Annotated in this window: 50 protein-coding genes and 4 pseudogenes (1 of these 54 running past the window's edge); 25 read left to right on the top strand and 29 right to left on the bottom strand. The window is 52.9% G+C overall.

Annotated features, from left to right (window positions below; translation table 11 throughout):
- The 3 genes from BBD46_RS16740 to BBD46_RS16730 all read left to right on the top strand — a co-directional run.
- Nucleotides 1-280 carry the end of a hypothetical protein gene (locus tag BBD46_RS16740; RefSeq protein WP_071402827.1) on the top strand. 425 nt of this gene lie to the left of the window's left edge, so the window shows 280 of its 705 coding nt (coding positions 426-705); its start codon lies beyond the left edge, outside the window; the stop codon is at nucleotides 278-280.
- Between the two features lie 262 nt (nucleotides 281-542).
- Nucleotides 543-2,399, top strand: coding sequence for a pentapeptide repeat-containing protein (locus BBD46_RS16735; protein ID WP_139173668.1), 1,857 nt, complete (start codon nucleotides 543-545; stop codon nucleotides 2,397-2,399).
- Nucleotides 2,400-2,444: 45 nt separating this feature from the next.
- Nucleotides 2,445-3,056: a hypothetical protein gene (locus BBD46_RS16730; RefSeq protein ID WP_071402825.1), complete on the top strand. Its 612-nt coding sequence runs from the start codon at nucleotides 2,445-2,447 to the stop codon at nucleotides 3,054-3,056.
- Nucleotides 3,057-3,072: 16 nt separating this feature from the next.
- Here BBD46_RS16730 and BBD46_RS16725 read toward each other — a convergent pair whose 3' ends face one another.
- The 4 genes and pseudogenes from BBD46_RS16725 to BBD46_RS23235 all read right to left on the bottom strand — a co-directional run bounded on the left by BBD46_RS16725 (nucleotide 3,073) and on the right by BBD46_RS23235 (nucleotide 9,780).
- Nucleotides 3,073-4,113, bottom strand: coding sequence for a hypothetical protein (locus BBD46_RS16725; protein ID WP_071402824.1), 1,041 nt, complete (start codon nucleotides 4,111-4,113; stop codon nucleotides 3,073-3,075).
- A 52-nt stretch (nucleotides 4,114-4,165) separates the two neighbouring features.
- A pseudogene (locus BBD46_RS23575) lies at nucleotides 4,166-4,501 on the bottom strand (PD-(D/E)XK nuclease family protein); the annotation flags it as partial.
- Between the two features lie 144 nt (nucleotides 4,502-4,645).
- A complete protein-coding gene (locus BBD46_RS16720; protein ID WP_216094833.1) occupies nucleotides 4,646-9,370 on the bottom strand; it encodes a DUF4011 domain-containing protein in 4,725 nt (1,574 codons plus the stop codon).
- Nucleotides 9,371-9,612: 242 nt separating this feature from the next.
- Nucleotides 9,613-9,780: a hypothetical protein gene (locus tag BBD46_RS23235; RefSeq protein ID WP_253184588.1), complete on the bottom strand. Its 168-nt coding sequence runs from the start codon at nucleotides 9,778-9,780 to the stop codon at nucleotides 9,613-9,615.
- A gap of 244 nt (nucleotides 9,781-10,024) precedes the next feature.
- On the opposite strand from BBD46_RS23235, the gene BBD46_RS21800 reads away from it, so the two are divergent.
- Both BBD46_RS21800 and BBD46_RS21795 read left to right on the top strand, forming a co-directional pair.
- On the top strand, nucleotides 10,025-10,573 hold the full coding sequence (locus BBD46_RS21800; protein ID WP_084777800.1) for a hypothetical protein: 549 nt from the start codon (nucleotides 10,025-10,027) through the stop codon (nucleotides 10,571-10,573).
- A 183-nt stretch (nucleotides 10,574-10,756) separates the two neighbouring features.
- Nucleotides 10,757-11,254, top strand: a pseudogene (locus BBD46_RS21795) (ADP-ribosylglycohydrolase family protein); the annotation flags it as partial.
- Here BBD46_RS21795 and BBD46_RS16710 read toward each other — a convergent pair.
- Together BBD46_RS16710 and BBD46_RS16705 are read right to left on the bottom strand one after the other, a co-directional pair.
- Nucleotides 11,253-12,974: a hypothetical protein gene (locus BBD46_RS16710; protein WP_071402822.1), complete on the bottom strand. Its 1,722-nt coding sequence runs from the start codon at nucleotides 12,972-12,974 to the stop codon at nucleotides 11,253-11,255. The pseudogene BBD46_RS21795 and the gene BBD46_RS16710 overlap by 2 nt on opposite strands.
- A 5-nt stretch (nucleotides 12,975-12,979) precedes the next feature.
- Complete coding sequence (locus BBD46_RS16705) at nucleotides 12,980-13,648, bottom strand: hypothetical protein (RefSeq protein ID WP_071402821.1); 669 nt, start codon at nucleotides 13,646-13,648, stop codon at nucleotides 12,980-12,982.
- Nucleotides 13,649-13,829: 181 nt separating this feature from the next.
- Between BBD46_RS16705 and BBD46_RS22760 the strand changes: the two genes are divergently transcribed.
- From BBD46_RS22760 to BBD46_RS16695, 3 genes are all read left to right on the top strand, one after another.
- A complete protein-coding gene (locus tag BBD46_RS22760; protein WP_171908232.1) occupies nucleotides 13,830-14,042 on the top strand; it encodes a hypothetical protein in 213 nt (70 codons plus the stop codon).
- Nucleotides 13,999-14,193: a hypothetical protein gene (locus BBD46_RS23570; RefSeq protein WP_071402820.1), complete on the top strand. Its 195-nt coding sequence runs from the start codon at nucleotides 13,999-14,001 to the stop codon at nucleotides 14,191-14,193. The genes BBD46_RS22760 and BBD46_RS23570 overlap by 44 nt, the downstream gene beginning before the upstream one ends.
- 97 nt (nucleotides 14,194-14,290) lie before the next feature.
- The gene (locus BBD46_RS16695) at nucleotides 14,291-15,199 is read left to right on the top strand and encodes an ADP-ribosylglycohydrolase family protein (protein ID WP_071402819.1); all 909 of its coding nucleotides are present in this window, start codon (nucleotides 14,291-14,293) and stop codon (nucleotides 15,197-15,199) included.
- A gap of 2 nt (nucleotides 15,200-15,201) precedes the next feature.
- On the opposite strand, the pseudogene BBD46_RS16690 reads toward BBD46_RS16695, so the two are convergent.
- A pseudogene (locus tag BBD46_RS16690) lies at nucleotides 15,202-15,408 on the bottom strand (Lrp/AsnC ligand binding domain-containing protein); the annotation flags it as partial.
- Nucleotides 15,409-15,440: 32 nt separating this feature from the next.
- On the opposite strand from BBD46_RS16690, the gene BBD46_RS16685 reads away from it, so the two are divergent.
- On the top strand, nucleotides 15,441-16,322 hold the full coding sequence (locus tag BBD46_RS16685) for a hypothetical protein (RefSeq protein WP_071402818.1): 882 nt from the start codon (nucleotides 15,441-15,443) through the stop codon (nucleotides 16,320-16,322).
- A 255-nt stretch (nucleotides 16,323-16,577) separates the two neighbouring features.
- Here the strand turns inward: BBD46_RS16685 and BBD46_RS16680 are convergent, their stop codons facing one another.
- A complete protein-coding gene (locus BBD46_RS16680) occupies nucleotides 16,578-17,195 on the bottom strand; it encodes a hypothetical protein (protein ID WP_139173666.1) in 618 nt (205 codons plus the stop codon).
- A 564-nt stretch (nucleotides 17,196-17,759) separates the two neighbouring features.
- On the opposite strand from BBD46_RS16680, the gene BBD46_RS22315 reads away from it, so the two are divergent.
- A complete protein-coding gene (locus tag BBD46_RS22315; protein ID WP_139173664.1) occupies nucleotides 17,760-19,178 on the top strand; it encodes a hypothetical protein in 1,419 nt (472 codons plus the stop codon).
- Between the two features lie 83 nt (nucleotides 19,179-19,261).
- A complete protein-coding gene (locus BBD46_RS16665; RefSeq protein ID WP_071402814.1) occupies nucleotides 19,262-19,609 on the top strand; it encodes a winged helix-turn-helix domain-containing protein in 348 nt (115 codons plus the stop codon).
- 51 nt (nucleotides 19,610-19,660) lie between these two features.
- Here the strand turns inward: BBD46_RS16665 and BBD46_RS16660 are convergent, their stop codons facing one another.
- From BBD46_RS16660 to BBD46_RS16635, 6 genes are all read right to left on the bottom strand, one after another.
- A complete protein-coding gene (locus tag BBD46_RS16660; protein WP_071402813.1) occupies nucleotides 19,661-20,203 on the bottom strand; it encodes a TATA-box-binding protein in 543 nt (180 codons plus the stop codon).
- On the bottom strand, nucleotides 20,203-23,166 hold the full coding sequence (locus BBD46_RS16655) for a helicase-related protein (protein WP_071402812.1): 2,964 nt from the start codon (nucleotides 23,164-23,166) through the stop codon (nucleotides 20,203-20,205). Before BBD46_RS16655 ends, BBD46_RS16660 begins: the two co-directional genes overlap by 1 nt.
- A gap of 6 nt (nucleotides 23,167-23,172) precedes the next feature.
- Nucleotides 23,173-27,441: an Eco57I restriction-modification methylase domain-containing protein gene (locus tag BBD46_RS23230; RefSeq protein WP_071402811.1), complete on the bottom strand. Its 4,269-nt coding sequence runs from the start codon at nucleotides 27,439-27,441 to the stop codon at nucleotides 23,173-23,175.
- Between the two features lie 2 nt (nucleotides 27,442-27,443).
- Nucleotides 27,444-27,635: a hypothetical protein gene (locus BBD46_RS16645; protein ID WP_071402810.1), complete on the bottom strand. Its 192-nt coding sequence runs from the start codon at nucleotides 27,633-27,635 to the stop codon at nucleotides 27,444-27,446.
- Nucleotides 27,636-27,763: 128 nt separating this feature from the next.
- A complete protein-coding gene (locus tag BBD46_RS16640; RefSeq protein WP_071402864.1) occupies nucleotides 27,764-27,997 on the bottom strand; it encodes a hypothetical protein in 234 nt (77 codons plus the stop codon).
- A gap of 683 nt (nucleotides 27,998-28,680) precedes the next feature.
- Nucleotides 28,681-29,028: a winged helix-turn-helix domain-containing protein gene (locus BBD46_RS16635; protein WP_084777799.1), complete on the bottom strand. Its 348-nt coding sequence runs from the start codon at nucleotides 29,026-29,028 to the stop codon at nucleotides 28,681-28,683.
- Nucleotides 29,029-29,133: 105 nt separating this feature from the next.
- On the opposite strand from BBD46_RS16635, the gene BBD46_RS22310 reads away from it, so the two are divergent.
- Both BBD46_RS22310 and BBD46_RS16625 read left to right on the top strand, forming a co-directional pair.
- Complete coding sequence (locus tag BBD46_RS22310) at nucleotides 29,134-29,445, top strand: hypothetical protein (RefSeq protein ID WP_139173662.1); 312 nt, start codon at nucleotides 29,134-29,136, stop codon at nucleotides 29,443-29,445.
- Nucleotides 29,429-30,031, top strand: a complete 603-nt coding sequence (locus tag BBD46_RS16625) for a hypothetical protein (protein WP_071402808.1) — start codon at nucleotides 29,429-29,431, stop codon at nucleotides 30,029-30,031. Before BBD46_RS22310 ends, BBD46_RS16625 begins: the two co-directional genes overlap by 17 nt.
- A gap of 515 nt (nucleotides 30,032-30,546) precedes the next feature.
- Here BBD46_RS16625 and BBD46_RS16620 read toward each other — a convergent pair.
- Both BBD46_RS16620 and BBD46_RS22755 read right to left on the bottom strand, forming a co-directional pair.
- A complete protein-coding gene (locus tag BBD46_RS16620) occupies nucleotides 30,547-31,158 on the bottom strand; it encodes a DUF2441 domain-containing protein (RefSeq protein WP_071402807.1) in 612 nt (203 codons plus the stop codon).
- A 73-nt stretch (nucleotides 31,159-31,231) separates the two neighbouring features.
- Nucleotides 31,232-31,408: a hypothetical protein gene (locus BBD46_RS22755; RefSeq protein ID WP_171908234.1), complete on the bottom strand. Its 177-nt coding sequence runs from the start codon at nucleotides 31,406-31,408 to the stop codon at nucleotides 31,232-31,234.
- 161 nt (nucleotides 31,409-31,569) lie between these two features.
- Between BBD46_RS22755 and BBD46_RS16615 the strand changes: the two genes are divergently transcribed.
- Nucleotides 31,570-32,148: a hypothetical protein gene (locus BBD46_RS16615; protein WP_071402806.1), complete on the top strand. Its 579-nt coding sequence runs from the start codon at nucleotides 31,570-31,572 to the stop codon at nucleotides 32,146-32,148.
- Nucleotides 32,149-32,331: 183 nt separating this feature from the next.
- On the opposite strand, the gene BBD46_RS16610 is transcribed toward BBD46_RS16615, so the two are convergent.
- The 4 genes from BBD46_RS16610 to BBD46_RS16585 form a co-directional block, all read right to left on the bottom strand.
- Nucleotides 32,332-32,829: a hypothetical protein gene (locus BBD46_RS16610; RefSeq protein WP_071402805.1), complete on the bottom strand. Its 498-nt coding sequence runs from the start codon at nucleotides 32,827-32,829 to the stop codon at nucleotides 32,332-32,334.
- 1,066 nt (nucleotides 32,830-33,895) lie between these two features.
- Nucleotides 33,896-37,720 carry a UvrD-helicase domain-containing protein gene (locus BBD46_RS16595; protein ID WP_071402802.1) on the bottom strand — a complete coding sequence of 1,275 codons (3,825 nt, stop codon included), beginning with the start codon at nucleotides 37,718-37,720 and terminating at the stop codon, nucleotides 33,896-33,898.
- Nucleotides 37,721-37,744: 24 nt separating this feature from the next.
- On the bottom strand, nucleotides 37,745-39,790 hold the full coding sequence (locus tag BBD46_RS16590) for a hypothetical protein (protein ID WP_139173660.1): 2,046 nt from the start codon (nucleotides 39,788-39,790) through the stop codon (nucleotides 37,745-37,747).
- 653 nt (nucleotides 39,791-40,443) lie between these two features.
- The gene (locus tag BBD46_RS16585; RefSeq protein ID WP_071402800.1) at nucleotides 40,444-41,412 is read right to left on the bottom strand and encodes a DUF2800 domain-containing protein; all 969 of its coding nucleotides are present in this window, start codon (nucleotides 41,410-41,412) and stop codon (nucleotides 40,444-40,446) included.
- Between the two features lie 88 nt (nucleotides 41,413-41,500).
- Here BBD46_RS16585 and BBD46_RS16580 point away from each other — a divergent pair, with 88 nt between their 5' ends.
- Entirely contained in the window at nucleotides 41,501-41,992 is a 492-nt protein-coding gene (locus tag BBD46_RS16580; RefSeq protein ID WP_139173658.1) for a hypothetical protein, read from the top strand.
- Between the two features lie 41 nt (nucleotides 41,993-42,033).
- On the opposite strand, the gene BBD46_RS16575 is transcribed toward BBD46_RS16580, so the two are convergent.
- From BBD46_RS16575 to BBD46_RS16560, 5 genes are all read right to left on the bottom strand, one after another.
- Nucleotides 42,034-43,182: a hypothetical protein gene (locus BBD46_RS16575; protein WP_071402798.1), complete on the bottom strand. Its 1,149-nt coding sequence runs from the start codon at nucleotides 43,180-43,182 to the stop codon at nucleotides 42,034-42,036.
- Nucleotides 43,179-44,267 (bottom strand): hypothetical protein, encoded by a 1,089-nt coding sequence (locus BBD46_RS16570; RefSeq protein ID WP_071402862.1) that lies wholly within the window; start codon nucleotides 44,265-44,267, stop codon nucleotides 43,179-43,181. Before BBD46_RS16570 ends, BBD46_RS16575 begins: the two co-directional genes overlap by 4 nt.
- A 99-nt stretch (nucleotides 44,268-44,366) precedes the next feature.
- The gene (locus BBD46_RS16565; RefSeq protein ID WP_139173656.1) at nucleotides 44,367-44,903 is read right to left on the bottom strand and encodes a hypothetical protein; all 537 of its coding nucleotides are present in this window, start codon (nucleotides 44,901-44,903) and stop codon (nucleotides 44,367-44,369) included.
- Nucleotides 44,904-44,977: 74 nt separating this feature from the next.
- Nucleotides 44,978-45,262, bottom strand: coding sequence for a DUF3892 domain-containing protein (locus tag BBD46_RS23565; RefSeq protein ID WP_171908233.1), 285 nt, complete (start codon nucleotides 45,260-45,262; stop codon nucleotides 44,978-44,980).
- A 55-nt stretch (nucleotides 45,263-45,317) separates the two neighbouring features.
- Nucleotides 45,318-46,295, bottom strand: a complete 978-nt coding sequence (locus BBD46_RS16560) for an adenylate/guanylate cyclase domain-containing protein (RefSeq protein WP_071402796.1) — start codon at nucleotides 46,293-46,295, stop codon at nucleotides 45,318-45,320.
- Nucleotides 46,296-46,374: 79 nt separating this feature from the next.
- On the opposite strand from BBD46_RS16560, the gene BBD46_RS16555 reads away from it, so the two are divergent.
- Both BBD46_RS16555 and BBD46_RS16550 read left to right on the top strand, forming a co-directional pair.
- On the top strand, nucleotides 46,375-47,112 hold the full coding sequence (locus BBD46_RS16555; protein ID WP_071402795.1) for an adenylate/guanylate cyclase domain-containing protein: 738 nt from the start codon (nucleotides 46,375-46,377) through the stop codon (nucleotides 47,110-47,112).
- The gene (locus BBD46_RS16550; RefSeq protein WP_071402794.1) at nucleotides 47,109-47,597 is read left to right on the top strand and encodes a Pycsar system effector family protein; all 489 of its coding nucleotides are present in this window, start codon (nucleotides 47,109-47,111) and stop codon (nucleotides 47,595-47,597) included. Before BBD46_RS16555 ends, BBD46_RS16550 begins: the two co-directional genes overlap by 4 nt.
- 414 nt (nucleotides 47,598-48,011) lie before the next feature.
- Here the strand turns inward: BBD46_RS16550 and BBD46_RS16545 are convergent, their stop codons facing one another.
- The 3 genes from BBD46_RS16545 to BBD46_RS16535 form a co-directional block, all read right to left on the bottom strand.
- On the bottom strand, nucleotides 48,012-48,287 hold the full coding sequence (locus BBD46_RS16545; protein ID WP_071402793.1) for a hypothetical protein: 276 nt from the start codon (nucleotides 48,285-48,287) through the stop codon (nucleotides 48,012-48,014).
- 215 nt (nucleotides 48,288-48,502) lie between these two features.
- Nucleotides 48,503-49,564 carry a copper-containing nitrite reductase gene (nirK, locus tag BBD46_RS16540; RefSeq protein WP_253184586.1) on the bottom strand — a complete coding sequence of 354 codons (1,062 nt, stop codon included), beginning with the start codon at nucleotides 49,562-49,564 and terminating at the stop codon, nucleotides 48,503-48,505.
- A gap of 339 nt (nucleotides 49,565-49,903) precedes the next feature.
- Complete coding sequence (locus tag BBD46_RS16535; protein WP_071402791.1) at nucleotides 49,904-50,491, bottom strand: DoxX family protein; 588 nt, start codon at nucleotides 50,489-50,491, stop codon at nucleotides 49,904-49,906.
- Between the two features lie 234 nt (nucleotides 50,492-50,725).
- On the opposite strand from BBD46_RS16535, the gene BBD46_RS16530 reads away from it, so the two are divergent.
- The 3 genes from BBD46_RS16530 to BBD46_RS16520 all read left to right on the top strand — a co-directional run bounded on the left by BBD46_RS16530 (nucleotide 50,726) and on the right by BBD46_RS16520 (nucleotide 54,102).
- Nucleotides 50,726-51,052 (top strand): CGCGG family rSAM-modified RiPP protein, encoded by a 327-nt coding sequence (locus BBD46_RS16530; RefSeq protein WP_071402790.1) that lies wholly within the window; start codon nucleotides 50,726-50,728, stop codon nucleotides 51,050-51,052.
- Nucleotides 51,053-51,136: 84 nt separating this feature from the next.
- Nucleotides 51,137-51,391 (top strand): HNH endonuclease signature motif containing protein, encoded by a 255-nt coding sequence (locus BBD46_RS16525; RefSeq protein ID WP_071402789.1) that lies wholly within the window; start codon nucleotides 51,137-51,139, stop codon nucleotides 51,389-51,391.
- Between the two features lie 1,418 nt (nucleotides 51,392-52,809).
- Nucleotides 52,810-54,102, top strand: coding sequence for a Cdc6/Cdc18 family protein (locus tag BBD46_RS16520; RefSeq protein ID WP_071402788.1), 1,293 nt, complete (start codon nucleotides 52,810-52,812; stop codon nucleotides 54,100-54,102).
- Between the two features lie 224 nt (nucleotides 54,103-54,326).
- On the opposite strand, the gene BBD46_RS16515 is transcribed toward BBD46_RS16520, so the two are convergent.
- Nucleotides 54,327-54,593 carry a PhiH1 repressor gene (locus BBD46_RS16515; RefSeq protein ID WP_171908238.1) on the bottom strand — a complete coding sequence of 89 codons (267 nt, stop codon included), beginning with the start codon at nucleotides 54,591-54,593 and terminating at the stop codon, nucleotides 54,327-54,329.
- A 491-nt stretch (nucleotides 54,594-55,084) separates the two neighbouring features.
- Here BBD46_RS16515 and BBD46_RS22960 point away from each other — a divergent pair, with 491 nt between their 5' ends.
- From BBD46_RS22960 to BBD46_RS22950, 5 genes and pseudogenes are all read left to right on the top strand, one after another.
- Nucleotides 55,085-55,750: a hypothetical protein gene (locus BBD46_RS22960; protein ID WP_071402787.1), complete on the top strand. Its 666-nt coding sequence runs from the start codon at nucleotides 55,085-55,087 to the stop codon at nucleotides 55,748-55,750.
- Nucleotides 55,747-55,983, top strand: a complete 237-nt coding sequence (locus BBD46_RS16505) for a hypothetical protein (protein WP_071402786.1) — start codon at nucleotides 55,747-55,749, stop codon at nucleotides 55,981-55,983. The genes BBD46_RS22960 and BBD46_RS16505 overlap by 4 nt, the downstream gene beginning before the upstream one ends.
- A 132-nt stretch (nucleotides 55,984-56,115) precedes the next feature.
- Nucleotides 56,116-56,826 carry a hypothetical protein gene (locus BBD46_RS22955; RefSeq protein WP_071402785.1) on the top strand — a complete coding sequence of 237 codons (711 nt, stop codon included), beginning with the start codon at nucleotides 56,116-56,118 and terminating at the stop codon, nucleotides 56,824-56,826.
- A gap of 93 nt (nucleotides 56,827-56,919) precedes the next feature.
- Nucleotides 56,920-57,393, top strand: coding sequence for a hypothetical protein (locus tag BBD46_RS16495; protein ID WP_071402784.1), 474 nt, complete (start codon nucleotides 56,920-56,922; stop codon nucleotides 57,391-57,393).
- Nucleotides 57,383-57,671 (top strand): annotated as a pseudogene (locus BBD46_RS22950) (hypothetical protein); the annotation flags it as partial. The gene BBD46_RS16495 and the pseudogene BBD46_RS22950, both read left to right, overlap by 11 nt.

Here is a 57,671-nt window from a genome sequence, read left to right as displayed (position 1 = left end):
TGACCCGGTCGGAGATGTCTACGGAATTGGCCCCGCTACGTTCCAGTATTTGCGGATGATCGCTGGAGCCGACACCGTCAAGCCGGACATCCAGGTAGAGAAATTCATCACTGAACTCGAGACCGAATATTCCGAGTTCAACGTGAACTCATCTTCGGACGCCGCCCTAATTGACTCATGCCGCTGGCTAGCAACTCATTCGACGTACTCGATGATCGAAATCGATCAGATCGCCTGGTGGACGTTTTCTGAAACCGAATCACTCTCGAACACGCACTGATCCGATCCATCGACTTTGTTGTATTGCTCGTTTGACCAGCAGCCCTCTCCATACTGATTCAACCATGACCCGAAATTCTCACTGTGCGTACCAGTATCGATCACTAAGCGAGACAGCGCCGGTAGCGGTTGGCCCATTCCCTGTTACAGAACCCGATCACTGTCCGCATCAGCCCGTATCCAGCGACGACGACCGCTGCCTGTTCCACACGACAGAAGGCGAGTATCCACCGAGTACAGTCACTGATACGTTTCTCGAAGCAGTGTCCGAACCGGATCAGGAAGCGACATTTGCAGGTGGTCGTCTCGAGTCCGTCGATCTCTCGGGACGAGTCCTCGAGACTCCTACCGGCGAACCGATCGATCTTCGGGGGGCGACTATCGACGGTGATCTCGATCTCTCGAATGCGACGATCAAAGTACCACTTCTCCTCGGGAATGTTGCTATTACGGGCGCGCTTGACGCTCGTGGCGCACGGTTCGAACGTGTGGTTAACCTGGCGGGGGCGAAGATCGGTCGACAGACACTGCTCTCTCACGCACAATTCGATGGTGGGCTGGTCGCTAACGGACTCGACGCCGGATTCGTCGACGCGAGGGACCTCTTGGTAGACGGACCGGCGGTGTTCGACGCGGCGACGTTCAGTGCCAACGTTAGATTCGCCAGATCGGAGTTCGACGGTGCACTCTCGTGTGAGCGGGTCGAGTGGGGCCTGCTCGCCGATTTTGCGATGATTGCTGTCACGGACGAGGCGTCGTTCGCCGACAGTACTTTCGCTGGCGAGTTTCGACTCACTGGGGCGTCGTTCGACCGGGACCTCACGCTATCTGGGATCGAAGTCGACGGTGACGTCTCCTGCAGTCATGCAGTCGCTACCGGTTCACTGAACGCATCCCAGGTAACGTTCGGGAACGACGTGGATTTCGAGGATTTCCGCCATTACAGTGAAGATGCTTCATTCGATCAGGGTACTTTCGAAGGCTACACCTCGTTTTCGTTTGCCAACTTCGGGGACTCACTCTCGTTTACAGACAGTACATTCGAGGACGAGGTCTGGTTCACGTACGGTACCTTCGAGGGAGCTGTCGACTTCGAGGAAGCCCGATTCGAGGATCTGACTCATCTTCGGGATGCCACGTTCGGGAGCGATGTCGTCGTTCGAAACGCCTGCTCTACGTCCCAGCTGTTTTTCCACGGATCGACGATTGACGGTGACATTGACGCCAGGGGGGCCACGATCGATCACTTCCAGTTCGGTGCCGAACTCGCCGGCGACGCGGATTTCCGAAGCGTTCAATTCGACGCACAAGCGGTATTCAGACACACGGAGTTCGGTGGAACAGCCCGCTTTGATTCCGCGTCGTTCGCCGGTGATCCGGACTTCACAGGGTGCCAATTCCTGTCGGACGTCTCGTTCGATGAAACGGAGTTCCTCGTTCGCCCGACATTCGACGATGCCCGATTCGCAGTGGAACCCGATCTCGACGCCGCGGATTTCTCTCGTTCAGTGGAGGGAGCGGAGGGCCCCCTGATCGTGGCCCGACCCGAAGAACTCGACAACGTTGGGACGACGGTCCCCCTTGATGCTCTTTCAGGAGATATCGTCGTTCCTGCACAGGCAGCTCGGCTCATCGAACCGAACGTTGCTCGCACGAAAGCGCTCGTAACCGCTCTCAAAAACCTCGATCACGAAACCTGGTACGGACTGTTCCACCACAGTCTCAAACTGGCTCGAACAGCCGCAGTCGAAGTCGATACTGATGAGATTCCGGCTGTATATGTCGTTGGACTCGCGATCGACGGCGATGCCGAGAAACCGGAGGGTCTCCTCGAGGAAACGTCACTGATCGCAGCGTACACTATCGTCGAGAAAGACTCACAGATCGAATGTAGCCACCTAGAGTCCGAATTCGACCACCTCGATCATCTTGTGGCCGTTCCCGCCAGTGCTGATGTACTCGACTCGGACGTTTCTGTGGCGACACACACTGAATTTCGGAACGCCATCCTGCGACGCCTGATGGTACAGATTGCACGGTATGATCAACAGGAAGAAGAGAATCCGTTGCAATCGGACTGCCTTCCGGCTATTATCGGAATCTCACACCTCGACACGTAGTGATGAGTAGACCACAACACCAGTTGCAGTCATCTCAGAATACCCATGACTTCCAACTCACACACCAAGTCGAGCGATACGGATCGAACCGGCCCAGTCCCAACGGCGGTCGTTTGCTTCGACAGAGACCACACAGTCAGCGTCAATCCACATCCAGACAGAGAGGCTGTTCCACTTTCGTGGGTCAAATACCTGGCACACGAGGTTCCGGAGGTCGACGTCTGGGCGACGGGGAACCAGACGTTACGGGAAGAAGCATCGATACCCGGTATTAGCGAGGCAATTTCTTGCTGGCGATATCTCACCCTTCCCGAAGATCCGATGCAATTCCACTCGCAGGTTCCTGTTGCAGCTCGATTACCCGGTCGTCGGGAGGGGCTTCGACTCATCCAAGCAATCTACGATCAGTTGGCGACATCATCCGAGACGTACCGACTCATCGTCGTCGACGATGTCGATCTCTCTGACCTCGAGCCAGACGGGTGGACACACTATCTTCCCTGGGATTTCGTGGACGCAGTTGAGGCTGGCACCGCAAGTATTGATCTGCCAGTCCCACTTGAGCAGCCAACGAACGTTCTGTTGACTGGTCCTGAGTGTCCCGAAACGTATCCCTCAGTCGACTTTGATCGGCCTGGTCCGCTTCAGCACCAGTGAGGGTTCTCGTATTAGGTTACTGACTAACTGTGAGCAACTTTTGTGTTTCAGCTGCAAGAGCAGTTACGTCGATACCTCGATTACTATGACAGGTGATTCGAACTCCTGGACGTCCTCCCCGGAGTTCATCTTCTTCTGCTCGTATATCTTCTGTCGACACGTTCAGGGAGTTGGCAAGTTCCTCAGTATCGACTTTCCCTGCTGGAACATCGTAGATTTCGACGTTGAATAGCGTCTTCTGAGTGCGGGCGATAACTCGATTCTTTCTGTCTTGCTTGAACGAGACGTACTGTTTCTGGCCCCAATGAGGGCCATTCAGGATTTCGATCTCCGCGAAGGCAGCGACGACCTCCTCGAGCAGTTCGGCAGCTGCTTCGCTTGAGACCTCATTGAGGTGCCAGGTACGCCCGTCGCTCTTCCACGGTTCTTCCGATGTATCCGGGCTGACTTCGGATACTGTTTGATTCGGTATGGGTACCGTCTGCTCAGCATCGAGGTACAGTTGCCCCTCGTCGTCGAAGAGCTGTACCTCCACGACGGTGATGTCTATGTTCCGATCGCTGAGCCACCGGGCCACGAGATCGAGCCGTTCCGCCAGAGACTCACCCACCAGCAGGATCCGCTGATCCTGATTTAACTCGTAGTCGTCGTTGCAGAACTCGTCAAGCGCCTCTGCAAAAGTCGTCTCCTCGTTGTATATCGACTGCCCCCAGCTGGTCGATTTGAAGCTCTCGAACTGACTGCGAAGTTGCTCGTAGTTCCAGTGGGAGGTGTATGCGGCGTATTTGAGCGCCTGGAAATCGACGTTCCCCGTGATGCGACCCTGTTTCAGTTCGATAATGACGACGTTGCCATCCCGATCGATAGCCAGTAGATCGATCGCGTCACGGATGTCCTTGACAGTGACTTCTCGTCCGATGATGAGGACGTTCTCGCCGAGGATCTGCTGTGAAGCGTCGAGTATCCACTCGCGGAGATCGTCCTCGAGGTAATCCTGTTCAGCGATAGAAGTACGAACTAGGGACGTCGTTTCGTCCTCCGAGTCAATACGCATCATATCTGGAAATCAGCTTGTTGTTCAATAATCACATCGGTTTTGATGATTGTCTCTAATCGCTATCTCTTCGGATGACATCACGGAGCTCGTCGAGTGAATGTAACTCAATCGGTTCTCGAGTTTCGTCGGTCGTGTAGAATAGACTCACCGTGACGTTTTTCGCTTTGAACCACTCGGAGAGGACGTGGTAGTAGACGCTAAGTTACTTCTGATATTCCGACTGTGCTCGTCGGGTACTGTCGGTCTTGTAGTCGATGATCTTGACCTGTGTCTCCGTTTCGTGAACGAGGTCAGCGATACCAGAGATCGTGACACGCTGGTCGTCGACCTCGAGCGGAAGCGTGACTTGCTCCTCGACGTGCAATTCGCCCAGAAGGTCGTCGATGAGCGTTTTGAACTGAGCGAAAGATGATTTATTAGCAGTGGAAGATGATTCGTACCTCATCGAAGTACGCGATAATCTCTACGTCGAATCCGTCACAGTAAAGGAGAGCGGCTTTACAGCCGTTGTCCAAATTCTTAAGTTACAGAATCAATCATATATCTGATATTGGAGCACACTATCAATATCGACATCTACACATCGAAGTCGATCATCACTATCTATCGCGTTAACTTCCTCTAATAGATCAATTGCCTGTTCGGTTCGAGATTCAATATTCGAACCAATTCGACTATAGCCCAACTGACGTGCCGTTTCGAGAACGAGATCCTCCCTAGATATTTCCAAGCCATTATTGAGAATAACGTATGCAGCTTTTGCGATCTCTTCTATCGGAACCTCTTCGATATCCCGTCGATCTCCGCCATTCGCTACGCGAACAGTAATTGGTTCAACTGGATTCTCTGGCCAGAGGAATCCATCATGAGCGTACAATTGCTGGCCGTGTAACCCTCGAGTAGTGCTTTCTAGCGATCGATGAATCCGTTTCCCTAGTCTGCTGATCCCCCAGCCGTCAAGAAGAATTCGGTAGGCCTGTTCCTTCTCAATTGGTCCATACTCGTTTACAACCTCCGAAAGTTTCGACTGTACTCGATACGAAGACAGATCGTTGAAACTGTCTACTGCCCTTGGGTTGGCTGTTGGTTCATGATACGGAACGAAGTCAGGATGCCCGCCGTCGTGCGTCGGATTTTCAGTTGTTTTGGCATCGACTGACTCCACTTCAACATCCACCGACGAGGTTGGCTGGTCCCCCGCTGTTAGTGAGTCGAATTTCTCTCGAATTTTTTGAAGCTCTCCATCCTTGTTCGAGGCCCAATCTGGTGACCAGATGCGATGGATCGTCCATCCAAGGTCTTCAAGAACCATCTGCCGAGTTCGGTCACGATCACGAGCTGTACGCGAGGAGTGATAAGCGGCACCATCGCACTCAACACCGAGGATGAACTCTCCAGGTCGCTCAGGATGTTTGATCGCGAGGTCAATGCTGTACCCTGAACTCTGGACCTGGGTGACTACGTCATACCCCTCCTCTTCTAATGCAGTGTAGACGGCTTCCTCGAAGGAAGAGTCAAATTCAAGCGTTTCAGTGGCCTCGTCGTCCCGAACCAACACACGCTCGCCTTTCTTCGCATACTTGAGGTATTTTTTGAAATCGATGACACCCCTTGCATCTGTCCGACTAGTATCGATCTCGTTCGGCTGAATCGACGAAACAACGATAACTCGCTCTTTCGCTCGTGTGACAGCGACGTTCAGTCGACGTTCCCCGCCATTATTGTTGAGGGGGCCGAAGTTCATCGTCAGCTTCCCAGCATCGTCTGGACCGTAGCCAACGCTGAACAACATCACATCGCGTTCGTCCCCTTGAACGGCCTCGAGATTCTTTACAAAGAATCCCTCGACAGCGTCATCCTCGTCGATAAACCGATCAAGCGTGGGGCTCTGTTCTCGCCGCTTCTCGATCGTATCCCGAATTGCTTGCTCTTGAGCAGCACTGAACGCAACTACGCCCAGGCTTTTGTCTGAATACTCGGATGCATGTTCGACGATGCGATCGACGACCTGCTCGGCTTCAGGGACGTTCTGACGGGATCCGCCTCGATCGTAGAGTCCATCCTCGCAATAATCGAATTCGATGCCTGTCGGTGTCTCCGGTTCGTTCTCAGGGAATGTGCGAAGCCGACCTGCGTAGTACTTTTGATTGGAGAATTCGATAAGCTCGTCCGTGCGACTACGATAGTGCCATCGAAGATGCTTCTCAGGTAAGACAGCTGCAGCTTCATCAAGGATACTCTCGAGATCCTCGCGAACGTCGTCATCGCTCTCGACGGATGCATTGAAAAAATCAGTCGGTGGGAGCTGTTTCGTGTCACCGACGATGATCGCCTGATCTGCCCGAATTAGACTACTGACTGCATCATGTGGCATGATCTGCGATGCCTCGTCGAAAATAACGACATCAAAGTCGATAGATGTCGTCTTCAGATATTGAGCGACTGCCAGTGGACTCATCATAAAACACGGCTTGAGACGAGTGATCATGTCGCCTGCTTCATCGAAGAGTTGACGCAACGGCTTGCGATTCCGTTGCTTTTCGATCTCCCGACGAAGAAGCACTTGCTGGGAGCTACTGGCGTGCTCAAGCGACATCGTTGGTCGCCGACTCGTTACTCGGTGTTGAATCTCGACTTTCGCCAACTCCTGTTGTTTCTTGTCCAATCGACGGAACTCCTCTAGCCGTTTCTCCTGTTCAGTGGCGCTAAAGTCTCCGAGCGCTGTCTCGGTATAGACGGCATTGATCCAATCCGTGTAGAATTGCCGTTTGAACGCATCCACAAGTCGATCAGGCGGATAATCTGCTGTAACGTACTCGGTGACGAACCCTTTAGCAAACCCTTTTTTTGCTTCTTCGAACTTCTGTTTAAAGCGGATCCAGCTCTGGAGACGGCCTAACTCTTCCTCGTACGCACTGAGTTGAGACTCGGTCTCCTCAAGAGAAGCACCGTAAAGACTCGAGCCAGCAACTGTGGTTATGGAATCGGCATCCATCGAATTCCGGAAGTATGTAGATGCGTTTTCCCACTCTCTCAGAAGTTCTTTTCCGGTCTCTAAGAGATTCGAAACATCGAGCGAATCCTCAGTAAGAAGCCCACGAATACGATCAGTATCAATCACGTCTACAGATTCGACATCTTGGACCCACAATTGAACAGTCTCAATCTGCTCCCAATCAGTATCCGTTCCTTCGTATAGATATCCAAGTTGGTCAATCAACGACTCGTATTCTCGTCGTTCCTCCTTCGCTGTCTGGAGCTCCGCTAGGTCTTTCGCATCTGATTGAAGTTCGTCGATTCCAGGTGAATAGTCCGAATCAGCGTGCTCGAGAATCCGTTGTTTGAGACGTCTATACGACGGACTAATGTAACGGAGAAGTCCATACTCATTCAGCTCTCGAGAGAGCTCTTGCCCATCTTCTGAGAGATAACTGCGGTCATATGTTTCGAGGAGATCCTCCTCGAGTTCATGGATTCGAATACAGTGCTCTTTTAATCCCGTTAGCTGTCGTTCAGATCGATAAAAATCCGTTTCGAAGTATCGAGATTGCCATTCAATCGGAGGTCGCTCATGAAGTAATTCGAGCGTTGTAACGACATCTTCAAGTTGATTGATTGAGTCGATCTCATGCCCTAATATTTTTCCCAACCGTTCAGAAAACGTAGATAAGTCGCCTAATACCCGTTTTTGAGCTTCAATCGAGTCGCGCATCCGATCGGCGGTATCGACTTGCCAGTTCGAAATAGTCGTATGGCGCCATGGATGTGAGTCGTACTCCTCAATCTCCGTTTCAAATTCCTCAAGTTGGTTTAGCTGATCAACTACTCGATCATACTCTGTGCCTGTAACTCCAAGTGTGTCATCGAGTGACCACGACGTCCGAGGTGCGTCATCGACAGCCGAGAGAATTCCGTGGGCTTCGTAAGGAGTAACCGATCTCGAACCTATTTTCTCGTGGATGAGTTCTCCATACTCGTTGAGTTCTGTACGTCGTTTTCGGAGTTTCCCAAGCTCTTTCGAGCGTTCACGTGGTTCCTTAACTGGCGAGGCATTTAGTTCCGTCTCGAGACTGCTCAGAATATCGTCTTTGGTTGCCTTTTGCCCATGGGCGGACAAACAAAACCGTCCGAGTCCGACTTCGTCCATTCGGCTCTTTACAACGTCGAGTGCAGCCTGCTTCTCACTGACGAACAGGACACGTTCTCCAGCGGCGAGTTTCTCCGCAAGGATGTTTGCGATCGTTTGACTCTTTCCAGTCCCCGGTGGCCCTTGAAGTACAAAACTGACACTGGATTTTGCTGCTTCAATGGCTTCTTGCTGGCTTGAGTCTGCCTCGAGGACTTGGTATGTATTAACTGGATCAACCTGCTGATCGAGCGTCTCTGCAGTCGGTACATCACCAATATTGGTATTGAGAGAGGACTGGTCTCCATTGAGTGCCTGAATAATTGAATTTGATTTTATTGCTTCGCGATTCTCCTCTAAGTCATTGTAGAGACTCAGCTTCGCAAAATCAAAGATACCGAGGATAACATCGTCAGTGGTTTGCCAGCGATCTCTCCCATCAATAAGAGATTCGATCTCCGCAGCTGTCTCTGTAAGATTATCCAGACCAAATGCTTCGTCGCCAGGTAACGAAATCCCGAACTCGCTTGTTAGTTTCTTCCGTAAAGCCGGGTTGATGATCACCTCATCATCGGATGTAATGACGTAGTCGTGACGATTTGGATCGGAGACTGTTTCTCGATCGATTGAGACAGAAGCGAGAAAGAGCGGAGACCGCAGTTTCGTATCACTGTAGTCGACACTGAACCACTCGAACATTCCAAATACAAGATAGAGCGAGTCGACACCCTTTTCTTGCAGGTGCTTCCGTTGATTGAGCGCAATATTGTAGAGGGAATTCTCAGCTTCATCCGGTTCGCGTGTCGGAATTAGCTCTGTATCATCTGAAGAGTCAGGAACGAGTTCGATCTCGGTCTCTTCTGAGTCCGAAAGAATCCGTGGCCGATAGATATAGAGGGTGTCATCATCGGCTAATCGATCTACGACGGTTCTCCAATTCGTTGCTTGTGTGGGAAGCGATTTTGTTTTGGTCGCGCGAAAGTCGACCATGTTATTCCGTCGTGTTAAATCAATTAATTGTTCTTTCCAGCTGTCTATTTTCTTATCAAGTTGGTCCCCGCCCATATTTACATCCCAATTACTATCTGCAGAATACTTCTCATCCGCATTACCATTAGACTGGATAGTCACTAGGTCTTATCGGTTATAAATATGATTGTCTCAAAGTCGACTAATGTAGCTCTCTTTACAAACCTGACACGACCGTCCTCGTCCGTCAATGCCTCCAGCAGGAAGCCACCAATTGCGTCAGTCTGTTCGTGAACAGTCTTGATATCTGCCTCGATCGATCGGTCGCTCTCAGCGACGGCGAACACCAGTGCGATCCTTGGTGTCAGTCGCTCTGCAACGCGGACGGTCGACTGTCGAACGTATCAATCCTCGCTGTCGGCGTAGATGGCGGTCAACTCGCCAAAACAGATCTTGCACAATTCAATCTGTTCCTCGAGATCTAACTCCTCAATGTTGTCGACCACCTTGTTGACTTGCTCAGGATCGCCTGATCGAATGTCGGTCGCAAATTCGCCCCACTGCTGTTCCATATCGATCTATTGGCCCACCCAGTGCATAATACCCGGCGTAACCACGTTGTCCGAGTGCCACGTATAACACTCTATAGTACTGGAGCGGGCCAGCTCGATCGAAGTCTAAACAACCTGCAAGGGCGAATTCCCCGACCCACCGGGGTCAGGGGTGAAGCCCGCCACCCGACCTAGTGTCCTGTATCGAACGTAAGGATCGCTCCTAAGTTCTATACGCAACCGTTGACTTTCTTAACACAAACTGATGGTTAGCATTCAGAACCTTGGCCATCCTGCGGTTGAAATCAAGTTACCACTGGATAATGGAACTCACCAGTATGGGGTACCCAAAGACACGACGTTGTTCCTCTGGGCGACAGTTGCCGTCGGGACACCAGAATGTATCCCGCAAATCGATTCATCGCTGGGACACCATCTCTTCCGTGACGGAGTTGAGGCACAAGATCAGATGAACTGGTCGGTTTCGGTCGGCAGTGAATCAGTTCCTCTTCTGACTGACTCGTATTACAGGAACAGCGGGTACAAAGGTTTAGCATGGTGGATAGCTGTTGACTCGGTCGAGTTACCTGCTGCAGTTGACGTTGAATTCGAAACGGTTGGTGACCAGCCTACACACCAGGGAGACCCAATTACTCTCTGGACCGAACAAGGCGATATGCTCTCGTGGGGACAAACAATCGAGAGCACGATCGAACTCAATTCATCTAATTCACCCGCCAGGTCCTTTCCAACTCACCAAGAATCCCTTTGGGAAGAACATGCAGTATACAGGCCACAGAGCAACACAGAGTGATTGTTGTTAGACTGTTTAAGAAACTAACTCTGCTAACTCGTCAAATAGCGCTCTCTGACGAAATCTGGATAGGTTGAGATGTACAAGACGTGGGGCGAGTATTGGGAGTATCTCCGCACGGGTACGAAACCCAGCGAGTGATTATGACCTCACTTTTTCTTGAATGTGTTTGTTGTGTGAATTATGAATCTTGATTGTGCCAACGGAGTTCTGGTAGGGTTAGCGTGTGGGGATGCACTTGGCCGGCCGGTCGAGTTCGACACAGCGTCTACGATTACTGCTGATAGGGATTATCGTAGTCTACCGAGGGTCTCGAAACCAGGCGTTCGATGCTGTGTCTCGGTTCTTCAGCGGGAAACTATGAACGTCTACGATAATCTCTATGAGCACGGAGAACTCGACGAGATGGTCGGGTACGGAACGTGGAATCAACCGGCAGGAACGATTACTGATGACACCGAGCAGACACTCTGTATTGCGCGGAGTCTCGTCGAGCAACAGGAGTTTGATCCGGCTGATATCGCGGACCGGTTCGTTGCGTGGTACGAGAGCGATCCGTTTGACATTGGGCGGATGACGTTGCGTTCGCTCAGTCGCCTCGAAAAAGGGGAGACATGGAACCAGGCAGGGCAAGAGGTCTGGGAGGACAGCCCAGAAGGTTCGAACGCCGGGAACGGAACTACCAGAGCTTCTCGCTTCGGTCGTACATGTCGGCTACTCTGGAGACGACATCTTCGAGTGGGAGAAGCTCTCGCTCTACGGCGTCGAGCGTCCAAAACTCGACCTCGTTGTGGAACATCTCTCCCGGTTTTTGCTGAGTCTTTCGGAGCACAGCGTCGAGATTCCGCAGACAGGTCAAATTCGGAAGGACGACGTTAACCCGTTTCACGTTCACTCCTTCGTACCTATCGATCGTCCTCGTGATCTTCTTGTGATCGGTCCCGTATAGCGTCTCGACTTCATAGACTTCTCCCGAGGGCTCATGGTAGACATCCGGTCTGGGATTTCCACCACCCTGAAGTTCGGTTTCAGTCGGAATCCGTTCTTTGAGATCGATTCTGGATTCCTGCTGAATAGCGACTCCGTCCCGTTTCAGAAGTGCTTCGACGGTGAAGCACTTGATCCAGTAATGAAGACGGGATTCTTCGCCTTCATCACGAGCGGTGATCTCCTCAAGGGTACCAGACGGTTCAATCGCATCCCTGAACGCATTCGCACTGGTATGGAAAAGTCGATCCAGTTTGTGCGAGTCGGACTCTATGTGGACGTTACCCCACGCTAACCGTACCAATTCCTGTTTCACGTCTTCCGGGAGCGGACGCGGTTGAGCCGACAGGATCTGCGTCGTCTCCCGCACGTCGTCGGTCGAGGTGAGATAGTCGTATAGAGCGGGTGCATATTGCTCATCAGCGAAGAGCAAGAGATACCCGAGCGTCTCCGAGAAGAATTCGTCGATACGGGCGGTGAGTTTCGAGAGATCGAGTTCGCCCTCCCGGAGTGCCGTCCGAATTTCGTCGTCGCTGATTTCGGAGACGAATTCGAAGTACTCCTCACTCGAGTCGTCATCGTACGAGATGATTCGGTTCTCTACGCGAGTACTCTCGAGCGTCTCGCCCTCACCGTCGGCCAGCAAGCTAGGGAGAGGCTTCCCTCCATTGAGTTGACGGAACTGCTCCCGACAGAGCGCCTCGAGGGTCTGTTTGTACTCCTCGTCCGTGGTCTTGGCCGCGACGATACACAGCGGATCGTACGAGTCGAGCGATCCACCGTCGATATCGAAGAGGAATTCGTCCAATTCGGGCAGCTGGTCCGAAGCGCTGCTCTCCTGTTCCGCATCGGTTTGAGACGCCGCCGTCTGTGAGGGGTCGGCACCGGTATCGTCGGTGGGCGTCGACGCTTCCGACGTCGAGTCCTCGCTCGAGGATCGCTTCGCGTTTCCGGAATCCGGGTCCGCCGTCGGATCGCGGTCTTCGATCACGGTCACGGAGAGCAGCGGCCGTGGCGGGAGCCCGATCTCCGGCTGTGTTATCGCTCGATAGCCGAGATCGATTGGTTCCAGTTTCGCATTTTCCCAGATCCGTAGCCGCGGTGGATCGAGTTCGGTCGCCTCGAAATCGGAGGTCAGCTCGACGGCGGGCGGTTCGAGTCGCCAGCCGTCTCGCTCGAGGGCGCGAATCGAGATCGGGGCGATCTCGCGAGACGAAACGCGGTCAGGCGACAGCTCGAACGGGACGGCTCGAGCCGTCTCCGGGGTGTCGGTAACAAGCTTCCGGCGGATCCGTTTCGTCGAGACGAAAACCGACGCCTTCGGGATTGGTTCCGCTCGCTCATCTCGATGGTCGTGGTCGGATGCGGATTCCGCTTCGTCCGTCGTCCGTGGACGGGGTGTGTCGTCGGTCATGCCGGTCAGAGGTTCTGGTCAATGATGTCCGGGTAATCCATGATCTCACTCGCTAATTCGAACTTATCGTTTCGATCGCGACAGATCTCGAGCTCGGAGACTAGGAACCGCTTGATTTCCAGCAGCCGGCCCTGATCGATATCGGAGAGTTCGTTGACCCGATCGATCTCAAGTCGGTAGCCGTTCTGCTGGTCGCCGTACTTGAGCATCGTGTCGAAGATGGTGTTGATCTCCTCTCCGTAGTTCGGTTCGCTGACGGCCATTTTGACCCGGTGATCGAGCCATTCCTTTCGTGGGTTAGGAATCTCGTCGTCGAGGTACTCTTCGAGTGCTTGCCGACGGTCGTCATCGTCGAAGAACTCCATGATATCGTCGACGAAACTTTCGATCTCAGTTGCTGTCCCACGCCGGCCCGTGGACACCTCTTCCTCGTCGATCTCGAGACCGAACCCGTCGTTGAGGAACTCCTGCGTTTCCATCTGCTCGAAGAGATCGGGATAGGCATGGCGCATCTGACGGCGCTCCTGCGGAAGTAACTGGACCATCTGGCTCACATAGTTCCGCGTCGGTGCGAGCGCGTTCATCGCATCGAACAACTGTGCGAGGTTTTCCTTGAACTCCGCCTCGGTGAGTGGGGCGTACTCTACGTCTTCGGATTGCTTGCTCTCACTCATATGCGATAGCCATCGCAACCAGGGTTGATAATAGTTATCAGATTAAACACTACTATTACAATATATGAAATCTATGGCTGGCAGTGAGGAACTCCGTGTTGAACGGCGCGTCACTCCTGGTTGACAATAATAAACGCCTCGGGCCACCGCGCCCGAAGCGGTTTACTGCAACGGTGGCTGCTTGTGCGACCACATACCGTTGTTCGATGCCGTCAAGTACGTCTTGTCTGACCAAGATTTTCTTCCAGTCCGGTGCGTTGTCAAGGATGAGTTTGGGGAGGTGTTCTTCCAGGTACGTGATGTAGTCGAAGAGATAGATGCGGGTGGAAGCGGTGTTGAGATCGGCGTGAGTGAGGATACCGACGACGTTGTATATTCAGCAAGCGGTCGCTGAACATGGCGAAGAATGGGTTCTGGAAGATTACTACGAGGAACTCTACCCGCTTTGTCGTCTGATGGACATGCCCAAGAAAAACGTGCTCCCGTTCTACGATGAAGACGAACACGAGACGATGACAGAAGAGGAACGAGTGGCAATATCGTAAGTGTGGAACGAGTACCGAGAGAACCTCCGGACCGGAACTGAGCCTAACGAGTGACCGCGACCATACGTTTTTCTTACACGTATTCGTTGGATGGGGCATGGATCTTGACCGCGCCCGCGGTGTCTTGGTCGGGCTGGCGTGTGGGGATGCGCTTGGACGACCGGTCGAGTTCGACACAGCGTCTACGATTACTGCTGAGTACGGCGACCTCGACGAGATGGTCGGGTACGGAACGTGGAACAAGCCGGCTGGAACGATTACTGATGACACCGAGCAGGCACTCTGTATTGCGCGGAGTCTCGTCGAGAAACAGGAGTTCGATCCTGCTGATATGGCGAATCGGTTCGTCGCATGGTACGAGAGCGATCCGTTTGACATTGGGCGGGTGACGTTGCGTTCGCTCAGTCGCCTCGAGAAAGGGGAAACATGGAACCAGGCAGGGCAAGAGGTCTGGGAGGACAGCCCAGAAGGTTCGAACGCCGGGAACGGGAGTGTGATGCGGTGTCCACCGCTTGCTATCCCGTACGCGACTGATTGGGACCAGCTCGTGGACGTGAGCCGACAGTCCTCTCAGATTACGCATGCTGACCCGCGGTGTACGTACGGCTGTGCGATTCTCAACCTCACGGTGGCCGGTCTGCTCGAGGACGTCGACACGCCGCTGGAGGGGGCGCTCGATTACGTCGCAGACGATGCTCCGGACGAGCTCGTGACCGCACTCGAGCCTCTCGCCGACGGGACCTCGCCAGGGACGCTCGAAACGTCCGGGTACGTCGTCCACTCGCTGCAAACGGCTCTCCACGATGGACTACTCGCCAGTAGCGCTGAAGAAGCGATTGTGACCGCAGTTAATCGTGGTGGTGACACTGATACGATCGGGGCGATTGCGGGCGCAGTTGCTGGTGCACGGTTCGGTGCGTCACAGCTTCCGGATCGTTGGCTCTCTGCCATTGATGAAACAGACGAACTCGAATCATTGGCGGTTGAGCTCACAGAGGTGGCGTGAAGTTAGTTGCTTTCGTTTACCACGAGTTCGAATTGTTCGTTTTCGGTTATAGTGTTGAGAACGATACTCGTGTTTGACTGGTTGATGTCGGGATCAGTGATCAACGCCTTGATCTGATCGTTCATATCGTCTGTATCTTCGAACTTACCGATAGCGATCACGTCGTAGTCGCCTGTCACTTCGTGAACGGAGATCATTTGTTGGTTATTAGTATGAAGGGGTACGTGTTGTTACGGACGAAATGGAAAATCGGGTTCCCTACCACCACGAACTGGATAAGCAGTTCTCAATAGACTTTGTTAGTCCTGATTTGGAAGCTATGGGGGACCGCATCGTCGGGTACGACGGGCACAAATCGGTCAAAGTTGAGTCGTTCGAGTTGGACCGGACCGTCTACATCGTCTATACCGCGTCCGGTGCCAGCGGGGCAGCGGACGAGATTGACTACGATCTCGTCGAGTACATCGATTCGATGGAATCGGCGAACAGCGTCATCGCGACTCGGTTGGTTACCGTCTTCAGGAACGTCCTCGAGGAGAACTACGAGGAGGAAGGGAAGCGGGTACAAGCGTACAAGGATATCGCAGCCGAAGCGATCGAACCAGCGCTTAACCAGATTGACTGGAACGGAACAGCAGTCGAGGTGGCGGGTCGCCTGGCCTCGAATTTGATCCTCAAGCACGCGCTGCCCAACGCGAATCATCGAACGGCCATTGGGATCTGCCAGCTCTATCTCAGGCGGGTGAACCCGGATTTCTCGATGCCGGAGACAGCGAAACCCCTCGATAAGACCGACGAGTACGACTGGATGGAGTGGGTCAATGAATACATCAACGAATCCAAACGCTTGCTGACAGTTCGACGAAAGGGTGGTCGGTTCAAGTATCTCGAGGAGTTCGGATGCGATATACTCGTACGAAAGCACGATATTGAAATTCCGCTTGAAGAGTATGAGTTAGATCTTCAGCGGAATGAGCGATGGAGACGATACGCAGAACGACACGAAGAACTGTGGATTGACTTTACTGAAGAAGCCGTCCATCGGGCAGGAATGACCAATATGCTCGATACTGACGGACTCACAAAACACGAATTTGCGGGCGAACTCAAAGAACTCGAGTAAATTAGTCCTGAAGACGAGCGACAGTCCGACCGGTTTCTTCCACTTCCTCACTCCGACTCATTCCGAGACGATCCTCTAATTCTCGGATGGTGTCCTCGAGGGTCATACCTCTAGGTCGCTCACTTGGAGGCAAAAATCTACCGGTGAAGACTGCTACCGCTGTGGATCCAATTACGGAGTCTGCAAGTCGTGTCGTCGGAGCAGGAAGTCCCTGCCTCAAGGAGCCAGCTTCTGCTGGCGAGTAGGCGGGGTAGTTCACTTTCCGGTGTCGGTGTCGTCAAAGTCATCAGTCTGCTCGTCTGAATGTATCGACCACTCCCATTTGTTACGGAGATACATGGAAACATCGTCTGGATCGATCTCCTCCGTTTCTGCTTCGAGTAACGCACGCACTTCGGCATTCGAAAGATCATCCATCTGTTCCATCTTACTGCGACCGCGATCTGCAAGATAGTCGAGCCGACTCTTCTCGACTTCGAGGTTGACATCAACTATTGTGGATGAGTTACGACGCTGCTCAACCTGCCCAACTGCCGTTTCAACGATTGATTCGGCATCTCTCCCGGAATCATGAGCGGCTTCATAAAAGAACGCTATTGAACTTCTAATTGCACCAACAAGCTCAGGATCCCTTTCAAGTTCGTCATCAACACGATCAGCTAAGTCATACCCCGTAACGCTATACACCATCTTTCGATCTTCTGGATCTAACTCATTATACAGTAATGTGAGATCGTGCGTTGCTGCCACAAGACGCTCCCGAATCCGTGACCGGAGATTTCGCTCGTGAACAGGCCGCTTAAATTCCTTTTCACCGCGTAGATATTCTCGTTGTGCATCTGTCAGCAATGCTGCGGGGCGATCTAAGTCCATGTGTTGTATATCTGCATCGCCGAACTATTTATTATTACGCAATCTCATAGGAGTTTGTGTGAATAGGAAAACAACAGTACTCCCTGCCGACAACCAGAACATACGATCGATCGGCGACAGACGGTACTACTAACACCAGAAATGGAAAGGAAGCTATCCATCGACATCAACGGGACACTCTTGGTAAGGGAATCCCCGTTGTGCCGACGGCTTTACTTTAGAAGTAAAGCACTATCTAAGTGTCGGTTAGAAGCAGGAATTGAACTTCTATCCGATAGAGGAGATACCAAAACAATAGTTTGGCGTATCTCACCACCCAACCTGTGTGAGGTACGGGGCGGTTCTTCGGTGATGAAGGCTGCTCCAAACGTCCCCATAGGAAGTTGCTGGAGGGAAAAGTCATGGGAGAGCACCTCTCTAACCGAAACACGATCTAGCTACGGCTCGCTTCTTCCGTCACGACGGAACACACCCCCTTACCCTTCTTCCCATACTGTGTGATGATGATCTGACATTACCCATCTTGGGTGGTTTCTTCGAAGTTCTTTCCGGGGTGATTGCATCATGAGTGCTGGTCTGGAACATCTTGGCTGGCTTGTCCCAACGTCTGAATGGGAACTCTTCAAAGAATGGGTCCGTGATGTAACTGGCGGGTACAAAGGTTCTCTCGGCCGGTACGTCGAGAAAGCAATAGAGGACTATATCCGCTTTGCTGACGCTGTTAAGAAGCTACAGACTCTTGCCGACGACGTCATCACCGAAGAAGAAACGGATATACCACACAGTTTGGTGGGTGACGACCTCACTACTGACTCGAAAACTGAAGTCCGGGTCCGTATTGCCCCCTATTCGAAAGACGGTTTCCGAAACGCAGTTTCGGAGTCGAAAAATTCGTATGGTGTTGAACTTGCACGTGCGCTCCGTCAGTACCGAACCAACCCCTTCCATGAGTGGGTTGCCGATTTAGCTGATCGATTGTCGACTGCTCTCGATGATACTGAGGATGAACCCCCTGAGGACACCATCAACGATCAGGATGGTGTCAACAAACAACCGCGGACAGTCGAAGAAAAAACCGAGGCGATTGTCGACTATCTCGAAACCGAGATGTCGTGCGAAAGTCACCAAATCAGTCGTGACGACCTTGATGAAGCGATTGAAGTAGTTGTTGGCGACGGGGAACCAACGAAACGAACGATGCGTAAATATCGTAATCAAGTCGTTGAAACGCTCAATCTTGGTCGCCATCCACAAACACCAAAGCTCTATAAGCCGGTCGATGAACTCCCAGACCGGCCGGACGACTACCCGTGGGAATGCTGGGTTTCTGTCGAGTATCTCAAGGGCGACCCAGAGGCTCGTGCTCGTCGCGTCGTTCTCGAGCTCGGGAAGCAAGCCGCAGCGTCGAACGGGCGTATTGGAATCGAAAAATCAGCTGTCTGTGAGGAGATTTTGAATGAGGCTGTCTCACCTGCAACGGCACGTCGAACTGTTGCCGCTGTTGTTGATAACTACCCAGTCAAAACCAAGCGTGAGGACCTCCGACTGAATCTTGTTCGGCTTGCAGAAGAACAACCTGAGTTAGCAGAAGAAATCGTTGCATACGCCAACTTTGACCCGGATTCATCTGCGGCAGTAACTGACTGTGATTCGTCGCCGGATAACTGGGTCGACCGCGCTGCTGACCAGATCTCAAAACTCTGTGAGACTGCCGATTTCGGTATTGAAACTATGCCAAAGCAGATCTTGGATAATAAAATTGCTCGAGCGAAGTATCCAAATAAGGTTTCCGACGAGAAGAGCCAAATATCCGAAGATGCCCTTGAACGAGTATGTGAAGCCGATCGAGACGCGGTCTCTGCTGCTCTTGTGGCATCTGACTCGAGTCCAGGACCAACTGCTGAAGAAGACCTTCAACGAGCCGCCGAATCAGAACTTGAGAAACTCTCATCAGATACCTATACGACATCTTCTACACCGTGACGGTACAGCGAGAGATTTCTGTTTCACTGGCCGAAAAACATTACTTGTCACCATAACTACTTTCTCAATACAGAGTACTACCCGTGAAACTACGTCAACCAACCGACTTTCTCATCCTTGAAGGACTGGAAGACAAAGGACGGAATGTTGCGACGAACCTGGCCGCTCACACCGGGAAGTCCCGCAAAAACATCAACACCCGGCTGCCGGTGCTCGAGGACTACGGGCTCGTTGAAAAGATTGGACCGGCTGACCGATCTGGACTGTACGAGATCACATCACCCGGAAAAGCCGCGTTGGTATACCAGGATCAGTACGATGAAGTGGATGACTTCGAGGAACTCATCGAAGGTCCCACAACCGACAGTGATGGTTCCAGTGAGAGTCAGGCAAGTTTCGCCCGTGGTGACGACGAGTCTGAAAACGCCTGAGATACGATCGATAATTTGCCAAAACAGGCGTTCGAACCGGAAGGGTAGTCTCTAAAGCAGTGAGTTGACTCGAGACTGGAGATGATCAAATGCATCCGTTGCGACATCGACAGTCGGTGCACCAGTGATGACCGCTTTGCCGTTCGCGAATAGCAAGATCACAGCAGTGTACTCTTTTGGCCGGTAGACAAGTCCCGGGAACTGCTCTGGCTCGTATTCAGTTGATTCGAGACCAAGACCAATCGAGAGTGCGTTTAGGTTAACATCCGCTCCAAGTTCTGCAGTACTGACGATATTCTGGACCGAAAATCCAGTCTCCTCGGGAACATCGATCTCGTTCAACGCAGACAGCTTATTCAGGAACGCATCGTTCGATTCTTCAAGCTGGTTGAGACTCGAAGAACCAGTGATGATGTACTTCCCACTTCGATAAACAATGATCAGCGGCCCGTCTTCCTCTAACCGAACGTAGAGCCCATGGTAGTTTTCTGGATCGTGCTCCGTATACGGAACATCGAGATCGGCACCGAGTTGTTCAACGTCTAACTCGAGGCCGAGACTACCAGATCCAACAACGTTAGTGATAGTAACCATCACTCTACCTCGTCGTCTGGAATGACGAACGCAGCGGACACCAAGTCTGGCTCTTCCGGTGTGACGTGTTTCTCCTCTTCGAGGCGTTCCAACTCTGTATCGCGTTTCCGACGGAGTGATTCGAGCTCTCGTTTAGCGTTTCCGATCGGAGCAGACATATCTTTGCCCTCCTCGTCGCGTTGTCGGTATGTCTCAAGGCGCTCCTCCCACTCGCTGATTTCCTCTTTGAAGTACCGTTCCGCATGCTGGCGCTTGATCGCTATTTCACGTTCACGCTCTTCACGGGCTTCGTCCGCAAACGATTCGACCTGAGTCCAGGCTTCCATCTGTGCCTCTTCATGCAGATCGTCTCCAATCGACGCCAGGGTCTCGAGACTTTGGATGGACGTCGTTTCCTCTGGCGGAAGTGTATCGACTATCTCAGGGGTATTGGTAGTGACATCGCCATCGGTCGTAACATACAGCGGAACAAGCTTCTCAGTGACTACATCACCTGCTCCTGAGACGTATCCTAACCGGTAAGTAAAGAGAATCCCTGGTGCCGGCTCATCTTCGGCAGCGACTTTCACAGCGACCTGTCCCTGTATGCGGTCTGAGTTGAGACAGAATTCGATGAGCGACTGGACCAATGGATGATCGAGCGCAATGAAGTCGACATCGTCTTTTTCCATCGCGATCTGTTTCGTAAAGGTTGCACTGTCGTACTGTCCTGCTACCTGATCACCGGATAGAACGTCGGGAACGTCCAATTGGTAGACGTCGCCATCAGAGCGTGCAGGGCCGGGCCGAACCCCCTTGATTGTCCCACCGAACTCGTCAAAGAACTCCCGAACCAGAACCTCGATGTCGGCTTCGCTTACTTCGCCGTGTTGACTGCGTTCGATGACCTCGAGTACCTCGTCGTCCTCGTTCGAGAGGTCGAACCGATCTCGAATGAGGAACTCGTTCTCGACAGTTTCCAAGGCCTCTTTGCGCTCCTCTATCGTTGATTCGATGTCTGCCACAACCTCGTCTGTCGGCCTTCCTTCGGCAATGGCGGCCATGATCGTCTCGTCCAGGTCAACGTCCTCTAAGACTCGCCCCATCACGTCGGAGCGCATCCCGAGATCGGATTCGATCTGGTTGGTCTTCTCAACGAGGAGATTGAGAATTTCGCTCTCGCGAGTGTTTTTGAAGAAGAGATTCCGAATCTCGACCGTGTGTTCCTGCCCGTATCGGTGGAGTCGACCCATACGCTGGTCGATACGAATCGGGTTCCAGGGGAGATCGTAGTTCACCATAATGTGGGCGAACTGGAGATTGAGTCCCTCCTGAGCCGCGTCGGTCGCAAGCATCAGATTCGCCTCTTCTTCGAACTTCTCCATCTCTTTCCGGCGTCGATCCTGGTCAAGGTCGCCGTATACCTGTGCAATGTCGTGTTCTGGAAACACCTGATCGCGAAGGTACTCGAGCGTGTCCGTATACTCGGTGAAAATGAGGATTTTCTCGTCTGGGTCCTCTTGCAGGATCCGACCGACGAACTGGCGAAGTAGTTGGGCCTTGGAGTCGGTCTCGATGTCTTTTGCCTGCTGCCAGAGCTGTTTAACACGATCGAGCTCAGCTTGCATCTGCGAACGGTTCAGCGTGACTGTGACCGTCTCGAGGGCCTCCTCAACCTGACTTCGTTCGTCCTCGGTCAGCGTCTCCGGTTCGGTGCTGTAGCGGGGAATGAGTTCTTGGACATCTTCGGGGAGGTCCTCGGCTACGGCATCGTTCTGGATCGCCCGCAGACGGTTTTCGAGAGATTTTCTGATAGCATGGACGCTCGAGACCAGCCGCTTTTGGTAGATAACCATCGTGAAACCGGCGGCTTGGTTCTCTTCCTGCTGCGCCAGGTTGTAGTATTCGCGGATGTACTCAGTGACATCGTCGTAGAGCTGTTGCTCCGCATCGGACATCTCGACGCCTAGGGCCTCGATATTTTTCTCAGGGAACATCCGTGTTCCGTCGGTGTCGTACATCTCATCTTTCAGCCGGCGGATCATCAGCTCCTCGAGGCCGTCGGGATGAATCTGGGACTCGTGGCTGAACCGATAGGGATCGAGCAGACTCACAAGGAAGTAAAACTGATCGGACTTGCCCTTGTGGGGCGTCCCAGTCATCAACAGGAGTGAATCGGAGTTATCGGCGACCGCTTCACCGACCAGATACCGCTGCGTTCGTTCGATGGAATCGTCACTCGAGCGCCGTGCTGTCAAGTGGTGGGCCTCGTCGAAGACGGCAACGTCCCACTCCGGCTCGAGATTCTTGAGTGCATCGAGCACGGAAACCCTGTCATCGTCGGGATCGTCTGTCGTCTGCTTCGCGAAGTCGATCGAGGTGATGATGAAATCTTCCTGTTCCCAGACGTTCTGGTTCGGGTGGGACTGGCGATACGTCTCGACGGTCTCGCGGTCGTAGATGACGAAGTTTCGGTCAAACTTTTCGCGCATTTCCTCTTGCCACTGGACAGTCAGCGGCGCAGGCGCGACGATAAGGACGCGATCGGCACGCCCTCGAGCGATAAGCTCCTCGATGACGATCCCTGCCTCGATGGTCTTCCCAAGACCGACCTCGTCGCCGATGAGATACCGCTGGTCGTAGGAGTTCAAAATTTCGTAGGCTGCCTTGACCTGGTAGGGCTCGATCTCGATTCGGTTGTTCGTCAGCGAGAGGAAGCGGTCGTACCGATATGCGAGGTCGAGTTGAATCGCTCGCTCCCGAAGGTCGTAGTGAAGTGGTGGGTCAGACTGGCCGGCTGCGAGACGGTCAACGACCGAATCGAGTTTCTCGATATGAGGGAGACCACTGGGGAGTTTACGGAGCTGTCCCTCCGAGGTGTAGACGTGGAGGAGGTAGCTACCATTGGGCCGTTCCTCGATTTTCGTAATTTCTCCACGCCCGCCGGCGAACTTGACGTGGTCGCCGACTTTGTAATTACTCATTGACTGCTATCGGGTGCTTTCCACCATCTCAATTTTCTCCTCTTTTAGCTCGTATAGCTCATAGACGATCCGGTTTAGGAATTCGAGAAGGCGGTCATACCTCGCGTCTAATTCCCTTACACTTTCTTTTTGATCAAGATATATTTCAAGATCAGATTCAACATCTTGTAGAGATGGCATGATCATCTCACCCAGTCTATCAACTAGGGAATTCCTTTTAGTGGCTGTCTCTCGGAACCCAGCAAACCCATCAGCCTCGTTCGTTGCATAATCAACAAACTCAACCAACAAATCAGACTGTAATTCGTTAATTCCAACAAATTCCATAACCGGATAGTGGTCAGTCTCAGTGTAGCCCCAGCGATCCGTCTCATAATCTTCTGGGTCCTCAGGCTTGTATCGTGCAGAAGCCTCTATTGTCACTTTGAGGTCTACCCGTGATATTTTGACATCTCCAATTCTGAGATTATCTCTAGTTTCAGTTGTTTCCGAAAGAATCGTTTCGGAAACCCCGCTAGCCGGTTGATATCCAGGGGATTCCCGAAGCTTCTCTCCGTCATCATAGGACCCCAGATAGTCAAGAAGATTGAGATTATAGCTCCGCCTCTCTTTCTTAAGGTTGGAGATTAAGTCTGCAAGATAACATAGAGTATCATGGAGGACGAATTTGTTCTCTCTATCCGAGAAGATCTGTTTTAGCGCATCTTCTACTGCTCGCTCTCCTTCAGAGACTTCTTTACAGATAGTCTCGATTTGGTTAGCAGAATCTGTAGTATCTTGATGCCGGTCGGTAAAGTCAATCGCGGGTATTGGGAGGCTCTCAACGTACTGAGTCTTATATCGCCGATATCCTCCTCGAACTTTCGGCGACATCCGATCAAAGAGATAATCCAATAGATTACTGTTGAGTACCGCCGTAAGGTAGCGACTATCATATGACGGAAGAGAATCACCTCTTACAGCATAATAGACTGTGTCTAAACACGCAAATTCCCCATTTTGATCGAAAGAAAATCTATTTTCTGGGGAGATATCTGGGAATGTGATCTTTTCATTAAGCATTCCCGGGGCTTCATATCGCAGTTCATACCATTCATACCCCTGATCAACTAATCTTTCACCGTAGTTTTTTCTCTCAACCAGATCTGATTTGAAATTCTCAAGATAGGAGATAATATTCGGAATCTGCTCAGGATCCGCCAGTTCCGGCTCGCCATCTATGACATCATATGGGTAGATAAGCTGTGAGAGATTCTCAGGGGATTCCATAGCGAATTGTTTCACGTCCCCACCTCTGAGAACTCGCTTTACGTATTCCTGTTCAAGATCATAGTCCTCTACAGTTTCTTCATCAACAATATACACTTCTGTATTTCCAGGAATCGCACCCTGACCAATTTGGTCAGCAAATTCCTTAACAGGAACAGTGTCTGCAGTTACAACATCATCAGAAACGAATGGGTGCCAGACATCCGTTCCAAGATCGGATTGGGTGATTTCCCAGCCAGTTTCGTCAGACTTGAGAGAACGCTCGATAAACTTTTGCTCAGATTCTCGAATATCTCTCCACGTGAATTTGTAATCAGCTGGTGGATCTGCTTTTTGACGAAGGACAATCATTGGATATGCAGTGATTTCAAACACTGGAGAATCGTGGAAATCAATAATCTCTCTTATAGTTTCTTGAGAGGATAATTCATCTCTGAGATGGGAACCATACTTTGCCTTTGTGAACTTATTTTGAATGATATACCCAGTAAAGCCGTTATCACGCAGAAGATCTGATGCAAGTTCCATGAATAAAACGTAAACGTCACCCTTCATTTTGAAAGTATCAAATCTATTTCTATAGTAATTCCGAATGTCATCAGAAAGCATCTTAAATATGATATATGGGGGATTCCCTATTATTGCGTCAAAGCCATCCTGACTTTTCTGATCGCCTCCGGTAGTATAGAATACCTCAGGGAATTCTAATTTCCAGTGGAAATACTGGGAGTCATGTGCCCATTTTTGGGCTGTTTTGAACCAGTCGGTTTCTGCAATTTCCGCCCATTTTTCATCATCTTCCAATGCAGCAGCCATATCCTCAAATACATCATCAGGAAGATTGTCTAGGCCAAAGTCACGCGCAGTTCGAACATTTCCCATGGCCCCGAGACGCTGCCGTAGTTTGTTCCGTTCGAACTCGTCATATTTCGATTCTATCTCCTTGACATCTTCAAGATCCTGATTCTCAATTGCGATAAAGTCCTCGTATATTCTCATCAGTTGCTCAATTGTACCTTTCCGGGCAACACCGAAATCGGCCAGCGATGCATTTTGACCGTCGCCCCCACCTTCCGATTCTAATTCCTCAATCTCCTCAATATCACTCCCAGCCAGTGAATTCCCTGTCTTCAGGTGGTGGTCCAAGAACGCCAGCGGCTGTTCAGCCGCGAGCGTCCGAAGCCAGAGCGAGACTTTCGCGAGTTCGACCGCAAGGGGATTCAGGTCCACGCCATAGATGCACTGCTGGGCGACCTGACGGCGAGCCCAGTTGATGTCGTGTTCCTCGTCGACGGTCTCGATACCCTCCTGTGCGGCCTGCTTCTCTTGAGCGTCGATTATCTCACGGGCGAGATAGTCGATCGCACTCGTCAGGAAGTGACCACTCCCCATTGCCGGATCAAGAATCTTGAGATCGAACACTTCGTCAGCGAACGCTTGTGCAAGACCTCCGTACGACCCTCTCTTCTCAAGGGCATTTTTTCGGCAATCTTCGACAAGTGGGCCAAGCGTTTCCTCTACGATGTACTCGACGACATACTCCGGGGTGTAGTACGACCCCGTCGCCTTCCGTTCGCCTGAGCCGGTCGAAAGATGGACTTCTCCCTCCTCGACGATCACCTCATCACTCTCGCTGGCAGGGACGTACTCACCGTCCTCCAGCGCGAGCGGTTCGTCGGCGACGTCGAGCTGATATTCGAGAAGCCCCTCGTAGATGCTTCCGAGGTGGCGGACATCCAGCGATGAGTAGTCGACGAAGATCTTCCCACCGTCGTTACCGTTCTCACGCCGGGTGAGCAGTTCGATAACCTCAGCGAGGTAGGCATCGCCCACCTGATGATTCGCGAGGAACCAGGCTTCGACGCTGTCGTCCTCGTCTGGGTCAGTTCTGAATAGCCCGCCGTTGTACGCTGGGATATAGAGGTCCTCCTCGGGGATACCCCGCGATTTGCTCCCCTGGTCGATGAGTTTGAACAGCTCGTCCAGTCGGTCCCAGAGGTTGTCCTGCCAGTCGCGATACTTCGGACTCGGGCTATCCAGTTCTTCCGCAATATTCTGCTTGAGCGTATTCAGACTGTAGGATTCCTCGTAGATCTCGTTGTTCGTATCGAGCAGGTCACGACCCTCACTCTCGGCGTAGAGCACGAATATGAGCCGGTAGAGGTAGATGAGCGAACTGTCGTGAATGAGGTCGAGATCGTCTTCGGAGAGGTCGTTGTCCGGGTACTGCATGAACCCCTCGGAGAGGACCTTGATTGCCTCGTAGATGTTATCCTGGAGGTCCTCTCCCAACTCCTGGGCGAAGACGTTGGACTCGTCGTAGACGTCGTCGAGGAAACACTCGCCGCTGGAATCCTCGAGGAATGCGCCGTGTCTGAAGAAGAGGTAGAAGTATTTGAAGTCCTCAAGATTGCCCTTTTCGAGGACGGTCGGCAGGTCGATCTCGTAGTAGGAGTCGAGCCGGTGGCTCGTTGGACCGTAGTAGAGCCGCCACTTCTTCCCGTCGGTGAGGACGGCCCACCGCGCCGGCGTCTCCTGGAGATAGACGTGAATCTGGTAGCTCGGGTTCTCGAAGTCCCGTTCGTGTTCGCCACTGCCACGGGTATCGAGTGGACGGCCCCAGCGCTTGGCGTCCGCGACGGCGACCGCGTCCTTGTAGAAATCGCCACCTTCCTCGCGGCGCTCGAACGCACCACGTGCGGCGTCGTCAGACTCGAAGAAACCGTAGTCAGGACGGCGCTGCGTCCGGCTGGTGCTCTCCTCAACTTCGAAGGGAATCCCAAGCTTCCGGAACATCGGGCGGATGAACTTCTCCTCGAGCTGGGATTCGTTTCGCTTGGGAGCTGTCTCTTTCTCGCGCTCCCATAACCCCATGATGTCGTCTTTCGCCTCGCGGAGCTCCTCCTTGCTGAGTTCGTCCCATGCTTCTGTTTCGGGGAGATGTTCGTTGAGGTAGTGGTTCGAGAACAGGTCGCGATTCGTTCGGTAGGAAAGTGCTGTCTGCATGATTACAGTGGAGTGACGATGAGGAACTGATCTGTGTCCTTACTGTCGATGATAGCGTGAGCGATGTCTTTCGCGTCGGCAATGTCGACGTCGACGTCGTCGCCGATCTCGGCTTCAAGCTTCTCGAGTTCGGAGCCAGAGATATTCACTCGCCCGGAGTCACCTGCATTCCGAGCGATTGTCTTCCGGGTCATTTCAGATGCTATGACTGTTAGAGCCTTTCCATATAGTCTTTTCTTAGACTATCTACGCGAGTACTTGGACACGTGGAATCAGTGGGATGGGCCGTCGAGACAGGCAGATGGGGGTCGAGACGGTCCAGCTATTCTTCCAAGGGCGGGCGAAGAGCTCGCCAACGGAAATCAGCCGTAATACCGTTCTCGAACTCGATGCGGTAGATGATACCGTCTCGCTCGTCTCCGGTCTCGGCTGCGGCGTCGTCCTCGATGATCCTGGAGACCGTTCCATGGCGACCGTGATACTGCTCGTGATCGGGATCGCTCTCATCAGGAATGTCAACGCGGATGCGGTCTCCTGTGGTGAATCGCTGCGTCATTCGTTGGTCTGACGGAAACATTTGGGCGGATGGGATAGGATATTTACGGTACGGAAGGAGTTGAACTGCGAGATGAGGCGTCACGTTATCATTTCACAAGCAGTTCGGAAGAGCGCTCTACCCCGGACCGATGATTCCGGTCACCGCTTTCGTCATTATTGTGATGATATTACCAGCCACGAACAGGACGTAGTTCGCGAACGGGTTCGATGCCTGAGCGACGTTGTACGACGATGCCCGAGAATATGTTGACGCCCTAATCAGCCGGCCAAGCCCGACGAGGAACCGGACACCACGGAGTCGGTTAAGGACGCTGACAGTGAGAAAAGAATGGTCGTAAAAGAGAAAGTGAAGTTCGGGGCAGGACCTACAAGTGCGCGAGTGGCAACGTCGCTGATATGCATGAGATCTACCTTTATTGGTACTACTATGAAAACGGGATGATGAAGTCAGAGTACCTTAGAAATCCCTGACTTCTTGCAACTTATTGGGTCGTTCGTTATCAATTCTTTCACAATGTTATCCATTCCCCAGCTGGCAGCGATCGTGATCTCCTTGAGGTAGAAGAGGAACGGCGTCAACACGTGAACGATGAACCACTTCCCACTTGCTTCACATAGGGCGATGACTTCTCGACGGCACGTCCCGCAGTGCCTTCCAGTTTCGTAATGCGGTCGCGGTACTCATTTGTCGAGTTCAAGCAACCGCTCAAGCCCCAAATCTCGAACTTCACTAATGTGGTCAACAATCTCGTTGTCGGTGTTGATTTGGTACATTGGGCCGCCCCCGATCTCACGCGTCTTGATGACGACCCCCATCTCGCACAGCTCACCAATATTCTCGTAGACGGTACTCCGTGCGACGTCGCCAATATCAGCGATATCGCTCACGTTCAGGTCACGATCACGCTCACTTAGGAGTGCCGAGATGATTTTTACCTTGCCAGATGCGCCGAACACGTGGACGAGGGGTGCATTTTCTGGGTACGTTTCGTCGTTCTCCTGTCCATCGCGCTTGATCTTGGTCGACATCACACTACGATGTTGTAACGCCACCCTATAAATCAGTTGGGTAGGGGTACATAGGTGTTTGATTTCACAACAAACTTTATATGAGGGGGCGTTCTATACTCGCACGTGACCATCCGGAAAACAGACAACAAGGTCATCCAAAAGCTTCTCTACCAACGCCGCTTTGCGGACAACCCCGTTTCTCCTAACGCCGTTACTGACTGGTTTCCAGCAGGTGAGAGGGAGCGGGTCGAGCGAGAGATTAAACGGATGACCGCCGACCCAGACGTTCCACTCAAACCAGTGCAGGACGGCCCACAGGTCTGCTTGTCGAGCATTGACGAGGTGCTCCTTTACCTCGACAAGCAGGGTGCCGATATCCCCTCCGGGCTCGAGGCTTTCGTACAGTCCCCACCCCTTCATGAGTCACGAGTTTAGCATAATTCCCGAAGAAAACGGCCACCAGCCCAGTGTTGACGACCAAGTAACCGTTGCGCAAGCACTCTACGACGAGGGCATCCTTTCCGAAGAAGAGGCGCTGAAGGAAGACGAGATCGAGGAACTTCTTGAGGAACGAGGTGACGGGTTGGAGTACAAACTCCGGACATGCCTTGACAACCTCCGCGACATTCCAGTAATCGTTGGCTACTTCCCACCGGGATCACGATACGTTCCGATCAGCGAGCGTCGCGACGAGGTAATCTTTGACGAAGTCGAGGAGACCGTGCGTGTCGATCGGGAGGCACTTCTCAATCACGTCCACGACGACGACCCAGTTGACGAGGAAGAACTGCCGCTGACCGCTGATGGCCGCGGGATAACGGTGCGTGAGGTGATCGCCAACGAAGCGGACATCGACCCCAAGAATGTTGAACACTACCTCCGTAGCGGCAGCCGAGACACACAGCGCGAGCGTCTCAACGACTCCATTGACGCGATTGTCGACGCTGACGAGGTGAGGAAGCGCGACGACTATGGGAAGGTTGTGTTCCGGCACAAGGCCTACCGCTATCACTTAATCTGACATATGGCAATCCCGAAGCGACAGAACGATCGAGCAGACGTTGGAATCTGAGCGGTTGACTCGTCAGTTTCGATAATCACGCCGGCTTTTTTCGTTGATCACGAAGCGGAGGTGGAGGCTGAGCACCGCAGGGTATGGATCCCCGTTAGGCGGAAACCAATCAAGATTGAGTCGTCCGTCGCTGTTTTTGATCCGCTGGAACAGTGTCTCGAACTACTCCCGTTGAAGCGGCTGTTTCTGTCGTTTTCGACGAATTCGATGATAATACGATGCACTTGGACCTCACCGATCTGAAACCCCCGCTATAGTGCTCGGTCAAATGCATCTGGTCACAACCTGCGCGGATAATAATTCACAGGATGGAACGGAACCAGATTAGAGAGGACACCCCTCGTTTCCGCTCCAAAAATCCGTAAAACGACCTGTATGCCTTATTTAGTATATGATCGGACAAAGGGATGGTGTAGAAAAGGCGTGCAGTTATGCGTGTACCTTACACAGACCATCGTCGACAATTAGCCGATAACCTCTACTGGGGGCTGCATCAAGATCTCCCAGGTAGGATCGTCACTACCTGGCTCACCGTTCCAGTACGTTGTCGCCTGATGTAGGCCGTCAGCGAACGATTGGCACGAGAGCAGATCCATGTCTGCTTTCACTCCTACACTGTATTCGACCTCCACGATCTGTGCGTCAGGATCGAAATCGGATTGGAACGCAGTTGCTTCCTGTTCCGTTTCGACGCCAAAGAAGGATTGAAACCGAGAGGGATGATCGGGGAACTCAGACCGGCGAACAAATTCGAATACCCACTCGTAGATGGCGTTCGTCGGCTTTTTATTGGCCACTTCCTGCTCCTCTGTCTCCAGATCTTCGATCTGGTATATCCCCAGCATCGGTGTGGTATTGTCCTCGAATTTGATGTTATTGTTTCTCGCTAATTGCATGTAGACATATCGGGCCCCATGGCGTGAGAGCCCCTCAGGATAGTAGCTCTGAATCGCGTTCTCTTCACTGGGCTGGGGTAGCACGATTTTTTCAGGGTTGATCTGAGGTTCGTTCTCTAAAACCAGTGTGTCGCCAGGCTCGAGAGTATTGCTCCGGTCAACATGGTATCCGGTAGGCATACTCTCTGGTTGGAATCTCTACTTCAATTACATTGTGGATGGATTGGGAATAGTCTGGGCGTCAGTTACTCAGTCAGTTTCGGGCGAAGGTGAGGTACACCACTAACCCGACTATGACTGATGCGACCAGCGCCATGAAATTGACCGCAAACCCGACTTCTCCGGGTAGTGATCCGGTTATCACTTGCCACCCGACCATCAGCAGTATCGTTGTGAGGATGGCGAGCATCGTTGCTATCGGGTCAGCCATGTAGACCACTCTGCTTGGTTCTGCGTACAGCGTTCTTTGTGGGCATCACGGTAGATCAGAGGAGAGGAAATTACTTTATTCAGCTACGAAAATAGCCATTCAACAAACGTAGAACGGTGTTCGGCGTATACCGAGACCCGTTCGACGTACAGGGAAAAGGCATGTCTCAGGAACTTCCGAAATGGGTTGAGGACCGGCTTGAGCACGATAATAGCCGGGATCTGCAACAACGACATGTAGTCGAGGTCGTCGTCAACGGTGACCGGTCATATTACAACGTCCGTTTTGTCCGAGCCGAGATCAAAGGCGACTTCGATAAAGACACGGTACGGTCCAGACTTGACGAACTGGCCGAGCAGGGGGTCCTCAAAACTGAGCTGATCAACCGGGGGAATATCTACTGGTTGAACGAGTCGAAGTCAGATTGGCCGATCCCGCCTGATGTTGAAGTGGAAGCCAGCAGTGACGAGCCGACGGTTTCCGATTTCTTTTCCCGGCCCCACGTTATCATTGCGTCCATCGGCTTTCTTGGAGCGGCCATCGCGGGTGTAATTGTCTGGGTGGGAACACTCCAATCAGGAGGGTCGATCACCTTGCCGTGGACGGCTACCGCGACCCTCACCGCTGGTTTGTTCGCGATGCTAATATCGTACCTCGCGATCTTCAGCTCGATGATCGTCTGGATCCTTGACAAAGGAATAGGGGATCTGGACCTCAGTTTGGTTGAGGGGCTACGATAATCACTAAGACAGAGACAATGCCTTGATCTGTTTCTTTAAATTTGACCAACGCCAGCTTTGGAACACTCTTTGATGCTTCTGGATGTGTCGACGAACTCCGGCTATTCAGGAAACGCGCAAGAGGCCGCAGAGGTGTTCTATGGCGGCATCGGTTACTCGAAAAAACGTCGTGGCTCTCTTAGCCTAGTCCGCGCTCACCGTGGAGTCGGAACTTTTGTCGGCACTCTCCGAAGCGTCTGGTCCTTCCTCATCATCAGTGACAAGGCTTATTCCCAGTTCGGCAGCGTGAGTTCCAGCATGGATACCGAAGTAGACCTTTCTGGTTCCGAGTGGATAACTCGGTCCGATGGCGATTTCGTTCTCAATGAACTCTCGGAGTTCTTTGATCGTTGGCTTGCTCTTTGCTTCTCCTAGAAGGCCCGGCGCGTACCGTTTCACGATGTTGAGGAGCTTTCGTCGGTTGTTGCTCAGGACCTCTGTGTTCCCACCAGGCATCGGATGCCCAACGATGACCGTGCCTTGGAACTTCTGGATCCAGCCCTCCTCATGGAGTCGGTTGCAGACGCGTCGGACGTAATCTGGCGTCGAGCCGATCTTATTGACGATTTCGTAGGCTCGGCAGGCCTCATTCGTGGCATTTAGTTCCTCGATAGTGCGTTCGGCGACTGTTTTCTTTGTCATTTGATGTCGCGAAGTGGCCACTTCCGAAAACCAAACAAGTAAGACAACGTCCAGTCTAGAACCAGCCGTCGCAAACCTGCGTGGTCTTCGGGGTTCCCCCTGTATGGCCGGGCAGGGGTAGTTGCGTCACCTGTGAGTGCTTTGGTTTGTGGAAGGATCGAGCACGCGCAGGTCACTAATCACCCGTTGAACCCGTATGATACCTATATTCTCTTGTCTAGGAGAACATACTCTAACCACTTAAAAGTACGCACGCGCGTGCGAATGTAAACAAGTTCAACTTGAAGCAGGTGAAACACCCGTAGGCTTACGCTAGAAGGTTGAACGAAGGGTGAGATTTCTTCGACCTTTGGCCCAAAAGTTGATAGTGGAATTTAGGATTTATATATGTGGATCAACCATCCGGAGGACTGATCATGGTTCTTTCTCAGACTCGGGGAACATGGTGGCAGTCTGAGCTGCTGGCACTTGTCTTTGAATCTGCCATCGGGGCTGAACCAGGCGTTGTCGTAGATGTCGATGGCGATCTCAGGTACCGCGAACGGGATACCGATCAGTGGTACGAGATCACCAATGATGGCCTCCAGAACTACCTCACGCAGCGAGGATAGCCCACACTCATGCCCCTCTCGGAAACTCCGCTCAGTCGCCCACAGTTCGCCGATAATCTGTTTGGCGATAGCGGGTCTCCTCCGAACAAGTGAACGGGGCTATTGGACTGAACGACCGTTCCCTACACGTACGAATTGAACGGCGAAGAGAATACATAGCAATACAGTTATTGTCATATAATGGCTGGGATGGATATTGACCTTGCACTTAAGCAGATAATTGGACTTATATTGATTTTGTCAATAGCAATAGGGTTTCTCTCTCATTTCTCTAGTGATTCCCTCGTATCTGGGGTTCTATACGGATTTCTAATGGCTGTTATTATCTTACTCTTTTACTGGTGGTCAGATATACTCGGCAATCCTGAATACGCGGGATGGCCGTTCAATAACAAGTAGTAGATAGCCAGTGCGCCCATTCTATCCCTCTACTGACCGATGGAGGGTGGTTACGACTAGAGGAGCTTTTCGAGACAAAACTTCAGGCTTGTCGCCGCAGTCTTCTGCTCAACCGTTGTGTCGCCCACACCGAAGTACGTCAAGTAGCTCCTGACGGTCACGTCCTCTCCGAGTTGCTGCTGCAGTACCCACTCGTAGGTCGCTAACTGCACCTGATAGCGTGGGGCATCGGTAATCGCTGCGAGTGCAACTTTCACGTCATCGACTGTCCACGACCCATCGGGATGCCGACACACGATATCGCCTTGACCACGAACCTCTATCTTGACGCCGTCTACCGTAATCACTCCTTCAAGCTTGGTCTCGCCGTACACGGCCTCTGCACGGTCCACACGTTCGCGGAGAGCAGACGTCGCAAACTGGGGGATGACGGTCTCGGCCAAGAACGAGTGCACTACCGCCCTGTCGCCGTCACTGAGATGCGCTGCGTACGTGTCGAGGCAATCCTCGAGGATCAACGCGACGGGGCCGCTAACCGTCTCGAGTTCTTTTGTCGTGACGTTTCGTGTCGCTATCCTCCTTACAAGGTCGTGAGTTAGCTGTCCGATCTGGTCTGGCCCGAGGGCATGATACGGGAGATCGATCTCGGGCGACGCCGAATCGGTGTGTAAGGCCTGTCCCATCAGATGGTCCAGTGCGTATCGCTCGGGGTCGTCCGAGAGCGGGTGGACGGTACTTGGCCTCACGAACCGTGGAAGCCACGATTCCGATGTCGATTCGAGCGGCGGAAGCCGTGGCGTTTCGACGGGATCCGAACCGATCGTCGTGGACTCAACCCAACCAACGTCGTTAACGGCGACCGCGAACGAGGCCTCCTCGGCGTCGTGTTCATCGGCGACCGTGTGGGTACCTCCTGGTGCACCATGTCCGACATCAAATGCATCGTGGAGGACACCAGCCCAGTGATCTCGAAGGTTCCAGTATTCTGGGTGCCACGTAGAGGGAAGCGGTACAACGAGGTGACTCTGAGCACGGCTCATAGCGACAAACAAAAGTCGCCACGATTCAGCACGTCGCTCGGCACACGCCCGCTGAAACAGCTCGGGTCCTGCCAGACTGTCGGGACCGTCAGACCCGTCGGTCGATGGTCGCCACCTCTCGAGAGTCCATCGAAGCCCGATATCATCGCCCGAATCTGCAAACGGGTTGTACAATCCGTTGTCGAACCCTGGAACATCAACACGTTCGATAGCACCGTTCCACGGAGGTGCGAGGCCGATCCTGTTGGTGGTCGTAATAAGACGGTCGGTTGTACGCTTGTATAGCCCAATAGAGCGTGCTGGATCTGCGAGGACGATCACCTCTTCCTGATCGCCTTTCATCTGGTGAACGGTTTTGAAGACGATGTCAACATCGTCGTCGACGAGCGGGCGGTCCGGACCATCATCGGGGTTCTCTATGAACGGCGACAACAGCTCCGTGAACTGCTCAAGGCTATATCGATCGTCGCCCTCCCACTCTTCAACCGTGGCCACGAACGCATCGAGGTTGGCCACTCGCTGTGCCCTTGTCGTGGCCATGTCACAGTCGAGCGGGTCAGCTTCCAAGCCAAGGGCATCGATAACGTCACGGGCGACGACAGCTACTGGATCAGCCCGCCGACGGGGGAGATCCGTCGCGAGCGCGTCCAGCCCCTCGAGAACACGTACAGTACCCTCTGGGAGTGGTTCGGTGCCGCCTTCAGTAGTCCTGGTTTCAGGTTCAGTTTCAATTCCACTTCCGGTTTCGTGTTCGAGTTCATCACCACCGTCACTGGCCGCCGAGCCGAGCGCTCTCGCTACATCCTCAATTGCCCAACCGTGGCGCTGAAAGGCCGATGATGCTGCCCTAAGTCCTTCATCGCCGTCTGAAAGCGGAGATGTAGTCACGAGCCGTTTGGTTCGCTCCGGATCGAACGGGTCGATGAGCCACTCCAGTACTGCGACTGCCATCCGGACGGCAGTTGTCTCGAATAGCGGAATCCGTTCGTTCCCGACAGAGAACCCACGTGATTCCAGTGCCTGCTCGTACGCACCCATGTACTTCGTCCGAGGAAAGAGGACTGTGATGGGTGGGGACGCTTTCTCCGCATCCGTCGTCTCCTCGTCGTCTATTTCGTCCGTCGAGTCAGATATCAAGGCGTCTGCGTCCGTATCCTGCTTCGCATTGGTATCATCCGTGGTAACGAATGTACCGTCCTCGACTCCCCCTGCAAGCACCCGCGCTACCGCTTGAGCTTCGTTCCCTTCTCCGGTTACCCAATCTTCGGTACCAGGGTACTCATTTTCTCGTCTCCGAAACTGTGCGACGTGGACGTTCGTCCGCTCGGTGCTAGAGCGTCTCGCCTGCAACGGCGAGAAGGTGATGTCGAGTTCCCCTAGGTTTCCGCGGTCTGGTTCCGGAAGTGTCTCCTCGGCGATGGCGTTGATCGCGGCGACGATGTCTGGCCGGGATCGGTAGTTCTGTCTCGCTTTCTCGTAGACGTGATGGTCCCAGTTGATCCCGAAGTACACGCCATCACGGATCGCCTGCTGGAAGCGTTTTGGGTGGGCGTTCCGCCAAACGTAGATGGACTGTTTCAGGTCCCCGGCCAGAAACAGCTTCATGTCTGATGCGACGAGTTCGGCCAGTGCCGTGTACTGAATCTCGGAGACGTCTTGAGCTTCGTCAACGATCACACTCTCGATCTGGTCCTGAAACCGCTCTCGGACTCGCTCCCGCCGGTCGTCGTCAACGTCGAGATCGTGGTCGTCGTCGGCAGTGAAGTACTCGGCAACCCAGTATGCACAGTCGACGTGCGCAATCACGCCTCGTTGGTGTGTTAGGTCGTCGTACCGCTCACGGTATGCACCTAGTAGTTCGCAGAACTTGTCGATCGCCGCGAGCCACTCGTTGTGCAGTTGCTCGTCGGCATCGGTCAAGGCTGTCATTTCGTCGGTTTCGAGGGAATCGACTTCGGCCGCCGCATCAGGGCCGCACGCCTGCTCGACCGCATCACGGATCGCAGCGGGTGAGCCTGCCTCTTGCTCGGCATAGACATTGTTGACAGTCGCGTAGAGGTTCGTCTGAAACTCCTCGATCGAGAGGTTCCGTTCGCGACAGGCCAACAACGCCTCTTCGAGCATCTCTCGTAGTGAGGAAACGTACTCCGAGACCTCTTGCGCATTGGAGTCAGGATACGCGACCTCGAGTTGATCGACGAGAGGGCCGTACTCGGGGTCATCGCCGAGTTCTTCGTAGCAGTCGATCCGGAGACGGGTTAACAGTGCCTTGTTGCCGACCGTTGGCATCCCATCGAAGCCGACGTCGGTGGCGATGGAGTCGAACACCGAGCGAAGAACACCATCGACCGTCCCGATGGACGCTCCCTGGCGTAATCGGCGTTCGATATTCCGGATCTCATCCGCTGACACTGTTTCGTTCGTCGGTATCTCGTCGCGATGGTACAGCGCCCACAGCCAGTCGACGATATCGGGGACAATATCTGCGGCGTCCTCCTTCGAGAAGGAGGTCGCAAGCAGCCGCCGCTCGGGTGTATGGTCGCCCGCCAGGTAATGTCGGTATAGTTGTGTGGCGGCGGCTTTGCCACTCGCCGTCGATTTTCCTGCACCTGGATGACTGCTCAGCACGAACAACCCGGAATCAACGCTCGGATCGCAGAATTCGTCGACGATGGTACTCTGCTGATCATCTAGTTTCGGAACATCTGGTGTTGGAACGGGGTCTCCCGTTGAATCCTCCGATTGAGAGTTCGTATCCGGATGGTCGGTCGTTTCGGTTGGCGCTGTGCTGTCGGGATCGACAGTGGAATCGGAATCGAATTCGGAGTCGTTTCCGGTCACGTTACTCACTCTCGTATTTGTCAGTCATCTCTCTTGCTTGACCGCTGTACCAATAGCCGCCGGGAGACTACCGGTGCTGATTAGCTGATCTGTGTCGTCGGGAGCGATTGTTCGTGTGGGGAGGACACGCAGGTACGGCGACATCGACTGTTCGACGCCGTCAGTATCGCGCCGATATCGCGTACAAACGAGCGCTTCGCTGGCAGCCGCCACCGTGTCCGCGAAAAAGTCGAGTTCTCGGCTTTCGGTCCAGCCTGATCGCGGTCGGAGCTGCCGCTCCGGTTTCGAAAGGCCGCGAAGTCGCTGCCTGATCGCTGCCGGGACGACGCTGTCGGGCGGCTGTGGCCACTCTCCGTCGACCAGGCCGACCGAGACGACGTACGGCAGTTCGAGTCCCCACACGTCGTTGGCCTCCATTACGTCAATCGCGTGTGCAGTCGGATGCTCGCGCCGTCCGGGGACGACCGTGGCCAACTGATCGAATAGGTCAGCGACCGACCTCCAAGACGGGTCGACGTAGCCAGCTTCGAGCCACTGTTCGTACTTGTCAGCGAGTTCCGGGACCATTCCGTCGTGTGCGTGCAACGAGCGGCCGTCGACGGTGAACTGAGTGCTATCCGGGTGAGCCCCCAGTCGGTCGACCGCTCTCACACTCTGGGCGACATCGAGCTTCGTGTCGTCATCGATTGCCTGTCGCTCCGGGAGTGCTCCGACGGCATAGGCGTCGAGTACCGGAAGCAGGGTTTGTCTGACGTCTGTCGGATTGGGCGTCCTCGCAACGTTGTCCAGCCAGCCGAGGTAGCTATCGAACTTCGATCCGCAACTGACCGTCTCACCAGCGATATCGTCGGCCTCCGTATCACCAGCTGCGGTCGCGAGATCGCCGAGTCGCTCTTGCCACTGCCCGATCCGATAAGACTCCTCAGCGGCGAGTCGGATACCGTCGCGAACGGTCGCGACTGGGACGGGCCATCCATTGGTTTCGACGGATTCGCCAAGCGGTATCGGTTTCTCGACGTCGATTTGTGGATCGACCCAGCCGTACTCGAGGGGCGAAAAGAGCGTCTCCGCAGTGACGGGAGTATCGGTTTCGCGGGCCTGCAGCAGGTCGCAGAGACTTTGCAGGAGCTGGTAGGGGATGGTTCGTTTCAGCCGAAGTGTCGTCCAGAACGTCGGGGTGACGCCATACCGGCGTCCCCCTCGCGTCAGGGGCTCTTCGTAATCGTCGATGTCCCGAACCACCACCGTCACGTCGCTCTCCGAGACTCCTTGATCGAGTAGCGCGGACACCAGTGCCATCGCAAGACGGGCTTCCGCTTCCCGTGTTTGAGCGACCGCCTCGAATGCTGGGACGGATACCCCGGAAACTGCCGCAGCGGGGGAAGGTTCACTCCTGGTCACAGTACGCCCTTCTTCGAGTTCGTCGGTAGACTCACACGCAAGGAGTTGCTCACAGATCTTCGGCCCGGTACCTCGGCGAAGATGCAGGTCGACGTCGACCCTGCCCTCGGTCGCCGTCGCGACCGTTGATATGAACTCCTCAACCGTCGCCGTGAGCATACTTATCCCTCCGACGGTCAGCGTCTCGACCGCGGGATACGCCTCCTCCCAGATCGCCGGCTTGTCGGTGAGTAAGTCCGTGGCGGTTCGCAGTAGTTCTGTATCTGAGACGGCAGAATCGGCTCGTTGTTGGAGTCGCTCTTGCAGCGTGTACAGTGCCGTGGCGAGGTCCCGGGCGTCCGTGCCCACGACGCCGCCGACATCGTCGGCGATCGATTCAAACGCCTCGAGTCGGTCAGGGTAAAATCCAGTCACCATCTCCAGGCTGGTCCGGGCCCGCTCGATCGTCTCGACGTGATCGGTGACTGGCGAGCCGACGACAGTCGAAAGCGCAGCCAGTGGGCTACTGTCGCTGTCGTCCTCGGACAGGATACGGCGAGTGTGCTCGAGCCGATCTATGCGGTCGAGTGACTCTACCGCAGGCTCCGCCTCGGTTGCGACGCGGGCGGTGCCGTTGATTTCACGAGCGACATCAACCAACCGAGCAAATAAAAAATCGCTCTGTGGCATTGCTTCCTCACGAAGACGTCGCTGTATGTTTCGTCGGTGAAGTTGGACAGGAGTCACAACCAACTGGGTGGCCTGCTCTCTGCGGATCGACTCGCGCCAGATTCGCTCTGATTCGCCGATGTAGATATCGAACGGCAGGTTAACCCTCTCAGCATATCCATCGGACTTTTCGGTGAGTGGGTTGGTACTTGTCATCGCTTCGGTGATACCGTTCCCCAACCGGCAATTGACATCAAGTTAGTCATAATATATGACTAGATTTAAAACTCATAATAAGGATAAGGTTTTCGGACAAAACCTGCGATTTGACACTCATTTCGCTTCTGATATTGGTCGTGGTCAGAGGCACCCCCTCTATCAGGAATATCAACGCGACTACAGTCTCCTATCACCAGATTTGATCTGACCTGCAAAAAGCATCTGACGCTCTTTCGTTGTCGAGGGTGCTGCCCTACACAATTAATATGAAGGATTCCGAATAGCTCTCTGTCTCCCTACTTGAGCCAGACAGGGCAGCCGTACGCTTCTTTGTAGCAGTACCGAGGTCAGGCTCTTTACGCTTGTTCGGACTCATCTTCTTGAGGTTGACCTGTTCCCGCTCACACTCAGTCGTGTGGCCGGCTCGTCCATCTGTCGGAAGGAATCAGTTGCCCTCAATCTCCAACTTCTGTGCCGGTTCGGAAACTCGTGAGTTCGTCGATGCGATCCTCGAGATCTTCGATCTCTTCGCGAAGTTCCTCCGCTCCGTCACCCTCGGTTGCGGCGAGTTGGTCTTTCAGTCCCTGGAGGCGCGTCTCTTTCACTTCTTCGTCGACGTCGGCCTTTCGAACGTACTCGCTTTCGTCGACCTCGTAGACATCGGATTCGGACAGTTCTGTGACCTCCAGGGCGTCATCGACCTTGCTGCGATCGACTCCCATCACTCGCTCGCGATTGATGCCTGCGTCTTCGAGCGTCTCGAGAACCTCGTCGTCGTCTTTGAGTGACCGATTTCGACGTGTCGTCCGTTGAACGGAGCCATAGGGGCCGCTGACAGGCCGATCGTGATGAAGCCGTCCCAGCAACACATCGGCGACCGTCTGGCGGAGGTCGTTCGCGTTGCGCTGGACGTCCGACAGTAGCGTATAGAGGTTGACGAGCGTCTCTGTCTCCAGTTCTTCAGGGGCTGTTACATCGTAGCGCTCGAGTGCGTCAACGAGGAGGAGCGTATCAGCGTAAACATCCAGATCCGGTTCGGTACGGTCGTTGGACGCTGGGGTCGAGTCAGCATCAACTTGGGAACTGGTAGTCGGCTCGTCGGTTTCGATGATCACGCCGGCGTCTTCGTTGATCTCGAAGCGGGGGTGGAGGCTGAGTACCGCAGGGTATGGATCCCCATCGGGCGGGAGGCGATCGAGATTGAATCGTCCGTCGCTGCCTTTGATCCGCTGGAACAGTGTCTCGAACTGTTCTCGTTGGAGAGGTTGTTTCTCGTTGCTCTCGGCGAATTCGATGATGACACGGTGCTCTTGGATGTCGCCGATCTGGAACCGTTTGTGTGACAACGGTGTGATGACCTCTGAATCGTTGGGGAGGGCTTCGAGTTCCTCGAGAAGCGTGTGCCAGCTGACGGTGAACGGCATATCCAGTGATAACGGAGACCGACCGTAAAACACTGATCCGCGAGACGTAATTGATTCAGAGCCGGATTAGAGTGGCAGATGATTTTGAATGGTTTTCAATAATCCTAAGTATGAATTCAAGACTGAAATTACGAGTCTACTCACGTCTTCATCGGATGATATAGTAGTTACTGGCTCTGCTAACCACGATGAAGGATACGCACCGCTTGGTCCGATGCAAGTAACCGAGTTGGAAGACACACTGGATGACGAAGTGGTTGAAGAGTTCACCGCAGACCTAAGGGTTGATGGTGACTCGGAAGAGTCTGTCACGCTTGTCGAGGACGGTGAAGAAGTGTACGACGAAATCGACCACGAACTTGTGGACGAGGACAGTAACGTGCAGTTCTCCGACCCAGCTGATCCAACCATCGTAAGCGACGAGGACGAAGTCTCCATGGTCTACAATGTAGAGATCGACGAATCAGAGATTGACGACCGGACTGAGGACTACACCCTTGGAACTGCAAACGTTGTACAGCACGCTGTAGGAGACCAATTGTTCGACGTAACACTCAACATCCCAGCAGAAGCAGAATAAAAACCGTTCCTATTTTCTTTTTCTTCTTTCTTTACGAATTTTTAATCGTTTCCGAATCCGTCGAGCTGTGATTCTACACGCTCGAATTCGTCTTTTGCCCTGTCAAAAGCAAGGCTTCCTCTCTGCTCTGGAGCTTTGTATTTGAAATACTTCTCTCGCACTGCATCTTTGATATCTTTGGGTTCGTCAGAATCCCAGACCAGCCTGTAATCACGTTCAGTATCAAATTCTTCTCCCTCTTCCTGTAGTATATCTGCGTCACACGCTAACTGAAGTATCTCCCGTATTTTCGTATCCAGTACTTCATCCAGTTCGTCTCGGTTTTCGCCTAACTGGATCTTATCCCTATATACGCTGATAAAGTTGGATTTGTTGAACTCATCAGGATGGTCGTTGCTGCCAATCTGGTTGAGGAGGATCTGTAGGAAGACATCTCCAAGTGGGAAGATAGGATGGGAGGTGAGTGAAAACCTGATATCATCATTGTCTACTAAGGTGTAATCCAACCCGTCAACAGCTACTTCGTGAAGATCAGGGTGCTCTATATTCCCGTCATGATGCTTAACAATCTGATCCTCGTCATCTTGATCCTCTGATCCAGGTAGTTCGCTTTCCATCAATTTCCACACAGCATAGTTGTCCGGCGTTGTCCCCAGCTTCAAAACGTCCATATCCACGTCCATCAAATCCCGGTCACGTGTTATAGTAAGGTATTGGACGGTTTTCAGATCAAGACCTTCACAATCCAGATGGTTTTTCAAAGCCGTACGGTTCCCCTCTGATTGGAGGACGGACTCAACCTTGTTGATATTGGAACGCCACTTGTCATAGTTTTCTCCTCCTATCTCACAGCACACAAAACAGAGATGTACGCTTCGAACCTGCTTCTTCGCTAAAAGTATCTCCGCACTCTCTTGTCCAAACTCATAAAGAGGATTAATAATCGTGGTCTCGAAACCGCTGTCGCTTCCTTCAGCACTTCCGTTCGGAGAAAAGGCGTCGACAATCGCTCTGAAAAGCCTGTGTTCCGGTTCTCCGTTACGTTCAAAACGTGTTTTGACACTTGCCTTCGCCCGATCCTCATCGATCTCGCTGTATTTCTCGTCGAACAGGTCTTCAAAATCGCTTTTGTCCCCACGACCCAGAGTGTTGATCCAGTCCTCGTCGTCAAAATAGTACGGGTCCTTCATGCGACTTTACGTGCTCGGCAGTCAGAATCGAAGTGGTCACTGATGAAGTTGAAGATCCGGACCGACTGATCTACGTCCGTAAGTTCTCTGGGGAAAACACGTATGGAGTCGTCTTTGGTTTTGAGAATTGTGCGCTCGTATCGGTTCTCATCGATCAACTCTGCTTCGAAGCTCGGGACTTCCGGATATGCATTAAATTCAGAGACCCCAAACTCCCAGAAGTCGTCGTCCATGTGTTCTTTGAAGTTTTCTAATGCCGAGCTTTTGATCCCGTCTTCTACTTCAATCGCCCATGGTGAGCTTACGTGTACTTCTTTGTCGTCGAAGAAGGAACTGGTGACTTCCCCGTAACCACCTGTATTGGAGCAGTCTACAATGTTTTCTGCTCTGTTGATTTGTTGCTGTAGGTAGTTCCAGAGTTCCATGATGCTTCCGGACTTGTGGACGAATACGCCTTCTTGTTTCACCCGGAATTTGAAACGGTTCGGGTGTTCGAAGGTCATTATCCGGGGTAGAATCCCGTAATTGAACCTCATTTCACGGTATGTTTCAAGCCCGTCATCCGCTCGATACCATAGAGATCTATCCGTATCCGGGCGGCGTCGAGCATCAATGTTCGAGTCAGGGGTTCTTTTGGCGCTAAAGAATGGGATCACCAGGTCATCGTATTTCGAAACAATGTCTTTCCGTATCTCGTCTATCTGACGTTGTGAAAGGAGCAGGCGTCCAACATCGTGCTTGTTCTGCAGGAACTTTCCTATTGTCGGCGGGATCTGATCTGTCCTGTTGGCTTTGGTGAAGATAATCGGGAATTTTTCATCCATGTAGACATAGTGGTAGACCCGTTCATCCTCGACAGTGGTTGTAAGAAGGTATAGGTCACCGGTTGAATCGATTTTATCAAAGACAGCTGTGATAGAGTCTGCAAAGTCTTTTTTCGATGGTAGGTTGTTGACCGCACCGATTATGTTGAACTCTCCCGGTTTCGTGCCAATGTTGTAATCCTCTTCAAGATATTGAATAAAGCTGTCTACAGATGCGAACTCGGTTTCCATTGCGTCCAAGAAGTCGGATTCTGTGGTCATGGCCATCCCTCATTGACCTTCCTAAGCAAAGAAAAGCTGCAAGCGGGTGAGATCAGGTTCATACGTTGAATCACTGTCTAATAGCGGAAAGTTCTTATGCTACTCAATTTCGGTGAACTCTGATGATTCAATAATATCTGTTCTCATCTCGGAAATCTCGTTGATTGAGTCATGGAGGTCTTCTTGATCAGCATGAGATGTTTTCCCGTCTTCGCGGATATCGTTGATTATGGACTTGTACCGGAGCACCTTGGAGTAGAATCTGACCACGGGTTCCAGTTCGTTTTTTCCCAGTATGCCTTTGAGCAAGCCGATTTTCCCAGCGTTTGACTCGTAAACAACGGTGGGTATGGTTCCAGCAGCTGGGACATCGTCCGGTTGTATTTGACGTCCCGGAGGAGGGTCTATCCGATCCATCTGATCAGCGCATTCTTCCAGTCCTTCCATCTGCTTTACCTCGGTGAGTAAAGCGCGTCTCAGCTTCTTTCGCTCCCAGGATTGCCGTGCAGCATACACGATCATTGCAGAAGCAAATGAAACTACGACACCAACGACAGCAGTATCAGGAATAGCTTCGATAAAACCGGTTACTGCTTCTAAGAACCCTGAGATAGCCATGACACCGTTGAGTGGCATTGACAGGTTATTCTGGTGGAGGGTTCATGAAATGTTCGGCGGTCAACATCCATGACCAAGGGGGAGGAAAGAGGTTAGCAGCTGGGTTGCTCGAGTAGATTATCGTCTTCTGTGTCGTTGGGTTCTGCTCGAACGTATTTCGTACCTACCCGTTCTACTGCTTCAAGATATGTTCTGCTGCCGTCATGCTTTATGTAGAACTCGTCGCCTTCGTCTTCGATCCGGTCATGGATACGTGCTGGAGTGTACGTGTTGGTACCTCCGTCCGTGTTTGGAATACCGATTGTGGTGATACAACGGCAGTCGCTGTAACTGGACGAGTCATCTACGTTAACGCACTCAACCGGGTAAGTCCCCATACCTTCACCAATTATAGTCAGTTGTGAAATCACTTTCGGACAACAAAAAACAATTCTACTTCGAAATTTCGAACCGGTACACGTTGTATTCGTTGCCGCCGTGTTTCTTATGTTCCCAGTCATCTAGTTCCGCTTCTTCAACGTGTTGCCTCCAATGAGTATGCAAATTCCTCACCGTCTCTTCACCCATGTAAATACCGTCCTTCTCAGCCACTTCCTCGATCTTTGACGCCAGATTAATTGTTTCACCGAACAAGCTGAGTTCCTCCTTCACACCCGGCGCTCCTATTGGCACAATATCTGCTTCTCCAGAGTCCATACCAATCCGGAAATGAATCGACGGTAACCCGTGTGACTCGAAAACCGGGTTTATCCCATTCTGTATCAGCATTTTCATTGAAGACGCACAATCTAACGAGTTATCGTGCATACCAACGAAATTAGGATCTGGGAAGTAGGCTACCACTCTGTCACCTTGGAAATCCAGGACATGACCACGGAACTTCTCCACTATTAGCGACATCTCTCGGAAGAACACTTGGATGAAATCTCTCCAGTCCTCTCTTGTCAACTTTTCACGTAAACGAGTAGACCCCACGATATCGATACAGAGGATAACGAACCGGGAATCGTTTTCTTCCTCTAACTCCTCTAAAAAGTCTTGAGAAACGTCTTCCCACTCAAAATCTCCGTTCTCATCCGAGTCACCATCCTGTAGGAACCGCTCAATCTCTTCTCGTCTTTGCTCTATATACTCTGCTGTATCCTCAATTTCTGGAGGCGATGCTAAGAACGGTTCACCATTCATCTGCTCAAGAAGATCTTCCACCATCGAATCAGAATAGTACACTTCATCCAACCGGTCGAAGTAACCTTCGAAATCATCCCTCTCCACCCGCTTATACCGTTCAGGGTCAGGAACGAACTCCACCTCAAACACAACATAATCACCTTCTTTTCTACGTCCAACTGGCTTCATAACAAAATCCATCCGGCGGTGAACCTCTAGTGGTTCTTCCTCATCTCGGCCCATATCCTTTCTAACAGGGTAAAAGGTCTAAAATACCTGGTTTGAGAACACCTCTTTCAGAGAAAGAGAGAGGATTGCTTGTATGTTACCAGACTCAGACGAGATTGAAGAACGGGTACAGGACCGGGTTGAAACAGTAGAGGAACGACTGGATCACATCCCCTCCGGTTACAAGATGCCGGATCTGGAGGATATGACGATCAGTAGCGCTAAGAAGTTCGATCTTGGTATCGTATTCATCGATATCAACGATTTCACAGCCTATTCCAGCCGGAACGATGAGTGGGATGTCTTGTTCATGTTGAACGTGTTCCTCCCGGAGATTATGGAAGCGGTCAGAAACCATGACGGGTATTTCGAGAAAAATACTGGTGACGGGATTCTTGCGTACTTTGGAGCAGGAGATTCGGACGAGGATGCTGTAGAAACTGTTTTTGACTACGTTGCTACTGTAAAGTATATTCTTGCGAACCATGTGAACCCGGTGCTTGAGGAGAAAGGTGTTGAGACAATCTCAATCAGCGCCGGAGCAACGTACGGAACAACCCACATCTCTCGTGTAGGAGTTCACAGTCTGAACCGGTTGAGCGCAGTAAGCGCTTCTGCGAATATCGCGTCAAAGCTTGAGTCTGCTTCCGGGAAGAATGAGTACTACTTCGGGGAAGGGTTAGTGAAGCACGCAGAAGACAGTGGCTGGACCGAGTACGTTAATGATCTGGGACAGTTCGAGGACTATGTTTGGACAAGTTCAGACGACCCGTATCATCACTACAACTTTAAAGGGGTCTGGACGGGAACCGAGACATCAAACCTGACATGACTGACTTCAATAACGTGGAACTGGCTAAAGTGATCCACGAACATCTGAACACGTATATTTCTTCAGCAGATCAGAAGGCTTCCATCCTGTTAACTGCTCAGCTGGCGTTTCTGGGTTTGATCGCAAACGTGTTCATGGACTTATGGGAGTTGGATGGGACCGTTCTGCAAGTTCTTCTCGTTGCTACTGTTGGAGCAAACCTTGCAGCAATGGTGTTCTCTGGTTTGGTAGTGCTACCACGAACACCGTCAGAGAAGGAGATCTATCTGTACTGGGGGAATATCGTTGACAAAGAGGTTGATGAGTTCACGGAGGATGTGAAGGATTTCGACGAGACTGGTTCTTTTGACCAATTGGTGAAGGAGGACTACTATTTGGCGAAGGTTGCTGATAAGAAATACCAGAACCTGTTCATCACTATTTCCTTGACTGGTTTCACAGTCGTTCTGGCTTGTCTAACAGGCGGTGCAGCACTGATGCTGTAATCCTTGATCCAGGTGATTTCGACGTAGGCAGAAGGGGGTTTTCTTTAAAAATCTCTTCTGTGGTTTAGTATATTATGCGAACCGTTTCTATAAAATCTGTTATGTCCTGGTGTTCCGGTTTTGTGGAGAAAGGAGAGGGTGGTCGTTGTGCTCCAATCCAGTGATGATGTGAAAATCCGTAATTCTGAGTTTGCGAGTCTACTCACGTCTTCAGCGGGAGATAGAACCAGATTTCGACAGAAACAGACTGTAACACTCAGAGAATAGATCAAGCAACCCGAAAACACACTGGTATCACCTGAACTATGGTGTAGACCTAGCTATGTTCTTTCTGCAAGCACTGAATGGAGACTCAGAGCACTGACTCTCACTCAGTTTCGGTTCTGTGTTCGAACAGAAGGGTACATGAAACCGTCAGCTATCCTCTTCGATAAAGATCGGATGAAACGTATCTGAAAGGGTCAGTAGTTCATCCACGATTGCATCAACATAGGAATCAAAGGCACTGTCTCTGGTTACGTCTTCATGACCCACTTTCTTCGGTCCAATATTCACTTTTCGGTCGAAACGCCATCCGTAATCGGGAACCAGTTCCGTATGCTCTGAAGCTATCGATTTCAGTGATTCACGCTCAGCGTCTGTGAGCTCGTCTAGGCTTTTGATCTGTAAGCGGACAGTCGTCCGGCCCATATCACCGATCTCGTCGACAAAGACATCGTACCGGATAGCATCGTGATGCTCTGGATGCGTTGATTTGAACGAAGTACGTTTGTTGTATCCCGCGCACTCAGGATCTCGTTCGAGGCAAAGTGAGTGCCTCGGGGCTTGGCCCCGGTGCGGTTCACCGGAACTGCTGCACAGGTGTTGTCTGACCGAAGAAAACCGAAGGAAACGATGCACCGAGATCACGTGTCGGAGTTGTAGATATCGGGGCTGTCATCGCCTTCGACGTCGATGACTGCGAGAGCGCCCTTGTGGACCACTCGCGAGAGCGCGTGGTCAACGATCTTCACGGGACCGGGAACCTTCATCTCTAGTTCACCCATGGTGACCGTACCGGGAGCGACAGGCGTCGTTTCGACGTTCTGTGCTGGCTCGCTCAGGAGGTCACCATCACGGTAGAGTCGGCTGAAGACGTTCCCGATCGGGTGCACGGCGCTGTGGAGGTTCGGACCACCATTGGCAAAGTACAGGCGAACCGTCTCGCCGACTTCGGCGTGCATTGGCCCTTGCGTCCCATCCTCGGTGATCCCGTACGCTTCTCCGTTGAAGACGACGTACGTTGGGTCTTCCGCGGCCCCAGCGTCGTAGTCGTATGAGTGATGACCTTCTTCACCGGTGTCGCCGTCGGTGTAGAGTTCGTGCTGTCCGAGATAGAGCTCTCGGTCGACCTCGGGAAGGCCGTCCTTGGGCTCGACAAGGATGGCTCCGAACATCCCCGCACTAATGTGGTAGTCCATGTCGGGGACGGCACAGTGGTAGATGTGGGCACCCGCAAAGTCCATCTTTGCCGAGAGCATCGCTTCCTCGTCGCCGGGAGCGAGCGTCGTGTGTTCGGCTCCGCCACCGGGTCCGTACACCGCGTGGAAGTCGATGTTGTGCGCGTGCATGTTCGACTCCCCGGGTACCCGGAACGTGAGGTTGATCGTGTCTCCCTCGCGAACGCGAATCATCGGACCGGGAACCTGCCCTTCGAACGTCATGAAATGGAAGGTGACTCCCGGTTCGATTTCGGCGACGTGTTCCGTACACTCGATGGTGATGTCGTGTTCGCGTGGCTCGTCCCAGTCGACCGGTGGTGGAATGTCCGTTGGGTCGGCTGCGACGGAGTCCATGTCGACCGGTTCGGCGGCGGGAAGCCCCTCGTTGTCGTCAGCAGGCGACTCGTTGTCCTCGTCAGTGGGGTTTTCGTTGGCTATGCAGCCTGCAACTGCAGTGACGCCCGTTGCGCCCAGTACCTGCAGCATGCGTCGTCGGTGAAGGTTGGTTGGTCGAGTCATCATCGTTCACAGTTAGTATAAGGAGTACAAGGAATATATATGTGGTAAACCACTCCCGACTATCAGGAATGTGTTTTAATCTACCCACGATACCGCGGGGGGTTTTTATACCAACTGACAAAGATACGCATCAAGGGCCGCTGGAATATGGATTACTACAATATATTCGCCCGTCAACCGGTTCTGAATGCGTAACCGCAGTATCGAATTGGAAGTACCCCTCCTCCTACGGGAACGCTCACGACCTACCGTGGGACTGTCGGAAAATATCAAACGACCTCCTCAAAAATCAGGCTATGGGATGGATTACCCCAAAAGATATCGAAGCCATGGGTTCGAACGAACGATATCCGTTTGTTCGAGGATGCCATCAATTCCGAAAATGCGCCCGGCACCCCATGCTGCCAACCCGAATAAGAGCAGCATATAGACAAACGAGCTATCGATGAAGTATCCATTGTCCACGGGGAATCCAGCTGCGAGGCCACCTTGCCAGGCTGCAGTCCAAAAGAACAGCATTTGGACAGAACCCATTAGCGCGGCGAATCTGAAGAAAATTCCCGCAAGCAGTGCAAGTCCGATCAGTATCTGTCCAAACACGACGAGCGGGTCAACGACTGCGGCAAACTCACTGAACCACAGAAAAAGCCCGCTGAGTGGGTTTGCTTCCGGAACAGCATTGTTTAGATACCCTGCAGATGACCAGGCTACCGGATCACCGAATCCACCTTCAGCCAATTTCTCAATACCTGCCTGGAGGAAGACCCAGGCCATAACAAGTCGCAATCCGACGATCGAGTACGCAACCCACGTGTCCGAATAGTTGAATGAAACGCTTCGACCAGCAAAGGACGACTCGAGTGTCCGTTCTGATGGTTGTCGTTGTGCAGCCATATTATGATCTCCTTTCAAGAACTATGACTAAATGTAGTTAAACCTTCTTGAGACTCTACTCAGTAGTGCCACCTATTCGGATCGACGATCGCGAACCAGCGATCGATTCCAGCCACAGTCAGTAGACACACAAAAAACCGCTCACGTCAAATCTGTTGCATAGTACATGTCTGCGTTCCCACTAGCATGTAATTCGAGATATAATCTATAGGGGGTCCCGCCCAAGTAATACGTATGGCAAACACTCCAACAGCAGACGACCGTGTTCGTGAAGAGGCCAAACCGGTCACAGACCAGATTCACGAGCAGTCGTGGTCGGCTAACCTCGAACACCCCGAACACGCCGACGACCGTGAGTTAGTCGTCGATCAGGCGATCAATGCCATCGAGCATACAGCGTCCGGCTACCACGTGAATTTGGTCACCCACGAGGCACACGGTCATCCCTCCGAGTACCTCTACGACGAACTTGCGGAGGCTTTCGATACAGCCGAACTCGAGTGGGAGCACGTCGACCAGTGTGGGTGCGGCGGCCACGTCGTGCGTGTCCATGTCCACTAGCGGCGCATCGAACGGGGACGAATTTCAGTTATTGCCTCACTGTTCTGTCGGAGAGAGCGTCTCCCAGTCTTGGACTTCGCCGCCATGCTTGTCAGCGAACGCCGTCGCATCGTCCCGAAGTCACGCGGTGGGGTTCACCGCCTCGAGAACCTCGTCACGGTGTGTAAACCATGTCACGACGCCGTTCACTCGAGGAATGCGGTGGCTCCGACGGCGATTACGGACGCTGAAGCCGAACCCTCGACGCTCGCTGAAGTGCTTGCCGGGATCAAGTCTGCGAAAACGGCCTTCCGCCGATGGAAGCGGATGTACCGGAAGGTCTCGCGATTTGGCCCATGAATAACGATGTCTCTCTCTTCGACCTTGGTAGAGAACTCAGAGAACCCGACTTCCCGTCATAGCTCTACCTTGTGACCAGAAACACTTAAGGGAGAATTGGGTCCCAGAGCTTGGTCAAATACGACGTGTTTTTGAAATAGAACCTCTGAATCAGAGATAGGGTTTCACCCTAGTGTCAGAGGCACGCCAATTGGTGTATTCCCTAGTCCCTGTCACCCTGTTTTGCAGTTCGAAGGAGGCGTCATAGACCGCTTTTCATGGATTTAATTTCGACCGATTCAGGAACATAGCACGGACAGTACAGGGAGAACGGTTACACAAGTAGCTCCAGATACCCATGTTATCTGCCAAAAGCCCCCTGATGAATAGAGAGATTCAATACAGCAGTGGGCCACTGTTGATTTCACATCGTTATTCATGAACTAACTGCGCTATAGCTGTGTGAACTGACCGGTCGAGATGCTACCAGATGAGAATGATATTCACACTGGTATGCAAGATGGAAGGCGCGTATTGAGTAAGGTTCTACGACCAGTTCCTGCCTCTTGTGAGGTCGTGGATAGAACAGGATCATGAACGGGCAACACGGGGGCCCCTTGTTTGGAGTGAGTTCCTCAAAGGTCCTAAGATGGGTGTTCTCCAACCACTGTTCCCGATCAGTAGTAAACACACGAATTAGCCGTAGCCAACTGCCCCGCCCACGGTGGAGCGGGGGATCCGCCTCGCCACCTATAAAGGCGGCTAAAAGACTAACCTCACGTAAACTCTCTATCTAGCTTTAGCAGTGTCTATATGCATTATACTGTCTTTCCCCCTCATGTCTATCTTGCCCTTTCCATTAATTATATAATAGTTTTCTAGACTAGTAGTAGAAGGAGGCTCGACACGAAACTTGGTTTTCTAACAACCTTTTCGGTTGTGGTTCTACAGTTCCTCCTCAATGTCCTCCAGGTGTTCGGCTGGAAATTTCCACGTAATACGGCGGTGTTGTGCCCAATGGCACTCACTCCAAACTGGGGGTGGGGGAGCCCCATCGACATATTCAGTCTCGTCTGATCGGACTATCTTGCTACCATCTCTTGTTAACTAGTTCCTAATCTGGGAAGGTATTCTATTTATATTGAATCCCTGAAAGGCTCACTCCAAACGAGGGGTGGGGGCAACCGGCTCGCTTTCGACGGGTTTTGCTTAATCAAGGACGCAGGCCACAAGCAACGTCAACCGAAAACCCATCAGAAAAGTTATCTTCTCACTCCAAACCGGGGGTGGGGCATCATCAGGTTCTACTCACTCCAAACCGGGGGTGTGATGATGGATGAATAATCCAGTGATATTACAGCTATCAGCCGATTCTACATGCGAACTCACTCAAAACTGGGCCTCGGTAGTTTTATTGGACTCACCTCACACTCCAGCATATGGACAACACAGATCAAGAAGGGTTCTCCGTGGACCAGGTCATCGGGAACTCCCCACGGATCTTCAGAAACAAGTCTCTCGTTTCAGTTGGAACTGTCCCCGACGAAGACCGGATCGTCGGGCGGCAAGAAGAAATCACCAACGTCGTACTCAGCCTCGAGGACGTGATCTACAATGACGTCCCGGACAACCTACAAATCTACGGTAAGACTGGGACTGGGAAGAGTCTCGTCTCCCGTCACGTCTCCTCCAAGATCGCTGAACGTGCCGTAGAGAACAACGTCCATGCGACAAGTGTCTACGTCGACTGCAACAGCAACAACACCATCACTCGGGCCTCACGCGCGCTGTATTTCTCTATTTTTGACGAACTCGACGAGAAGTATGGCATTGCAGACCAGTCCAGTACTACCCAACCGCCGAAGCGTGGGGTTGGGTGGAAAACGTACACTGAGGAGTTGTGGGGAATCGTCGACGAACATTACGATGGCCTCATCATCATCCTTGATGAGATCGACCTGCTTGAAGACTTCAACAAGCTGCTCCACGCACTCTCCCGTGCTCGTGAGAACGACGAGATAGATACTTACATCTCCATCGTCCTCATTTCAAACAAAACTACCCAGTTCAAGAGCGACGTCAACCAACGTGTCAATAGTTCTATGGGCGGGTCTGAATTCGTGTTCTCTGCCTACGATGCTGGTCAGCTTGAGGATATCCTCGAGAACCGTCGCGATGCCTTCGAGAAGGGCGTCCTTGGACCGAACGCGATTCCGACAGCTGCAGAACTCGCTGCTGACGAACACGGTGACGCTCGGAAAGCGATTGAACTCCTGAACAAGGCCGGGATGATGGCTCGCCGGAATATGGACAAGACAGTAACTGAAACCCACGTGAAGGAGGCCCGTGACTTGGTCGAAGCCGACCTTCTCTCAAAAAGCATCAGCACGCTCCCCGATCAGGCGAAGCTCGTCCTCTACACACTCGCCAAGAAGCTTGACGGGAGGACATCGAGTGTCTCTACATCCCAAGTATATGAGCGGTACCAGACAGTCGCGAAGGACGTTGAATCGAACATCCTCGGCTATCAGCGGGTCTCTGACCTGCTTGATGAACTCGAATTTCTCGGTGTGACTATCAGCGAGCGGAAGGGACGCGGCGACCGGCAGGGAATCAAGAAGGACCACGAACTGAACCACAAACCGACAATCGTCCTTGCAGCGACTCTTGCTGAAGACCGCCGCCTCCAGAAACTCGAAAGCGTTTCCTCCCCCGAAGATATCCTACAGTGACATCCTCCGCGCCCTGAAGGGCGCGGCTTCCCGTCCCACTGCCCTTGACAAGTGCCAGTCGAGGTTGTTGGAGGGATAGCTACTGTTGAGAACGATCACAAGAACCTTCTCGCCGTAATCTCTCGTCGCTCGAGGCTCCAATTCGGACGCCGCCTAGTGATTCACCAGAGCCAAAAATTCGAGTCTGTGTTTATCACCGCGTAATTGTAACCTGAGTGGAGATCCTACTCTGTATCCTCAGTCGACTCTAGTTCGCTCGCGTCGAGTTCTTCATTGAGGTACGCTTCTCCTTCTTCAGTGATTCCGTAGAGGCCACGAGAGATCCGATCGAGCAATCCATATTCGGCAAGCACAGGGCATCTATTTCGGGCATGACCAGCACTAGGACCATCGAGATCTTCGATTGCTGTCGGAGTTAAATTTCCATACTCGCGAACGAGTTCAAGAATTTTATCGTCCGATGGAACCATCCACTCAGCTTCCTGGCGCATCTCATTCAAGGTATCGGGAGCCATGTACATACGAATACTGATTATGAGTCTCTTATGACTAACTGTCCTCAGGTAGTTGTCTAAAGCTGTCCAACACTGATTACTCGTCAGTAAATTATATTAGTATCCAGCGTCAAGTGGCTATTGACCTGACCCTTCTGGATAACAAACGTTCAGCGTGCTGGAGACACGCTGGGTCGGGTCACCCTTAGCACGAGATTTCCGACCATGCGAAACGAACGCTCGAGGGGCAATGAATATTGCCCCGCAGACGATGGTACAGCTGGCCGATCAACTGGCCATGGAAACACTACGCAGAAAACGCCCCCGCGTCAGACCGCGGGTGCATGGACGAGAGACCGTACACCCCAGGTTCGCCCATCCGTACAGTTCCCCGCAGAAACACCTAAACGCAGCGCCACACGCGACGAGGAAGAGATTATCGTCGCTGGTGATGACGCAGTTCTCTTCGAGCCCAGAGGTGACGGGGAATGAGCCTCGACGAGACAGAAAACACACCGTCCGAACACGACACCACCCCGTCGAAATACGTCGTCCCAACGGGCAACGGCTACCGTGGTATCTACACCGTCAGTGACGACCGAACGGTCATGATTTCGACGGCTGCTGTTAGCGCACAGGACTGGGAGAATTCCACTGTCCACGCCATCAGCCACGAGGACGGCGTCGCGATCGTCCCGCCGTCCGAGACCACCGATCCACTCGTCGAGTACACACTGTGTACACGATACGATGGCGCTCGAATCGCGGCTGGGCCCGATGTTACCGGCGAACTCGAGGTCGACCCTGACGACGACATCCGGGTCTACGATCTCACAACCACCGATGGCCGAGACGGCCTCCTGCTGGTCGACGCCGACGACGACCCACGCATCGCGACCGACGGTGGCCACGATACCGACCACGCCCTCAAACTCGTCCTCGAGTATACGACAATCAACGGCCGCCGGCAACGGATCACGATCGTCCCGGATACTGGCGGTGAAGCCTGGCGCATCACCCACGAAATCCGCAACAGCGAATGGCGAGAAACTGGCCGAGAACCGATTTCGGAACTGACGATTGATCTCAGCAACGCCAACGAACGCCGCCACACAGTGGCTGAACTACTGAGCGAACGGGGTGCGAATCGATGACTAACCATCGGGGGCCCTCACCAATTCGAGCACCGCCCGGACCAAGCATCGAAGAAGACGATGGAAAGGGCGAACTCGAGAACGAAGGGCTGTTGAGAGCAATCTGCTCCAAACCAGGTGTTGATCATCTGGTTCCCGACGAGGATGAAAGTGATGGGGAATTCTACGACAACCTCTTTTCGGACGTCGATGCCGACCCACCGATACCACTGGAGGAACAGGATGACGACTAAACCACCAACTCACGAGTCCCGACACTCTCACCTCCAGAGGGGCGAAGCGCTACCACAGTCAACGGCCACCGTCGTCGAACCCACGGTACCAGGCGACTTCGAACGACACACCTACGCCACGGAGGTGAGCCGATGAGCGACGACCTCGACGACTATATTGCGACTCTCGAGGAGATCGACACCAAGATCCACCACCTGCTCAGGGACCTCGAAGACGGTAATGACCTCGATGTTAGCCTCCAGGTGAACGCGATCCAGACACTCCGGAACGCCCGCTCACAGATCGATCCCATCCTTCTTGCCTTTCGCCAACAGCAAGACTCCCGAACTACGGCCGACTCGGATGCAATCACCCTCCAGTGGACGCCCACTGGCGCTCCGCCGCGACGGCTTATTATCGAACCTGCGACTGGAGACGAGGGATGGTCCCACCGGATACTCGAGTGGGATGGGGCAGGCTGGCGACCACGCAACCGGAGCGATATCGAAGACGTCGCAGTACGCGCCCCGACTGAATCAGACCACCCATCTCCGACCGATCCACCGCGACTCGAGACACTCCGGGCAAAACTTCACGAGAAGTCAAGTCATCCAGATCCACTGGCACTCGTCTTCGAGGCGACGACTACGACGGAAGTGGCCGTCGTTGTAGCCGTTGATGGCGAACTCCGATACCGACAACACGGTGATTCTCAGTGGTGCCAGATCACCGAGGACGAACTCACTCGGCAGCTCAAGCAACAGGGCCAACCCACGCTCCAGCCACTCTCAGAGACCCAATTCAACCGAGAGCACTTCATGGACAGCCTTCACAACGGCTCTGAATCAACCACGGGGCCATAATGACCTGTCACCTACCGCGTACGGTTCTGGCCACGAACACCGCGCTCAGTTCGATGAGTGCTCTCGTCCAGAAACCCACACACGGAGGGACCGATGCCTGAAGAACTGAGCATCCAGTGGGAGCCACGCGATGGCCCACCCCGGAAACTCACCTTCGAGCCAACCGAAGAGGGCTGGCATCGGCGAACCGAGATCTGGGACGGACAGGAGTGGCACGAACAAGACGTCGATGTCGTCACCGAACCCTCCGTCTATGCCCCCGACCGCGCCACGAAGACAGAACAGACACCGCCAACGCTCCCATCACTCCTGGATGGACCGCACCTGACATGGGGTGACGATGACCCTGAGGTTCTTGTCTTCGACAGACTGGGTAGTCCGATCGCGATTGGCACACCTGCTGGCATCCTGCGGTACTACAGCCACCAACTCCCAACAGCCCAGCCGATCACCAAACAAGAGATTCGAACGCTGATTCGGACGTTCGGGTTGCCGACGGTCACACCACTCGCTCAGACGCCGTATACACGCGAGGATTTCTCGAGGGGTGATTTCGATGTCTGCTGATCACTTCACGCCAGCCCATCACGACTATGGTCGGAAAAAACTCCTCGTGATTCCCCCAGAGACGATGGTTACTCTGGGCTGGACACACGAGACCGAGACAGACACGAGCTACGCCAGGGGACGAGTGTGTGCATACGACCACCGCGTTCGGACCCGCACTGTCGACACTGACGATGATACGTTGGTCCTGACAGCGCCACCTTCGGAGTCAGTATTCGTCTCAAAAGTCACGACAACGGGACTGGTTTCGCTCGGGGAATTAGAGACGATTTCGGTTA

The sequence above is a fragment of the Natrialba sp. SSL1 genome, assembly GCF_001861355.1.
Classification (GTDB): domain Archaea; phylum Halobacteriota; class Halobacteria; order Halobacteriales; family Natrialbaceae; genus Natrialba.
This window is presented reverse-complemented; position numbering and strand designations above follow the sequence as displayed.

What these genes read in the sequence shown, in the direction of transcription:
- BBD46_RS16730 (WP_071402825.1), top strand. Translation starts at nt 2,445, where the DNA reads ATGACTTCCAACTCACACACCAAGTCGAGCGATACGGATCGAACCGGC.
- BBD46_RS16725 (WP_071402824.1), bottom strand. Translation starts at nt 4,113, where the DNA reads ATGATGCGTATTGACTCGGAGGACGAAACGACGTCCCTAGTTCGTACT.
- BBD46_RS23235 (WP_253184588.1), bottom strand. Translation starts at nt 9,780, where the DNA reads ATGGAACAGCAGTGGGGCGAATTTGCGACCGACATTCGATCAGGCGAT.
- BBD46_RS21800 (WP_084777800.1), top strand. Translation starts at nt 10,025, where the DNA reads ATGGTTAGCATTCAGAACCTTGGCCATCCTGCGGTTGAAATCAAGTTA.
- BBD46_RS16710 (WP_071402822.1), bottom strand. Translation starts at nt 12,974, where the DNA reads ATGACCGACGACACACCCCGTCCACGGACGACGGACGAAGCGGAATCC.
- BBD46_RS16705 (WP_071402821.1), bottom strand. Translation starts at nt 13,648, where the DNA reads ATGAGTGAGAGCAAGCAATCCGAAGACGTAGAGTACGCCCCACTCACC.
- BBD46_RS16695 (WP_071402819.1), top strand. Translation starts at nt 14,291, where the DNA reads ATGGATCTTGACCGCGCCCGCGGTGTCTTGGTCGGGCTGGCGTGTGGG.
- BBD46_RS16685 (WP_071402818.1), top strand. Translation starts at nt 15,441, where the DNA reads ATGGAAAATCGGGTTCCCTACCACCACGAACTGGATAAGCAGTTCTCA.
- BBD46_RS16680 (WP_139173666.1), bottom strand. Translation starts at nt 17,195, where the DNA reads ATGGACTTAGATCGCCCCGCAGCATTGCTGACAGATGCACAACGAGAA.
- BBD46_RS22315 (WP_139173664.1), top strand. Translation starts at nt 17,760, where the DNA reads ATGAGTGCTGGTCTGGAACATCTTGGCTGGCTTGTCCCAACGTCTGAA.
- BBD46_RS16660 (WP_071402813.1), bottom strand. Translation starts at nt 20,203, where the DNA reads ATGGTTACTATCACTAACGTTGTTGGATCTGGTAGTCTCGGCCTCGAG.
- BBD46_RS16655 (WP_071402812.1), bottom strand. Translation starts at nt 23,166, where the DNA reads ATGAGTAATTACAAAGTCGGCGACCACGTCAAGTTCGCCGGCGGGCGT.
- BBD46_RS23230 (WP_071402811.1), bottom strand. Translation starts at nt 27,441, where the DNA reads ATGCAGACAGCACTTTCCTACCGAACGAATCGCGACCTGTTCTCGAAC.
- BBD46_RS16645 (WP_071402810.1), bottom strand. Translation starts at nt 27,635, where the DNA reads ATGACCCGGAAGACAATCGCTCGGAATGCAGGTGACTCCGGGCGAGTG.
- BBD46_RS16640 (WP_071402864.1), bottom strand. Translation starts at nt 27,997, where the DNA reads ATGACGCAGCGATTCACCACAGGAGACCGCATCCGCGTTGACATTCCT.
- BBD46_RS16635 (WP_084777799.1), bottom strand. Translation starts at nt 29,028, where the DNA reads ATGTCGACCAAGATCAAGCGCGATGGACAGGAGAACGACGAAACGTAC.
- BBD46_RS16625 (WP_071402808.1), top strand. Translation starts at nt 29,429, where the DNA reads ATGAGTCACGAGTTTAGCATAATTCCCGAAGAAAACGGCCACCAGCCC.
- BBD46_RS16620 (WP_071402807.1), bottom strand. Translation starts at nt 31,158, where the DNA reads ATGCCTACCGGATACCATGTTGACCGGAGCAATACTCTCGAGCCTGGC.
- BBD46_RS22755 (WP_171908234.1), bottom strand. Translation starts at nt 31,408, where the DNA reads ATGGCTGACCCGATAGCAACGATGCTCGCCATCCTCACAACGATACTG.
- BBD46_RS16615 (WP_071402806.1), top strand. Translation starts at nt 31,570, where the DNA reads ATGTCTCAGGAACTTCCGAAATGGGTTGAGGACCGGCTTGAGCACGAT.
- BBD46_RS16610 (WP_071402805.1), bottom strand. Translation starts at nt 32,829, where the DNA reads ATGACAAAGAAAACAGTCGCCGAACGCACTATCGAGGAACTAAATGCC.
- BBD46_RS16590 (WP_139173660.1), bottom strand. Translation starts at nt 39,790, where the DNA reads ATGCCACAGAGCGATTTTTTATTTGCTCGGTTGGTTGATGTCGCTCGT.
- BBD46_RS16585 (WP_071402800.1), bottom strand. Translation starts at nt 41,412, where the DNA reads ATGCCGTTCACCGTCAGCTGGCACACGCTTCTCGAGGAACTCGAAGCC.
- BBD46_RS16580 (WP_139173658.1), top strand. Translation starts at nt 41,501, where the DNA reads ATGGTTTTCAATAATCCTAAGTATGAATTCAAGACTGAAATTACGAGT.
- BBD46_RS16575 (WP_071402798.1), bottom strand. Translation starts at nt 43,182, where the DNA reads ATGAAGGACCCGTACTATTTTGACGACGAGGACTGGATCAACACTCTG.
- BBD46_RS16570 (WP_071402862.1), bottom strand. Translation starts at nt 44,267, where the DNA reads ATGACCACAGAATCCGACTTCTTGGACGCAATGGAAACCGAGTTCGCA.
- BBD46_RS16565 (WP_139173656.1), bottom strand. Translation starts at nt 44,903, where the DNA reads ATGCCACTCAACGGTGTCATGGCTATCTCAGGGTTCTTAGAAGCAGTA.
- BBD46_RS23565 (WP_171908233.1), bottom strand. Translation starts at nt 45,262, where the DNA reads ATGGGGACTTACCCGGTTGAGTGCGTTAACGTAGATGACTCGTCCAGT.
- BBD46_RS16560 (WP_071402796.1), bottom strand. Translation starts at nt 46,295, where the DNA reads ATGGGCCGAGATGAGGAAGAACCACTAGAGGTTCACCGCCGGATGGAT.
- BBD46_RS16555 (WP_071402795.1), top strand. Translation starts at nt 46,375, where the DNA reads ATGTTACCAGACTCAGACGAGATTGAAGAACGGGTACAGGACCGGGTT.
- BBD46_RS16550 (WP_071402794.1), top strand. Translation starts at nt 47,109, where the DNA reads ATGACTGACTTCAATAACGTGGAACTGGCTAAAGTGATCCACGAACAT.
- BBD46_RS16545 (WP_071402793.1), bottom strand. Translation starts at nt 48,287, where the DNA reads ATGGGCCGGACGACTGTCCGCTTACAGATCAAAAGCCTAGACGAGCTC.
- nirK (WP_253184586.1), bottom strand. Translation starts at nt 49,564, where the DNA reads ATGCTGCAGGTACTGGGCGCAACGGGCGTCACTGCAGTTGCAGGCTGC.
- BBD46_RS16535 (WP_071402791.1), bottom strand. Translation starts at nt 50,491, where the DNA reads ATGGCTGCACAACGACAACCATCAGAACGGACACTCGAGTCGTCCTTT.
- BBD46_RS16530 (WP_071402790.1), top strand. Translation starts at nt 50,726, where the DNA reads ATGGCAAACACTCCAACAGCAGACGACCGTGTTCGTGAAGAGGCCAAA.
- BBD46_RS16525 (WP_071402789.1), top strand. Translation starts at nt 51,137, where the DNA reads ATGCTTGTCAGCGAACGCCGTCGCATCGTCCCGAAGTCACGCGGTGGG.
- BBD46_RS16520 (WP_071402788.1), top strand. Translation starts at nt 52,810, where the DNA reads ATGGACAACACAGATCAAGAAGGGTTCTCCGTGGACCAGGTCATCGGG.
- BBD46_RS16515 (WP_171908238.1), bottom strand. Translation starts at nt 54,593, where the DNA reads ATGCGCCAGGAAGCTGAGTGGATGGTTCCATCGGACGATAAAATTCTT.
- BBD46_RS22960 (WP_071402787.1), top strand. Translation starts at nt 55,085, where the DNA reads ATGAGCCTCGACGAGACAGAAAACACACCGTCCGAACACGACACCACC.
- BBD46_RS16505 (WP_071402786.1), top strand. Translation starts at nt 55,747, where the DNA reads ATGACTAACCATCGGGGGCCCTCACCAATTCGAGCACCGCCCGGACCA.
- BBD46_RS22955 (WP_071402785.1), top strand. Translation starts at nt 56,116, where the DNA reads ATGAGCGACGACCTCGACGACTATATTGCGACTCTCGAGGAGATCGAC.
- BBD46_RS16495 (WP_071402784.1), top strand. Translation starts at nt 56,920, where the DNA reads ATGCCTGAAGAACTGAGCATCCAGTGGGAGCCACGCGATGGCCCACCC.